The 57,671-nt window shown below is 73.3% G+C and carries 47 protein-coding genes, 1 pseudogene and 3 riboswitches (2 of these 51 cut by a window edge); of the genes and pseudogenes, 35 read left to right on the forward strand and 13 right to left on the reverse strand.

The window, feature by feature from the left end; genetic code table 11:
• From AQI95_RS25320 to AQI95_RS25340, 5 genes are all read left to right on the forward strand, one after another.
• A protein-coding gene (locus tag AQI95_RS25320; protein WP_067128141.1) for a hypothetical protein crosses the window boundary here: on the forward strand, positions 1-21 show its end. The gene continues 774 nt to the left of window position 1, outside the view; the window shows 21 of its 795 coding nt (coding positions 775-795); the start codon falls outside the window, past its left edge; its stop codon occupies positions 19-21.
• Between the two features lie 3 nt (positions 22-24).
• On the forward strand, positions 25-294 hold the full coding sequence (locus AQI95_RS25325; protein ID WP_067128144.1) for a hypothetical protein: 270 nt from the start codon (positions 25-27) through the stop codon (positions 292-294).
• On the forward strand, positions 291-977 hold the full coding sequence (locus AQI95_RS25330; protein WP_067128147.1) for a soluble NSF attachment family protein: 687 nt from the start codon (positions 291-293) through the stop codon (positions 975-977). Before AQI95_RS25325 ends, AQI95_RS25330 begins: the two co-directional genes overlap by 4 nt.
• A 305-nt stretch (positions 978-1,282) precedes the next feature.
• A complete protein-coding gene (locus tag AQI95_RS25335) occupies positions 1,283-2,890 on the forward strand; it encodes a hypothetical protein (protein WP_067128150.1) in 1,608 nt (535 codons plus the stop codon).
• A complete protein-coding gene (locus AQI95_RS25340; RefSeq protein WP_067128153.1) occupies positions 2,887-6,054 on the forward strand; it encodes a WD40 repeat domain-containing protein in 3,168 nt (1,055 codons plus the stop codon). Before AQI95_RS25335 ends, AQI95_RS25340 begins: the two co-directional genes overlap by 4 nt.
• A gap of 9 nt (positions 6,055-6,063) precedes the next feature.
• Here the strand turns inward: AQI95_RS25340 and AQI95_RS25345 are convergent, their stop codons facing one another.
• The 4 genes from AQI95_RS25345 to AQI95_RS25360 form a co-directional block, all read right to left on the reverse strand.
• The gene (locus AQI95_RS25345; RefSeq protein ID WP_067128156.1) at positions 6,064-6,273 is read right to left on the reverse strand and encodes a radical SAM-modified peptide, FtsH ternary system-associated; all 210 of its coding nucleotides are present in this window, start codon (positions 6,271-6,273) and stop codon (positions 6,064-6,066) included.
• Between the two features lie 4 nt (positions 6,274-6,277).
• Positions 6,278-7,321: a radical SAM protein gene (locus AQI95_RS25350; protein WP_208614256.1), complete on the reverse strand. Its 1,044-nt coding sequence runs from the start codon at positions 7,319-7,321 to the stop codon at positions 6,278-6,280.
• Positions 7,322-7,380: 59 nt separating this feature from the next.
• Positions 7,381-8,538, reverse strand: a complete 1,158-nt coding sequence (locus AQI95_RS25355) for a hypothetical protein (RefSeq protein ID WP_067128159.1) — start codon at positions 8,536-8,538, stop codon at positions 7,381-7,383.
• 131 nt (positions 8,539-8,669) lie between these two features.
• Complete coding sequence (locus tag AQI95_RS25360) at positions 8,670-9,494, reverse strand: hypothetical protein (protein WP_067128162.1); 825 nt, start codon at positions 9,492-9,494, stop codon at positions 8,670-8,672.
• A gap of 285 nt (positions 9,495-9,779) precedes the next feature.
• On the opposite strand from AQI95_RS25360, the gene AQI95_RS25365 reads away from it, so the two are divergent.
• The 9 genes from AQI95_RS25365 to AQI95_RS25405 all read left to right on the forward strand — a co-directional run bounded on the left by AQI95_RS25365 (position 9,780) and on the right by AQI95_RS25405 (position 20,880).
• Positions 9,780-10,397, forward strand: coding sequence for a methyltransferase family protein (locus AQI95_RS25365; RefSeq protein WP_067128164.1), 618 nt, complete (start codon positions 9,780-9,782; stop codon positions 10,395-10,397).
• Positions 10,398-10,893: 496 nt separating this feature from the next.
• The gene (locus tag AQI95_RS25370; protein WP_079071458.1) at positions 10,894-12,726 is read left to right on the forward strand and encodes an amino acid adenylation domain-containing protein; all 1,833 of its coding nucleotides are present in this window, start codon (positions 10,894-10,896) and stop codon (positions 12,724-12,726) included.
• A 48-nt stretch (positions 12,727-12,774) separates the two neighbouring features.
• A complete protein-coding gene (locus AQI95_RS25375) occupies positions 12,775-13,728 on the forward strand; it encodes a chlorinating enzyme (RefSeq protein WP_067128167.1) in 954 nt (317 codons plus the stop codon).
• Positions 13,728-14,918 (forward strand): alpha/beta fold hydrolase, encoded by a 1,191-nt coding sequence (locus tag AQI95_RS25380; RefSeq protein WP_067128600.1) that lies wholly within the window; start codon positions 13,728-13,730, stop codon positions 14,916-14,918. Before AQI95_RS25375 ends, AQI95_RS25380 begins: the two co-directional genes overlap by 1 nt.
• Entirely contained in the window at positions 14,915-16,306 is a 1,392-nt protein-coding gene (locus AQI95_RS25385; protein WP_067128170.1) for an FkbM family methyltransferase, read from the forward strand. Before AQI95_RS25380 ends, AQI95_RS25385 begins: the two co-directional genes overlap by 4 nt.
• Positions 16,303-17,547: a benzoate/H(+) symporter BenE family transporter gene (locus AQI95_RS25390; protein ID WP_067128173.1), complete on the forward strand. Its 1,245-nt coding sequence runs from the start codon at positions 16,303-16,305 to the stop codon at positions 17,545-17,547. The genes AQI95_RS25385 and AQI95_RS25390 overlap by 4 nt, the downstream gene beginning before the upstream one ends.
• A gap of 50 nt (positions 17,548-17,597) precedes the next feature.
• Positions 17,598-18,389 carry a thioesterase II family protein gene (locus AQI95_RS25395; protein WP_067128176.1) on the forward strand — a complete coding sequence of 264 codons (792 nt, stop codon included), beginning with the start codon at positions 17,598-17,600 and terminating at the stop codon, positions 18,387-18,389.
• Positions 18,386-19,579 (forward strand): acyl-CoA dehydrogenase family protein, encoded by a 1,194-nt coding sequence (locus AQI95_RS25400; protein WP_067128179.1) that lies wholly within the window; start codon positions 18,386-18,388, stop codon positions 19,577-19,579. The genes AQI95_RS25395 and AQI95_RS25400 overlap by 4 nt, the downstream gene beginning before the upstream one ends.
• Positions 19,579-20,880 carry a cation:proton antiporter domain-containing protein gene (locus AQI95_RS25405; RefSeq protein WP_079071459.1) on the forward strand — a complete coding sequence of 434 codons (1,302 nt, stop codon included), beginning with the start codon at positions 19,579-19,581 and terminating at the stop codon, positions 20,878-20,880. Before AQI95_RS25400 ends, AQI95_RS25405 begins: the two co-directional genes overlap by 1 nt.
• 106 nt (positions 20,881-20,986) lie before the next feature.
• Here the strand turns inward: AQI95_RS25405 and AQI95_RS25410 are convergent, their stop codons facing one another.
• A complete protein-coding gene (locus AQI95_RS25410) occupies positions 20,987-22,684 on the reverse strand; it encodes a hypothetical protein (protein WP_067128182.1) in 1,698 nt (565 codons plus the stop codon).
• Between the two features lie 181 nt (positions 22,685-22,865).
• Positions 22,866-22,986: riboswitch (cobalamin riboswitch) on the forward strand.
• Positions 22,987-23,047: 61 nt separating this feature from the next.
• Between AQI95_RS25410 and AQI95_RS25415 the strand changes: the two genes are divergently transcribed.
• The 8 genes from AQI95_RS25415 to AQI95_RS25450 all read left to right on the forward strand — a co-directional run bounded on the left by AQI95_RS25415 (position 23,048) and on the right by AQI95_RS25450 (position 30,254).
• Entirely contained in the window at positions 23,048-23,446 is a 399-nt protein-coding gene (locus AQI95_RS25415; protein ID WP_244188848.1) for a (2Fe-2S) ferredoxin domain-containing protein, read from the forward strand.
• Between the two features lie 49 nt (positions 23,447-23,495).
• Positions 23,496-23,669, forward strand: a riboswitch (cobalamin riboswitch).
• A gap of 197 nt (positions 23,670-23,866) precedes the next feature.
• Positions 23,867-25,393 (forward strand): CoA-acylating methylmalonate-semialdehyde dehydrogenase, encoded by a 1,527-nt coding sequence (locus tag AQI95_RS25420; RefSeq protein ID WP_067128185.1) that lies wholly within the window; start codon positions 23,867-23,869, stop codon positions 25,391-25,393.
• 7 nt (positions 25,394-25,400) lie between these two features.
• The gene (locus AQI95_RS25425) at positions 25,401-26,549 is read left to right on the forward strand and encodes an acyl-CoA dehydrogenase family protein (RefSeq protein WP_067128188.1); all 1,149 of its coding nucleotides are present in this window, start codon (positions 25,401-25,403) and stop codon (positions 26,547-26,549) included.
• Entirely contained in the window at positions 26,546-27,622 is a 1,077-nt protein-coding gene (locus AQI95_RS25430) for an enoyl-CoA hydratase/isomerase family protein (RefSeq protein ID WP_067128191.1), read from the forward strand. The genes AQI95_RS25425 and AQI95_RS25430 overlap by 4 nt, the downstream gene beginning before the upstream one ends.
• Positions 27,619-28,515 (forward strand): 3-hydroxyisobutyrate dehydrogenase, encoded by an 897-nt coding sequence (mmsB, locus tag AQI95_RS25435; protein WP_067128193.1) that lies wholly within the window; start codon positions 27,619-27,621, stop codon positions 28,513-28,515. Before AQI95_RS25430 ends, mmsB begins: the two co-directional genes overlap by 4 nt.
• Positions 28,516-28,581: 66 nt before the next feature.
• Positions 28,582-28,720: riboswitch (cobalamin riboswitch) on the forward strand.
• Positions 28,721-28,755: 35 nt separating this feature from the next.
• Complete coding sequence (locus tag AQI95_RS25440; RefSeq protein WP_067128196.1) at positions 28,756-28,977, forward strand: CbtB domain-containing protein; 222 nt, start codon at positions 28,756-28,758, stop codon at positions 28,975-28,977.
• A gap of 21 nt (positions 28,978-28,998) precedes the next feature.
• Positions 28,999-29,751, forward strand: a complete 753-nt coding sequence (locus tag AQI95_RS25445; RefSeq protein ID WP_067128199.1) for a CbtA family protein — start codon at positions 28,999-29,001, stop codon at positions 29,749-29,751.
• 164 nt (positions 29,752-29,915) lie between these two features.
• Positions 29,916-30,254, forward strand: coding sequence for a hypothetical protein (locus AQI95_RS25450; protein ID WP_067128202.1), 339 nt, complete (start codon positions 29,916-29,918; stop codon positions 30,252-30,254).
• Here the strand turns inward: AQI95_RS25450 and AQI95_RS25455 are convergent.
• Positions 30,233-30,850 (reverse strand): histidine phosphatase family protein, encoded by a 618-nt coding sequence (locus AQI95_RS25455; protein WP_067128205.1) that lies wholly within the window; start codon positions 30,848-30,850, stop codon positions 30,233-30,235. The two genes, AQI95_RS25450 and AQI95_RS25455, sit on opposite strands and share 22 nt — an antisense overlap.
• A gap of 31 nt (positions 30,851-30,881) precedes the next feature.
• Positions 30,882-32,321, reverse strand: coding sequence for a short-chain fatty acyl-CoA regulator family protein (locus tag AQI95_RS25460; RefSeq protein ID WP_067128208.1), 1,440 nt, complete (start codon positions 32,319-32,321; stop codon positions 30,882-30,884).
• A 189-nt stretch (positions 32,322-32,510) separates the two neighbouring features.
• Between AQI95_RS25460 and AQI95_RS25465 the strand changes: the two genes are divergently transcribed.
• Genes AQI95_RS25465 through AQI95_RS25475 form a run of 3 tightly spaced genes read left to right on the forward strand, consistent with a single transcriptional unit; the run spans position 32,511 to position 36,071 of the window.
• Positions 32,511-34,019: an MmgE/PrpD family protein gene (locus AQI95_RS25465; RefSeq protein WP_067128211.1), complete on the forward strand. Its 1,509-nt coding sequence runs from the start codon at positions 32,511-32,513 to the stop codon at positions 34,017-34,019.
• A complete protein-coding gene (gene prpB, locus AQI95_RS25470) occupies positions 34,019-34,924 on the forward strand; it encodes a methylisocitrate lyase (protein WP_067128214.1) in 906 nt (301 codons plus the stop codon). Before AQI95_RS25465 ends, prpB begins: the two co-directional genes overlap by 1 nt.
• Before the next feature lie 22 nt (positions 34,925-34,946).
• Positions 34,947-36,071: a bifunctional 2-methylcitrate synthase/citrate synthase gene (locus AQI95_RS25475; RefSeq protein ID WP_067128217.1), complete on the forward strand. Its 1,125-nt coding sequence runs from the start codon at positions 34,947-34,949 to the stop codon at positions 36,069-36,071.
• A gap of 66 nt (positions 36,072-36,137) precedes the next feature.
• On the opposite strand, the gene aceA is transcribed toward AQI95_RS25475, so the two are convergent.
• On the reverse strand, positions 36,138-37,421 hold the full coding sequence (gene aceA / locus AQI95_RS25480) for an isocitrate lyase (protein ID WP_067128220.1): 1,284 nt from the start codon (positions 37,419-37,421) through the stop codon (positions 36,138-36,140).
• A 376-nt stretch (positions 37,422-37,797) separates the two neighbouring features.
• On the opposite strand from aceA, the gene AQI95_RS25485 reads away from it, so the two are divergent.
• Positions 37,798-39,192 carry a short-chain fatty acyl-CoA regulator family protein gene (locus tag AQI95_RS25485; protein ID WP_067128223.1) on the forward strand — a complete coding sequence of 465 codons (1,395 nt, stop codon included), beginning with the start codon at positions 37,798-37,800 and terminating at the stop codon, positions 39,190-39,192.
• A 29-nt stretch (positions 39,193-39,221) separates the two neighbouring features.
• On the opposite strand, the pseudogene AQI95_RS45185 reads toward AQI95_RS25485, so the two are convergent.
• The 3 genes and pseudogenes from AQI95_RS45185 to AQI95_RS25495 all read right to left on the reverse strand — a co-directional run.
• Positions 39,222-39,463 (reverse strand): annotated as a pseudogene (locus AQI95_RS45185) (GMC oxidoreductase); the annotation flags it as partial.
• Between the two features lie 66 nt (positions 39,464-39,529).
• Positions 39,530-40,717, reverse strand: coding sequence for a bifunctional class I SAM-dependent methyltransferase/NUDIX hydrolase (locus AQI95_RS25490; protein ID WP_067128606.1), 1,188 nt, complete (start codon positions 40,715-40,717; stop codon positions 39,530-39,532).
• A 47-nt stretch (positions 40,718-40,764) separates the two neighbouring features.
• Positions 40,765-42,801: an ABC transporter ATP-binding protein gene (locus AQI95_RS25495; RefSeq protein WP_067128226.1), complete on the reverse strand. Its 2,037-nt coding sequence runs from the start codon at positions 42,799-42,801 to the stop codon at positions 40,765-40,767.
• A 484-nt stretch (positions 42,802-43,285) separates the two neighbouring features.
• Between AQI95_RS25495 and panD the strand changes: the two genes are divergently transcribed.
• Positions 43,286-43,705, forward strand: coding sequence for an aspartate 1-decarboxylase (gene panD, locus AQI95_RS25500; RefSeq protein ID WP_067128229.1), 420 nt, complete (start codon positions 43,286-43,288; stop codon positions 43,703-43,705).
• A 535-nt stretch (positions 43,706-44,240) separates the two neighbouring features.
• Here panD and gndA read toward each other — a convergent pair.
• A complete protein-coding gene (gene gndA, locus AQI95_RS25505) occupies positions 44,241-45,680 on the reverse strand; it encodes an NADP-dependent phosphogluconate dehydrogenase (protein WP_067128232.1) in 1,440 nt (479 codons plus the stop codon).
• A gap of 285 nt (positions 45,681-45,965) precedes the next feature.
• On the opposite strand from gndA, the gene AQI95_RS25510 reads away from it, so the two are divergent.
• Positions 45,966-47,120, forward strand: coding sequence for a transglycosylase family protein (locus AQI95_RS25510; protein WP_067128235.1), 1,155 nt, complete (start codon positions 45,966-45,968; stop codon positions 47,118-47,120).
• Here AQI95_RS25510 and AQI95_RS25515 read toward each other — a convergent pair.
• On the reverse strand, positions 47,110-48,384 hold the full coding sequence (locus tag AQI95_RS25515) for a DMT family transporter (RefSeq protein ID WP_067128238.1): 1,275 nt from the start codon (positions 48,382-48,384) through the stop codon (positions 47,110-47,112). The two genes, AQI95_RS25510 and AQI95_RS25515, sit on opposite strands and share 11 nt — an antisense overlap.
• 228 nt (positions 48,385-48,612) lie before the next feature.
• Between AQI95_RS25515 and AQI95_RS25520 the strand changes: the two genes are divergently transcribed.
• From AQI95_RS25520 to AQI95_RS25550, 7 genes are all read left to right on the forward strand, one after another.
• The gene (locus AQI95_RS25520; RefSeq protein WP_067128241.1) at positions 48,613-49,374 is read left to right on the forward strand and encodes a (2Fe-2S)-binding protein; all 762 of its coding nucleotides are present in this window, start codon (positions 48,613-48,615) and stop codon (positions 49,372-49,374) included.
• A gap of 40 nt (positions 49,375-49,414) precedes the next feature.
• Positions 49,415-50,575, forward strand: a complete 1,161-nt coding sequence (gene glgA, locus AQI95_RS25525) for a glycogen synthase (RefSeq protein ID WP_079071463.1) — start codon at positions 49,415-49,417, stop codon at positions 50,573-50,575.
• 52 nt (positions 50,576-50,627) lie between these two features.
• Positions 50,628-51,848: a glucose-1-phosphate adenylyltransferase gene (glgC, locus tag AQI95_RS25530; protein WP_067128244.1), complete on the forward strand. Its 1,221-nt coding sequence runs from the start codon at positions 50,628-50,630 to the stop codon at positions 51,846-51,848.
• Positions 51,849-51,893: 45 nt separating this feature from the next.
• Positions 51,894-52,184, forward strand: a complete 291-nt coding sequence (locus AQI95_RS25535; RefSeq protein WP_067128248.1) for a hypothetical protein — start codon at positions 51,894-51,896, stop codon at positions 52,182-52,184.
• A 168-nt stretch (positions 52,185-52,352) separates the two neighbouring features.
• A complete protein-coding gene (locus AQI95_RS25540; protein WP_067128251.1) occupies positions 52,353-54,674 on the forward strand; it encodes a GH92 family glycosyl hydrolase in 2,322 nt (773 codons plus the stop codon).
• Between the two features lie 145 nt (positions 54,675-54,819).
• Positions 54,820-56,151, forward strand: a complete 1,332-nt coding sequence (locus tag AQI95_RS25545) for a wax ester/triacylglycerol synthase family O-acyltransferase (RefSeq protein ID WP_067128255.1) — start codon at positions 54,820-54,822, stop codon at positions 56,149-56,151.
• 301 nt (positions 56,152-56,452) lie between these two features.
• Positions 56,453-57,671 carry the 5' portion of an SDR family NAD(P)-dependent oxidoreductase gene (locus AQI95_RS25550; RefSeq protein WP_067128257.1) on the forward strand. Its footprint extends 275 nt past the window's final position, so 1,219 of the gene's 1,494 nt are visible here — the first part of the coding sequence; it begins with the start codon at positions 56,453-56,455; its stop codon lies beyond the right edge, outside the window.

Here is a 57,671-nt window from a genome sequence, read left to right on the forward strand (position 1 = left end):
CAGTTCGAGATGGAGGCTTGAGCGATGCGGGTCAGGGTCGAGTTCCGGTACAACGCCGAGACCGGCGAGGTCGAACTGTTCCAGGTGGACGACATCGGCCGCACTACCCGGATCGAGGACCACGACGCCACCCACGAGGAGATCGCCTACGCGATCGGCCGGGTGCTGGACCGCAGGCCCGGCGTGGCCGAGGTGGTACCCGACCGGGAGCGCGAGCCGCAGGCCCAGCGGATCACCGAGACCGACGAGGGCACCGGGCAACAGCACCACGAGCAGAGGCGCGACCACGCATGACGAGACCGCCCGACCTCCTGGCACGCGCGGCCCACTGCTACGAGCAGACGGGCGACTACGCGCAGGCCGCCCGCTGCCACGACGAGGCGGGCCATCCGCTGAAGGCGGCCGAGCTGTGGGAGCAGGCCGGCGATCCGGTGCGGGCCGCCGACCACTGGCTGCGCGGCGGCCGGCCCCGCCGCGCCGCCGAATGCCTGCTGTCGGCACGCCGGTTCGAGGCGGCGGCCGAGTGCTTCGAGCAGGGCGGCGACCTGCTGGGCGCCGGATGGATCCTGGTCACCCGCACCCGCTCGTACGCCACCGCGGAGCACCTCTTCGCCCTCGCGCAGTCACGGACGGCCGGTGAGCGGCTGCGGCGCAGACTCGGCCGGCAACTGGCCGCGGCCCGCGCCTACGGCGAGAGCGAGGCACTGTTGCGGACCCTCACGGAGGTACCGGAGCGCATCGGCTCGCTCGCCCCGGCCCGCGAGCGGGCCGAGGTCGAGCAGTGGGCGGTCACCGTGGCGGACCACATCCGCCGCCCGGACCTCGCCGCGCTGGTGTTCGCCGCCTCCTTCCGGGCGGGCGTCACCGGCTGCGCCGACCGCTGGCAGCACTGGGCCGCCCGCACGCTCGGCGACACCACCGGCGTCCCCGCCGGACCCGACCCACCGAGCCCGGCACCGGTCCCCGGGCCTGACTGACCACTCCCGCCCGCCCCGCGACACCGGCACGGACTCCCGCCGAGGGCGTGGCGGCATCCCCGGTCGCGTCGCCGAACCGCCCATGCGGCGCCCCGGGGCCGCACCCGGCCGTGCTCGCGCCGGGACCCCCGGCCAGGGCCGGTCCGGCGCCTCGCGAGCGCACGCACCGGACGGCACCGGGGCCCGCCCACCGGGCGGACGACGGCACGGGGCGGACAGGCTCCAGCCGAGCGGCACCACCAGATCCGTACATCGGGGGAACGATGAGTACTCTTTGGCCGCGCAAGAAGCGGACTCTCCCGCCCGTGTTCCCCGCACGGCCGGCCAACCCGCCTCCGCCCGCCGAACCGCGCTTCAGGGCGGTCCGCGTGACCCCGCCGGACCACACCCTGCCGCCCGCGCCGCCCGACGAACCCCCGGCCGCCGACCCGGGGGAGCGGGGCGAGCCGGCCGGCTGGTCGGCCGCCGTCCGGTTCCCGTCCCCCCGCGCCGCCCTCGGGCACACCGCGGCAACCGCCGAACTGGGCCCGCCCGGCCTGCGCAGATCGCCCGACGACCACTCCGTATGGGCCCTGCTCACCCCCGGACACCAGCCGGGCCTGCAGCTGGCCGCCGGTTACGGCGGCCTGGTCCACCAGGCCGACACCGACGGCCTGCTGTGGCCCGACCGGCCGACCGCACGCCTCCCGCAGGCCTTCGGCCATCTGGCCACCGTCGCCGGTTGGGAGCCGGTGTCCCTCGCCGAACTGGCCGCGCACAGCCCGGCGGCCGCACCGCCGCCCGGCCTGAAGGAGGTCTCCGTCCTCGCACCGGGCGCGCTGGGCCGCTGGCTGCTGCGCCGCTGCCTGGCCGCGGGCGTGGCGACCACCTTCACACCCGTGGAACGGCTCGCCCCCGACGGCCGGCCGGACGCCGGCTGGCTGCTGCTGCGGCTGAACGCCGTGGACGGCCCCGTACCCGCCGGGCTGGTCGAGGCCTGCGGCCGGCTGCCGGGACCCGTGGCCTGCCGGGCCGCCGACCCGGACTGCCGGGTCCTGGTCGACCTGCGGCTGCGGCTCCCGCTGGACGACGCCGTCCTGCTGGAGGAGGTCCCGCCCGGACGGCACCTCGTCGTGGAGCGCGCCCTGTCCGGACCGCCCTGGCAGTGGCGGCCGCTCGGCGACCCCGCCGCCGGTGAACTCCTCGACGCGCGCCCGGTGCTGAGCAGCGCCCCGCCCGCCCGCACACCGGTGCCCGTCCCGGCCCTCGGCCCGCCGCTCCCGGTCCGCCTGGTGGCCAGTGCACGAGCTCCGCACCGGGTCGACGCCGTACTGATCGCGGACGGCGAACTCGACGCACTGCGCCGCTTTCTGCGCACCCGGCCGCTGCACGAGACCGCCGTGGTCGCGTTCGGCCCCGGCCGCCATCTGGTGACCGAGCCGCCCGGACTGTGCCAGGCGCTGCCCTTCGGCATACCCGTCCACCAGACCGGACCGGGCGCCCTGTACCTGGAGAGCGGCTGCGTGCTGAACCCGCCGCTGCCGGACACCGCACGCGACGAGGTCCTCGGCCTCGGCCCCGACGTCATCACCGTGCTGTGCCGCGACGGCGCCTGGCGGCTGCGCGTGGCCGACGTACGCCCCGCCTGGCAGCTGTGGATGCCCGCCCCGCCCGCCTTCGCGGCCGGTCTGTCCGAGCCCGCCCGGGAACTCCTGGATCGGCTGGGCGAGGCGATGCCCGAACCGGAGCCCGCCGCACCGGCCGCGGCGCGCACCCCCGAGGCCGAACGTCGCCGGCTGAACCAGATCGCCATGGAGCACTCCCTGCGCGGCGAGTACCGCCGGGCCGCCGAACTGCTGGAGCAGGCCGGGCACTTCCAGCGCGCCGCCCAGATGTACGAGCGGGCCGCGGCCGAACTGGGCGAGGGCCTGTGAGCACACCGCCGGCCGGCGCCTGGAGCGCCCAGCACCTGCTCACCGTGCCCACGGCCGACGCCCGCTGCCTGTGCCTGTCCCCGGACGGCACCGGACTGGTCGTGGTGCACGGCGGCCTCGTGGAGCGCCACGACGACGAGGGCCGCGTCGTCTGGCGGCTGCCCTGGCCCGGCCCGCCACCGGCGGCCGACCGGCACCCCGGCACCGACGCGGCCGTGTGGACCCCCGACGGCGACCGGCTGTTCCTGCTCGTCGCGGGCCATCTCGTCCTCGTCGACGCCGACACCGGCGAGCCCGTCGAACTGCCCGCGCACCTGCACACCGAGGGCGAGATCACGGCCCTCGCCCTCTCGCCCGACGCCCGGCTGCTGGCGGCGGGGCTGCACACCGGCGACGTCCTGCTGCTGTACCGCGCCGAGGGCACGGTGACCCGGCTGCGCGGGGTCGACCCGGTGGTCGAGGTGTGCTGGATCCCGGGCCGGCAGGACACCCTGTGCGTGGCCACGGCCACCTCCGCACAGCTGTGGGAACCGCACGGCGGCACCATGACGGGCACGCTCGGCGGGCTCTTCGAGGGGCTGCGCCGGGTGGCCTGCTCGCCGGACGGCCGGGCCATGGCCGTCGAGGACTACGCGGGGCTGCGGCTGCTCGACCCGGGCTCCGGCCGACAACTGCGGCGGGAGTTCGTGCCGTACCGCATGGACGCGCTGGCCTTCAGCCACGACGGCTCACTGCTGATCGCCGGCTGCGAACTGGAGGGGCTGCGCGTCCTCGGCCCGCGCCTCGACGCCCTGGGCCGGCTGCCGGCCGAGGTGACCGGGCCGGGCGCGCTGAGCCTGTCGGCGAGCGGACTGTTCGCCGCCCGGCTCGACGCGGACACCGTGGCGGTGTGGGAGCCGTCCGGCGCGGTGCCGCGCCCGCACCGGCGCCGGGACCCGGCCGCGCTGCGCCGCTGGGCCAACGCGATGGGCCTCACCGTGGGCAGGGTGCACACCCGCAGCGGGGAGCGGCCCCCCGGGGTGCTGCGCGCGGTGCGGCTGCCGGCGGCCGGACTGGCCTGTGCGGCACCGGTCCTCGCGTGGTCGCCGGACGGCACCCGGCACTGGTGCGAGTCGGGGCCGGGCCGCGTCCTGGAGTTCGCCGCCGACGCGACGAGCCCGCTTCGCGAGGCACCGGTGCCGAGCTTCCCGCACGGCTGGTACGACGCCGCCTGCCTGGCCGGCGACCGCCCCGTCCTGGTGCTGGCGGCCCACAACGAACGGGGCGTCAACCGGCTGGTGGACCCGCACGACGGCGCCGTGCTCGGCGAGCGCGCCGCGGGGCAGGCGGTCGCCGCCGATCCGGTCCGCCCCCTGCGCTGGGCGGTGCCCGAACCCGGCGCCGACCCACGGCAGTTGCTGGTGCACGACCTGGCCGAGGACGCCGGCGGCCCGCAGCGACTGCCCGTGGAGGACGGGGTGCGCCGCCCCGCCTGGTCCCCGGACGGCCGCCACCTCGCGGCCGGCACCCACGGCCGGATCATCGTCTGGAGCACCGGCCCCACCGGCCGCTGCCGACGGGTGCGGGTCCTGGACTGGCCCGACCCGCGGGCCATGGTGTGCCGGGTGGCCTGGTCCCCGGACGGCAGCCGGCTGGCCGCCACCCCGGGCAGCGCCGGCGGCCCGGTCGTGGTCTGGGACACCGGCACCTGGCAGCGGCGCAGGACGTTCGGCGAGGCCGGCGGCCGGGACTGGGCGCCGGCGCTGTCCTGGTGCGCCGACTCCCGGCTGCTGGCGTTCGCCTCCGCCGACCAGGACTCGGTGGCGGAGGTCTGGGACGCCGAGGAGGCGCGCCGGATCCGGGTGCTGGTGCCGCCGGAGGGGGTCGGCGGGCATCTGTGGACGCTGCGCTGGTCACCGGTCGGCGACCAGCTCGCGGCCACCTACAACTCCGGTGGCGCGATCCTGTGGGAGCTGTTCACCGGCGGCCCGCGCACCGCCGCGGCCCCGGTCCCGGCGAACGGCCAGGAGGAGCTGATCCGGCTCGCCGTGCTCGCAGCCGTGCACGGCTTCGGGGTGCCGCTGGACCTGCTGGCGGACGTACTGGCGCTGCTGCGCGGCAGCACCCCGCCCCGGCTGCGCGCCCTCGCCGACCACCGCGGGCTGCACGCGCTGCGCGAACTGGCATGGCCGGGGCCCGCGTTGGCGGGACTCGCGCTGCTGCTGGTCGCGGACCTGCCCGCCGACCCGGCGTATCTGGCCCCGCCCGAGGTCGTCCCGGCCGATCTCGCCCAGGCGCTGGGCCGGGCGCTCACCGGCTCCTCGATCCCCGCCCGGAGGTCCGCACCCAGCCTCACCGAACTGACCGCGGCACTGGGCACGGTGGACGACCGGGTGGTGGCGCTGCTGCGCATCCTCGGCCCCGAGGCGGTGGCCGCCGATCCCACCCTGCCCGCCCGGATGCGCCGGCTGCCGCTCTCCCTCACCCCGCCCGGACCCGCACAGCGCGCCCTGCTGGGTCTCAGGCTGCTGGACGGCGACACCGGCCTCGCCATGGGCGGCGCGGGCGGCACCGGCCGCTCCGGGCTCGCCCGGCACGGCCCCGCCGACCGGCTGCTGCCCACCCAACTCGCCCTGCCCACCGAGCTGCTCAGGGCCCGGCACGCCCGCGAGGAACTGCTGTACCGCACCAGCAGCGGCCGGCTGCCACGCGATCCGCACGGACTGGTGCTGCTGCTCGACGACACACCCGCCACGCACGGCAAGGTCGGGTCCGTGCTGCGGCTCGCGGCCCATCTGATGGCCGCCACCGTGCTCCGGCTGGGGCGGCCCTGCGCCCTGGTGCCGCTGGGCGAGCCGTGGCGGGCGCGGATCCTGCAGGGCCCGGAGGACCTGGTCCATGTGTGGGCCGCGGGGCCGTTGACGGCGGGTGACGCGCCGACGGCGTTCCGGGAGGCCGAGGCGGTGGCCGCCCGGCTCACCGCCGACATGTCCGGGCCGCCGCGGATGGTGCTGCTGTCCCATCCGTATCTGCGGTCCGCGCCGCGGCCCGGACTGCGCGAACTGCGGGTGCACTACCCGCACATCCCGTGGCGGGAGCCGGCCCGGCACCGCCATGTGCTGCCACCGGAGCCGTCACCGGAGGAGCTGCGGACGGTGCTGACGGCGCTGCTGTCGGACGAGTGAGGCCGTCGGTCAGCCGCAGAGCATCTGCTCGATCGCGTCCGGCCCCAGCGTCTCCAACAGCCGCTCCAGCACCTCCGGCCGGAAGGCGTCCCCGAGCACCTGCACACCCCCGCCGTCGACGCGGATGCTGATGCGCACCAGACGCCCCTCGGGATGCTGCTCGTACTCCTCGGGCTGGATCAGGTCGGGAATGTGCTCGACCATCCGGTAGTCGGCCATGGGGTCACCATCGTCCTTCCACTGCGGTGCCGCACCGTGGGCACCTGCCGTCGTCGAGCGCGTTCTCGTCCAGGGCCCAGACGTCCCGGGCCACCACGGCGGTACGGCAGCGCGGGCACCGGGTGGCCCGCCCGTCGGCGCCCAGGGCCCGCTCGACGTACACATGCCGCAGTCCTTCCTCGTGCCCGATCCGCACCCCGGCCGCGAGGTCGGCCACGGGCGTGGGCGCGTGCCCGGTGCGGCGGTGGGCCGGGGTCGCCCGGACCAGATGCCAGGGGATCGCCGGGTCCAGCGCGGCCAGTGCCCGCGCGATCGGGCGCAAGGTGCCGGGTCCCGCGGTGAGTCCGGGGATCAGCGGCGTCGACACCTCCACCCACACGCCGCGTTCGCGCAGCCCGGCGAGGGAGTCGAGGACCGGCCCCGGCCGGGCGCCGGTGAGCGCGCGGTGGTCGTGTTCGTCGAGGGTCTTCACATCGACGTTGACGGCGGCGACATGGCGCGCCGCGAGGTCGACGGCCTCGGCGGTGAGGAAGCCGTTGCTCTTCCACACCACGTCCACGCCGAGCGGACGCCCCGACTCGGCGAGCGCGGCCGTCAGTTCGATGGCCAGCGAGGGTTCGGTGTAGGAGATCGCGACACATCCCCGACGCCCGGCGGCCTCCCCGACCACGTCCCGCGGGTCCACCGGCGCGGCGTCCCAGCGGACCGAGTCCACCCGGCCGTACTGGGACATCCGGTGGTTGATGCAGTAGTCGCAGGCGAAGGTGCAGCCGGGCGCGGCCAGGGTGAGACAGGGCGTGCCCGGCCGGTAGTGGTACAGCGGCTTGCGCTCGACGGTGTCCCAGTGCCGTACCGACGACGCGAAGGTCGCCGTCTCCAGCCGGTCCCCGGACCGGCGGCGCACCCCGCACAGCCCCGTCTCACCGTCCTTCAGCGCACAGCGGAAGGGGCACAGCAGACACTGCACCAGTCCGTGCCGCTGCCGATGGAGGACCGCCGGCGTCCACTGCATGCCCATGTACGGACCCCCGTCCGGTCGGTGCTCCATCGCCAGGGTAGCCTCCGCTCCGCTCAACTCACCGGGAAAGCATCCGGCTTGGCCCGCGTTCAGCCGACCGCCCCGGGGCCTGGATCCGGCGCGGCGTCGAGCGCGGCCAGCACGGCACGACCGGCCTTCTCGTGCGCGCGGCCGCGCTCGGCCCCAGGCGGGTCCGCGGACGGCGCGGCCCGGGTGCCGGCGGACCGCAGGCGCAGCACCTCGGACACCGCCCGTTCCCCGACGGCCCGCCCGTCGTACCCGGCGGGGTCGTACTGGAAGGCGAGGGCGGCCGCGGCCAGCACCCCGGTCGCCGAGGGGCACCGGGACGGCCCGCCCGCCAGCAGCCGCCGCGCCCCTTCGGACACCTCCGCGGGGCCGGCCGGGCGGCCGGTGGCGAACAGTTCGGGAAGCGACAGCCCGTCCAGCCCGGACCAGCCGCCCGCCACCATCGCGCCGGCCACGGCACGGGCTTCGTGGTCGCGGTCGTCCGCGGTGCCCGCGTGCCCGGCCAGCCGGGCGGCGGCACCGGCCAGCCGCAGCCGGGCCCCGGGCGGCGGATGCGCACCGTCGAAGTCCACCTCGTCCACGTCGGCCTCGGTGTCGAGCAGTTCCGCGAGCACGGCGGCGTAGGCGGGTCCGCACAGCACGGCCGCGCACACGTCGGCGAACGCCTCACCCGCCCAGCGCTCCCAGTGGACGGTGCGGTCCGGCGGCAGGGCGGCCGTCGCGACCCGGCGGCGGATCTCGTCGCCGAGTCCGCAGTCGTCGTCGATGTGGTGGGCGGCCTCGTGCGCCACGGTCAGCAGGGCGGGCAGATGGGAGCCGAAGGACCAGGGCACGTCGATGACCGGGAACGGCAGCCGCGCGGCGGCCTCGCGGCCCTCGCGGGTGTGGACGCCGCCGCGGGGCAGCAGATCGTGGTAGGCGCTGCCCCGGCGGTGGGCGCGCGGCGAGGCCGCCCGGCTGAAGCCGACCAGCGGCGGCTCCTTGGGGCGGGCACCGGCGAGTCCGAGGACCGGGCCGTAGCACTCCCACGCCAGCTCGTCGGCGACGTCCAGGAAGCGGCGGTAGGCACGGACGCGGCGCAGCAGGAACCGGGTGCGGTAGAAGTCCCACACATGATGCAGGTCCAGGACCCGGCCGGGCACCTCGTCGCCGCGTCCGTCCGTGAGCCGGGCGCGTACGTCGGCCACGCCCACGCCGAGCAGCGCGAGCACCGCGTCCACCTGGCTGCGGTGCTTCTCCAGCGGCCCGCCGGCCCGGCTCGCGTCCTCCCAGCGGCGCAGCTCCTCCTCCAGCCCGGTGACCGCGTGCCGGTGTGCGGCGGCGCGCCGGGCGGGCAGCGGGGCCGGGGCCGTCAGGGCACGTCCCCTGCCGGCTCGGGTTCCGCTACGGGCTGCGGCGGGGCCTCCAGGACGGCCGACGGGTCGTCGCCGGCCTGCTCCAGCAGCAGGGGCGGCACCGGTTCGGCGTCGAGACCGCGTCCGGGTTGGACGGGCCCGTACTCCTCGCGCACCCCGCCGAGCCAGGTGTCGCGCAGCCGTACGACCCGGTAGAGCGGTGTGAGGGTCTCGCCGATCCATTGGAAACCCAGGTGCCGGCCCCCCGCGACCTGCGCCGAGCCCGCCAGGTCGAGCAGCTGCAGCGGCTCCGCGCCCACGGACGTGGACAGGCGCAGCTCGGCCGAGGCGCCCGCCTCGGCGGCGACCAGCACGGCGGCGCTGTCGGCCCGGACCACCTCGGTCACGGCGAGCAGTCCGGCGTCCCACCGGCCCTCCCAGTAGCTGCGCACGAGCGCGCCGGCCAGGGCACGGGTGTCCGGCATCCCGCTTCCGGTCAGGCCCCGGTACACGACCAGTGCGGCTCGCTGCCTGGCGAACCGCAGCAGCACACCGGCGTCCGCGTCGGCCAGCGCGGAGAAGAGCGGATCGGTGGCGCCGGACGCCTTGAAGCGGAGGTCGATCCCGCCCCCCGCGTCGTGCACGAACGCGCCGCGGGCCTCGGGCGCCGTCTCGGCGAAGGCGATCCGCCGGTCGGCCAGCGTCCCGGCCGGGCGCACGGAGGCCCGGGACGCGTGCAGCACGTCCCCCACGGCGACCTTCTGGAGCAGCGGCCAGGCCAGCCACCAGTCGCCCCACGCTTCGCGCATGGCGTCCCGGTACACGGCGAACGCATGGACCACGGCGTTCAGCTCCTCCCAAGTCCCAGCCCGGCACCTGCGCGCAGGCTAGCAGCGACACACCCGGGACACGCCCGAACTGCCCTGATCCGCGGGGGCCTTGGGACACGTGGCGGCGTGGCGCGGCACCTGCCGTCCGTCTGTGCGTCTGCCCGTCCGTCCGCCTCTCCGCCCGTCCCCCCGGTGCACGTCCGGGTGGCCTCCATCCGTGGACGGAGGCAGGTGGAGACCTCTCCATCGACCCGTGGGTGGTGGTGATCCACTGCGTGCGCGGAGCAGTCTGGAGGCATGGCATCTCTGCACTCGGCGCTCGTCCTGATCACCATGGTCTGCGTGGTGGTCTTCGTCGCGGCCTGGATCGTGGGCGCTGTCTACTTCGGTGTGAAGAGCCAGAGAGGCGTGCGCGGCTGGGCGCGTGGACTGCGCCGGTCGCTGCCGCGCCGGCTGCTGCTCATCGCGGGGGCCTATGCGTTCTCCGTCCTGGTCGGCCGCTCCCGGGGCTTCTGGCGGCACCTGCAGTACTGGCAGCCCGAGCTGGCGGTCCTCGGCGTCCTGCTCGCCCTCGCCTCCACCGCCCTGCTGCTGTGGGCCCGCTGGGTGCTGGGCACGATGTGGGCCAGCGTCCCGACGGTCCAGGACCACCACGAGCTGCGCACGGACGGTCCCTACGGGCTGGTCCGCCACCCCATCTACACCGGCCTGCTCGGCCTGATCGTCGGCACCATGCTGGCCTGCGGTTTCGGCGTCTGGACGGCCTGCCTGGTGGTCGCCGTGCCCTGGCTGCTGCGGCGGGTCAGGTTCGAGGACGGCCTGATGGCCCGCCGGTTCGGCGCCGCCTACGACGCCTATCGCGCCGAGGTCCCGGCGCTGATCCCCCGAAGCGTCCGCCATCACCGTCCGGCGTGAGCGCCCTGCCGTGCATTTCTTTTGAAAACCCCTCGGAAACAAACGATCTGCGGTTGGACGTCGAAATGGCCGGATCTTGTTGTGGCCGCCGGGCCTTGCCGACCCTTCTGTCTCACCTGTTGAGAACCCCGCGAATTCACCTTCTCCTCGATCATTCCGAAACGGGGTAATTCTCGCCATTGGCTTGATAGATACCTCTTTCTTCCGTCAGGATGGCCGAAGTTCACCCAGGCCACACGCTGGTTCCCTACTCTCGGTGTGGCGTTCATTACGCCGCCGAAGAGTGTCTTCGAGGCATGCTCAGGGAAGATGAAGACCCATGGTGCGAATGTGCCCGCGTAGTATGCTGGCCGAGCCATGAGGCATAGGGGCGTGAAGAACAGGGGGATTCGGCCGCGCCTTTCCATGAATCGTCACAGGAGGGCGTGCGCCTGCATCCGGCCCTTCGCGTGCCCGTGACGCCGAATACGGTCCGTCGAACAGGATTGATTTCAGAGTGCTATTTGGGGAACGCACACTCACCGAGCTGTTCGCAGATGTCGTCGCACGATTCCCGGACCGGGTGGCCGTCACGGCCGACGACCGGGAACTCACCTATCAGGAACTCGATCACCGGGCGGAAGCGGTCGCCCGGCGGTTGCGGGAGGCGGGCGCGGGGGCCGGTTCCCTGGTCGCCCTGCTGGTCCCGCGCACCAGCGCACTGGCGGTCGGCCTGCTCGGCATCCTGAAGTCCGGCGCCGCCTACGTCCCCGTGGATCCGGGCTGTCCGCAGGAGCGGATCGCCTGGACCCTCGAGGACAGCGGTGCCGCGCAGGTCGTCACCACCACGGAACTGGCAGAAACGCTCGGCGACTTGAGTGTCGACGTCGTCGTCCTCGACGACGCGCGGGCCGAGCCGGAACCGCCCGCACAGCCGGAACCGCCCACCGGGGCGGCCGGTCAGCGCGACCTCGCCTATGTGATCTACACATCCGGATCCACCGGCGTACCCAAGGGCGTCGAGGTGGAGCACCGCGGTGTGGTCCGGCTCTTCGACGTCACCCGGGACCGGTTCGGGTTCGACGAGCACGACGTCTGGACGCTGTTCCACTCCGCGTCCTTCGACTTCTCGGTCTGGGAGTTCTGGGGCGCGTTGCTGTTCGGCGGGCGGCTCGTCATCGTCTCCCAGGAGTCCGCCCGCTCGCCGGAGGCCCTCCGTGAACTGCTGCGCGCGCAGCGGGTGACGGTCCTGAACCAGACGCCGTCGGCGTTCGCCCGGCTCGCCGCGGTCGACGCGGCGGCCGAGCGACCGCTGACCGCTCTGCGGGTCGTGGTGTTCGGCGGAGAGCGGCTGGAACCCGCCGCCCTGCGCGGCTGGTTCGACCGCCACGGCGACACACGGCCGCGCCTGGTGAACATGTACGGCATCACCGAGGCGACCGTGCACGCCTCCTATCGCCCGGTCACCGCCGAGGACGTCGCCGCCACGGGTGCCAGTCCGATCGGTGTCCCGCTGGCGGACCTCGGCTTCCACGCGCTCGACGAGCGGGGCCGGCCGGTGCCCGACGGGACCGCGGGAGAGCTGTACCTGTCCGGCGCGGGGCTGGCCCGCGGGTATCTGGGCCGCCCGGAACTCAACAAGGAACGTTTCGTCGAACTCCCCGGCCCGGACGGCGCGATGCTGCGCTGCTACCGCACGGGCGACCGGGTGGTGGCACTCGGCGACGGCGGGTACGGGTATCTGGGCCGCGTCGACGACCAGATGAAGATCCGCGGCTACCGGATCGAACCCGGCGAGATCGAAGCCGTCCTCGTCCAGCACGCGCAGGTCTCGGCGGCCGTGGCGGTCGCCCACGACTACGGGGCGGGGGACCTGCGCATCGTCGCCTACGTCGCCTCCGCCACCCCCGCGGACGTCCTCGCACCCCGGCTCGGCGAGCGTGCCGCCGCCGTCCTGCCGCCGCACATGCGCCCCTCGGCGTATGTCGTCCTGCCGGCGCTGCCGCTCACGCTCAACGGCAAGGTCGACAAGGCCCGGCTGCCCGAGCCGACCGCCGAGGCGGCGCTCGCACCGATCGCCGTCGACCCGGACGGCACCGGCGGACTCACCGGCACCGAGGAGCGAATCGCACTGATCTGGCAGACCGTCCTGGAGCTGCCCGAAGTCGGCCGGGACACCGACTTCTTCGACCTCGGCGGCACCTCCCTGTCGCTGCTGCGTATGTTCGGCCAGGTCAACGAGGAATTCGGCACGGACTTGGACATCACGGTGCTGATCGAAGGGGCGACGGTCGAAGCCCTGGCCCGCCAGATCGACGCGGCGCGGTCCAGCACGGCACCGACGGCCTGAGACGCGGGCGCACCGGTCTGCCGTACCACTTCCACGATGGAGGCACGCATGAGCGCACGGCCCGATTTCTCGCTGAGCCCCGAAGACCTCGCAGCTTTCCACCGCAACGGATTCGCGGGTCCGTTCACCCTGTACGAGCCGGACGAGATCAAGAAGAGCTGGGGGCGCACCCGCCTGGAGCTGCTGGACCGCAGCGCGGCGGTCTACAGCGACGACGCCGCGGTGTCCGCGGCGACCAACATCTCCAACTACGACCGCCATCTCGACCACGCCTTCCTGGCCGATCACATCACACGACCGGAGATCGTGCACCGTGTCGCCTCGGTGCTGGGCCCCGACGTGCTGTGCTGGCGCACGGAGTTCTTCCCGAAGCATCCCGGGGACGAGGGGACCGACTGGCATCAGGCGGACACGTTCGCCAATGCCTCGGGCACACCGCAGATCCAGTGGCCCGGCGGTTCGGACTTCGGCGGCACCATCACGGTGTGGTGCGCCTTCACCGAGGCCAGTGCGGAGATGGGGTGCCTGCAGTTCATTCCGGGCACGCACCGCACGATGTTCTACGACGAGACGAAGCGGATGCACTACGCCCCGGAGCGGAACGAGAGCGTCGACAAGGACGGCGTACGGCGGGGCTTCTTCGGCTACGACTACCGTGAACTGCAGATCGACCCGGACTGGAAGCCGGACGAGTCGCAGGCCGTCTCGATGGAGATGAGGGCCGGTCAGTTCATCATGTTCTGGTCCACCCTGATGCACGCCTCGCATCCGCACGAGGGCCGTACCAGGGACATGCGGATGGGATTCGCGACACGCTATGTGCCCACGTCCGTGGAGATCTACCCCGGCACGGACGAGATCGAGGAGTACGGCGGCCGGGTCAGCCTCGACCGGTACGGCGCGGTACTGGTCAGCGGCGCGGACCAGTTCGGGCACAACCGGATCGCCACCCGCACCACCCGGGAGCACCCCTTCGTGCCCCAGCCGCCGGCGGGGGCGTGATGCCGACGCGGTCCGAACCGGTCGGCGCGCCCGGCGACGGCACACCTGCCGCGCTCGCCCACGCCCTGCTGGACACCGCGTCGATCACCCGAGCCACGGAGGACCGGCTACGGGTGGCGCCCGCTCAGCCGCTCGCCGCCCGGTCCCTGCCGGCGGCCCAGGAACTGCTCGACCGGGTCGGCTCCGCCCTCGGCGTGCCGGAGCTGGAGGTGGTGGGCGAGCCGGACGGGCTGACCGCGGCGGAACTCGCGGTCGGCCGGCGGCTGTCGCTGCGCGCACCCGGCGCCGTGGCCGACGGCGAGCCGGAGCGGGCGGCACGGGCGGCTCTGGCCGCCTTTCCGGGGCCCGCCGTGGTGGTGCCCGCACGGGACGGCACGCCGCTGCGGTGCTGGGCCGCCGGACCCGAGGACGCGCCCGCCGTCGCCGTCGTCAGCGCCTGCGGCATGCCCGTCGGACTGGTGCGGCGATGGCTGGGCGCCCTGGCCGCGCAGTACCGGGTCGTGACCTGGGAGAGCCGCGGACTGTTCGCCGCCGACGACGGACCGGGCCTCGGCGCGCCGGCCGACCACACGCTGGACGCCCAGAGCGAGGACGTGCTCGCCGTCCTCGACGGGTTCGGTATCGCCGAGGCCCATGCCCTGGGCCTGTGCGGGGGAGCGGTCGTCGCGCTCGCGGCGGCCGCCCGCTCGCACCGCATCACCTCCCTGAGCCTGTGGCACGGCGACTACGAACTCGCCGGCGAGGCGCCCAAGACGGCACACCAGCGGGACGTGGAGTCCCTGCTGACCATGGTCTCCCGGGGGCGTGCCCAGGCGGCGGCCATGCACCGGCTGATGAGCCGGCCCACGACGCTGGAGACCCTCCGCGCGGACATCGCCCACTACCTCATCCACCCCTACGCGACACCGGAACTGCTGTACCGCTACGGCCTGTTGAACGGGGCGATCATGTCGGCCGACTGCCGTCCGCTGCTCGACGCCCCCCAGCCGACCCTCGTCGTCACCAGTGACCGGGACACCACGGCGCACCCCGCCGGTTCGAAGTTCGTCGCCGCCCGCCTGCCGCGGGCCGAACTGCGCACGATGCCCGACGGCGACCATCTCACCGCCTTCGACGGAGGGCACGAACTGACCGCACTCGCTGCGGAGTTCCTGCACACCGTGACCGCCCCCGACCGGAAGGGCACATGAACGAGACCGCCGACAGCGCCCGGCAGCAGCAGCCGGCCGATGTGCTCGAAGAACACCCCGCGGTGGCCGGTGCGACGGTCACCGACGGCGGCCGGCACGCCCGGATCGTGCCCGACCCCGCCGGGGCCGGTGTGCTGCACCGCTCCCTCGCCCTGGAGGCGGCCGGCCGGCTCGGCGCCGCCCTCGGCTGGCACGAGCCCGCGGGCGAGGTCCGGGTGGCCGGACTCAACCGCAGCGAGACGGAGTTCCTCCACCGCGAGATCTTCACCGACAACGCCTACTTCCGGCACGGCATCACGCTGCCCGCCGGTGCCGTCGTCGTGGACGTCGGCGCGAACATCGGCATGTTCACCCTCTGTGCGGCCCGGCGCAGTCCGGGGGCCCGGATCATCGCCGTCGAGCCGGTCGACGAACTGGCCGACGCGATCGCCCTCAACGCCGAGCTGCACGAGGTGGACGCCACCGTGCTGCGCACCGCGCTGGGCCGCGCCGAGGGCGAGGCGGAGTTCACCTTCTACCCCCACAACAGCGTCATGTCCGGCCGGTTCGCCGACCGCGCGGAGGACCTGGAGGTGCTCAAGGGCTATCTGCTGACCGGCGAGAACGCGCAGCGGGGCGAGCACCTGGACCGCCTCGCGGCCGACCGGATGACCGCGCGGACCCGCCGCGTCCCCGTGACCACGCTCGGCGCCGTCGTCCGCCGGCACGGCCTCGACCGCATCGACCTGCTGAAGATCGACGTGGAGAAGGCCGAGGCCGAGGTCCTGGACGGCATCGACGACGACCTGTGGCCGCGCATCGACCGGATCGTGATGGAGGTCCACGACGTCGACGGGCGCCTCGCGGCCGTCCTCGCCGACCTGCGGGCGCACGGCTTCGACGTCGCCGTCGAACAGGACGCGCGCCTCGCCCTGACCCCCTGTCACACCCTCTACGCCCGACGGCCCCGGACGGACACCGCGCCCGGACTCCTCTCCGCCCCCGCCGGCGGTCCGACCCTGCGCCGGCTGGAGGAGGAACTGCGCGCCCTCGTCGCCCGGCGCCTGCCCTCGGTGCCGGCGCCCGTCCGCTACACCCTCGCCGCCGATCTCACCGGGACCGGCGACCAGGAGCTCGCCGGGGAGCGCGGAGTCCCGGCCTCCCCGCGGGTCGCCGTGCTCGCCCGGATCTGGTCGGAACTCTTCGGACCGGAGGCGGTCCGGCCGGACGCGGACTTCTTCGACCTCGGCGGCGACTCCCTGACCGCCGTACGACTGATGGCGACCCTGGAGAGCGAACTCGGTGAGGACGCCCTCACCCCCGACCTGATCTTCACCGACAGCACGTTCGGCGCGCTGGCCGCCGCCGTCGAGGCGAGTGGGGATGCCGAAAGGACAGCGCGTACATGAGTTCCCCGTACCACCTGCTGTGGCGGGCGGCGCCCGCGTCGGCCGTCGCGGCAGGCCTGATCGCCGTCGTCGTGGGCATCACCAGCTCGGCGGCGATCGTCTTCACGGCGGCCCGGGCCGCGGGCGCCGACCAGGCCGAACTCGCCTCCTGGATGCTGGCGCTGGGCGTGGGCATGGGCGTGACCTGCATCGGACTGTCGCTGCGCTACCGGGCGCCGGTGGTGACCGCATGGTCGACACCGGGGGCGGCGCTCATGGCGAGCGGTCTGCACGGGGCGACCATGGCGCAGGCCGTCGGCGCCTTCCTGCTCTCCGCGGCCCTCATCACCGTGTGCGGGGTGACCGGATGGTTCGAGCGGGGCATGGACCGCATCCCCGTCCCCCTGGCGGCCGGACTGCTCGCCGGCGTCCTCCTGGAGTTCGGGACCCGCCTGTTCAGCAGCATGCACGGCACCGGCTTCGCGGTCGTCTTCCCGATGTTCGCGGCCTACCTGCTGTCCCGTCGCTGGATGCCCCGCTACGCCGTCATCGCCGCCCTGCTCACGGGACTCGTCGCCGCCGCCGCGCAGGGCTCGCTGCATCTGGGCGGGGTGCGCTTCCACGTCGCCCAACCCGTCTTCACCGCCCCGGACTTCTCGTGGCGGGTGCTGATCAGCGTGGGCCTGCCCCTGTTCGTGGTCACCATGGCCTCGCAGAACCTGCCGGGCGTGGCGGTGCTGCGGGGCGACGGTTACGACGTCCCGGTCTCACCGCTGATCGGCTGGACCGGCGGCATCAACCTGCTGCTCGCGCCGCTCGGCTGCTTCGGCCTCAACCTCGCCGCCATCACCGCCGCGATCTGCACCGGCCGCGAGGCCCACGAGAACCCCCGCCGCCGGTACACGGCGGCGGTATGGGCCGGCATCTTCTACCTCTGCGTCGCAATCTTCGGCGGCGCCGTGGGCTCCCTGCTCACCGCGCTGCCCCCGGCCCTGGTCGCGGGCATCGCCGGGCTGGGCCTGCTCGGCACCATCGGCGGTTCGCTGAGCAGCGCGCTGTCCGACGAGCGATGGCGCGAGGCGGCCGTGGTCACCTTCCTCACCACCGCCTCCGGCGTGACCCTGCTCGGCGTCGGCTCCGCCTTCTGGGGCCTGCTCGCCGGTCTGTGCACGGCCTTCGTCACCCACGCCCGCCACCGGCCCGCCCCGCCCGCCCCGGCCCGTACCGGACAGCGGCAGCAGCCCGACCGGAGCCGGACATGAAAGACCCGGCGCCGCACCGAGCCTCAGCCGTCGCCTGACAGGAGCCGCACATGAACGCAACGGCCGGGACCCGCACCGCGGAGTCCGGACGCTGGTTCCACCGTCCGCTGCCCCGGCCGGAGGCCCGGCTGAGACTGGTCTGCGCCCCCTACGCCGGCGCCGGGCCCGGCACGTACCGGCCGTGGGCCGAGCGACTGCCCGCCGACACCGAACTGGTCGCCGTACGGCTGCCGGGGCGGGAGAGCCGGCTGCGCGAGCAACTCCCCCAGGAGTGGCCGTCGTTGGCCCGCGACTTCGCCGCCGCCCTCGAGGAGCACATCGCCTCGCCCTACCTGCTGTTCGGGCACAGCATGGGCGCGATGCTGGTCTACGAGACCGCCGTACTGCCCCTCGTCCGGCCGCCCGAGCGGGTCCTGCTGTCCGGCTGCCGGGCACCGCACATGCCGCGCGCGCAGCCCGCCATCCACGACCTGCCGCCGGAGGCGTTCCGCGCGGCACTCGGCAGACTGGCCGGCACACCCCCCGACGTCCTCGCCGACCCCCGCCTGATGGCCATGCTCGACCCGATGCTCCGCGCGGACATCCGGCTCGCCGAGACCTGGGCCCGCCCGGCGCCGGAAGCGCTGCCCGTGCCCGTCACCGCGTTCTTCGGCCAGGACGACGACGTCGCCCCGCCGGACGCGGTCGCCGCCTGGCGCAGCCTCGCGCCGCACGGATTCCGCGCCCACCGCATCGCCGGCGGCCACTTCTTCCTGCACGAACGTGCCCGGGACCTGCTCGGGCTGCTCGACGACGAGATCACCCTGTGCCTGGCGGAACGACGAAGGAGCGACGGATCGTGAGGTCACCCTATTTCGACGAGGGCCACGCCGCCTTCCGTGCGCAGGTGCGCGCGTTCCTGGCCGCCGAGGTGATGCCGTACGCCGCGCTCTGGGAGGAGCAGGACACCGTCCCCGCCCCGGTGTGGAAACTCCTCGGTGAGCGCGGCTACCTGGGCCTGCTGCACCCGCGTTCCGTCGGCGGCGCCGAGCGGGACCTGTTCACCTCCGTCGTCTTCCTGGAGGAACTCGGCCGCACCGGGTTCGGCGGACTGCGGGCGGCCGTCTCCGTCCACGCCTACATGGCGACGCACTACCTCGCCCGGGTCGGCGGGCCCGACCTGTGCGAGGAGTACCTCGCGCCGGCCGTGCGGGGCGAACGGGTGGCCGCCCTGGCGATCACCGAACCGGGAGCCGGAGCCGATCTGTCGGGCCTCGCCACCACGGCCGTCCGCGACGGCGACCACTTCGTCGTCGAGGGCACCAAGTCGATGGTCAGCAATGCCATGACCGCCGACTTCCTCGTCACGGCGGTGCGCACCGCCGCCGGCGCGACCGGGCCCCGCGGCGCGAAGGGGCTGTCCCTGCTGGTGGTCGACACCGCCCTGCCCGGCGTCACCCGCACCCCGCGGCGCACCCTCGGCTGGCGCTCCGCCGGCACGGCGACCGTCGCCCTCGACGAGGTGCGGGTCCCCGCCGACCGGCTCATCGGCCGGCTCGACAACGGCTTCTACTACCTCATGCGCGGACTGCAGCTGGAACGCCTCGTCGCCGCCACCCTGGCCCTCGGCGGCATGGACCGTTCCCTGGACGAACTGCGCGCCTTCCTGCGCGCCCGCGACGTCGCCGGCGAGGCGCTCGCGCACAAGCAGGCACTCGTGCACCGCGTCGCCGACCTGGCGACCGAACTGGCCGCCGCACGCCTCCTCGTGCACCACACCGCATGGCTGTACGACCAGGGCGAACTGCCCGCGGTGGAATGCTCGATGGCCAAACTGCACACCACCGAACTGGCCTGCCGGATCGCCGACACCGCCCTGCAACTGCAGGGTTCGCACGGCTATCTGGAGACCTCGCGCGCGGCCCGCGCCCAGCGCGACGCCCGCGCCGCCACCATCGCCGCGGGACCCAGCGAGGTCATGCGCGACCTCATCGGCCGGGCGGTGCTCAACCAGCCCGTCGATCCGAGCGCAGCCGTTGCCGGGGCAAGCTGATGGGTGATCAGACGGCTTACTTCTTCCTGGCGTTGGCCCTCGTGCTGGGCGTGGCGCGGCTGTGCGCGGCCGGCGCCCGCCGGCTGGGGCAACCGGCCGTGGTCGGCGAGATCGTCGCCGGCGTCCTGCTCGGCTCGACCCTGCTGTCACAGACCCTCGGCTGGCGGGACGCCGTCCCGTACGACGAGGTCCAGCCGCTCCTCGGGGCGCTGGCCAACGTCGGCCTGGCCCTGTTCATGTTCGTCATCGGCTACGAGATGGACCCCGCCTTCCTGCGCGGCAGCGGCCGCACCGCCCTGTGCGTGGCGACCGGGTCGGTGCTGCTGCCCCTGGTCGGCGGCTGCCTCGCGGCGCTGCCGTTCGCGGCCGGCCACGCGCCCTCGGGCACACCGGGATTCGTGCTGTTCATCGGTGTGGCCCTGTCCGTCACCGCCTTCCCGGTCCTGGCCCGGATCCTCGCCGACCAACGCCTCAACCACACCTCCGTCGGCCGGATCTCGATGGCCGCCGCGGGTGTCAACGACCTCCTCGCCTGGGCCTGTCTCGCCGTCGTCGCCGCGCTCTTCACCACTGCCCAGTCCTGGCGCATGGCGTTCGTGCCGGTCTACCTGGCGCTGCTGGTCCTGGGTGTGCGCCCGCTGGCCGCCCGGCTGCTGCGCGGGCGTGCCGAGGGGGCGTCGGACCCGGCTGCCGTCGTCGTGGTGGCCTCCGGGCTCATGGCCTCCTGCGCGGCCACGGAATGGCTCGGCATCCACTTCGTCTTCGGGGCGTTCGCCTTCGGTGCGGTCATGCCCCGGGAGGGCACCGGGGAGCGGTTGCGTGTCTCCGTGATGGACGGACTGGAGAAGTCGGCCACCCAGATCCTGCTGCCCGTCTACTTCGTGGTCGCGGGCACCCGCGTCGATCTGACCACGTTCCGCGCGACGCATCTCGGCGGGCTCGCGGTGATGCTGCCGGTCGCCGTCGTGACGAAGATGGCCGGTGCGGGCCTCGGCGCCGTGGCGGCCGGACTGCCCCGGCAGGAGGCGAGGACCGTCGCGGTGCTGATGAACACCCGTGGCCTCACCGAGATCGTCATCCTCACCGTCGGACTCCAACTCCACTTCATCGACCAGGCGTTCTACTCGATCCTCGTCGTGATGGCGGTGCTGACCACCGTGATGACCGGACCGCTGCTCCGGGTCGGCCGTGCCGCGACGCGGGAGGGGGTGTCCGCGCGCCCCGGGGCGGGCCGTCCTCCCGGGACCGCGGCGCAGGGCCGGGAGGCGTCCAGCCGCACACACCGGGAGAAGCGGTCCTGAGCGCCCCGGCCCCGAGGGCACGAGCGTCCGGCATCGGGGGAGCACGATCGTCCGGCGCCGCGAGGAGCGCGAGCGTCCGGCCCCACGAGGGTGGGGCCGGACGGTTTCAGGACGGCCGCACCGACTCGTCCCACACGCTGGTCCGCAACAGCCCCGTGCGGTGCAGCCGTTGCTCCAGTTCCAGCACGCGCTGCGCCGCCTGCCGCGGACACGGAGCCGCCACCCCGATCAGTCCCCAGCGCCCGGCCACCGAGGTGATCGCCCGCGCCCACCCCTCGGCCCCGGAACCCCCGACACTGTCCTCCAGCCGCTTCAGATCCGTCTCCGCCGCAGGCCGCACCACCTTCGTCGCCGCGTACACCCCCTGCCGCCTGCCGAGCACGTCCCGCGCCTCGGCGAGGAACGCCCGGACGTACTCGGCGCCGTTCGACGAGAGGTTCAGATCCTGCATGGCGACCACCGGCCGCCCGCCGAAGCGGCCACCCAGACGGGCGATGGCGAAGTCGACACCGCCCTTGACGAACCCCAGGTCGCGCCCCGCACCCCGGAACGCGCCGTGCAGCGTGGCCATGCCCTCCCGAACGGCACGGAACTGAGCGGGCGTGATGTCGAACCGTGCGCAGGTCTCCTCGTCCACATAGACGCTCCCCTCCCAGACACTGCCCCGGGTGATCTGGACCGTTCCGCCCTCGGCGGGCCGTCCGGCCACCACATGGGCGGAGGGCGCCAGGATGAACTCGTAGCCGGGGACCCGGTGGCGCAGATAGTGGGTGTGGGCCTCCAGGACGTAGTCCTCCTCGGTCTCCATCGCCTGGCGGGCCAGTGCGTCCAGCGCCGCGCCGTCGGTCAGCGGCACGGCCATGCGGATCCTGCTGCCGGTGAGCGCCTCAGCGGGCTTGAAGCAGCCCAGTTCCAGCCCGTACCGCTCGCCGAGCAGCCGGGCGGCCGTGTGCACCCGGCGGCGCAGCAGCGCCTCGTCGGCCCCGGCCCGCGAGACCGAGTAGCCGGGCAGCCGGGGCAGCAACACCCCGAACTCCCGGTGGAACGCGGTCGCTTCGGCCTCGGCGCACAGGGTGGTCTCGGGGGCGTCGTCCGCCCTCGGCGCGGGCACCTCCAGCGCGTCCTCGACCGTCGGGTACAGCGTCGTCTTCCGGTTCCACCGCTCGGCGATCTCCGGCCCGTTGGCGTCCACCCGCAGCCGCTCGAGGCCCGCCGCGCGCTTCAGCCACAGCAGCAGCACCCGAGCCTCGGCGTCGATCGCGAACAGCCGGACCACCGTCTCCGGCGCCGCGCTCAGCTGCCGGACCAACTGCTCCAGCGGTGCGGACGGCCGGCCCGGGGCGGCCTCGACCGCCATCGCCAGCAGGGCGTGCGTCAGGTAGTAGTAGTGCAGTTCGGGGACCTCCACGGGCACCGCCTCGGACGCCGCCACCGCCTGCCGCCACGGCTCGCCCCGGCCCACGACCAGATCGCCCGGCGCGGCCAGATACACCGCCCGAGCCTCGTTGTACGCCGTGAAGTCGTCGGGGGAGCGGCCGAGGGCCAACTGGGCCACGTCGGCCTCGAAGCAGCCCTTCAGTGTGGATGCGGTGCCCAGCACGATGGCCGGCACCTCGCCGCGGAGCGCACCGAACGGCAGCAGCTCCTTTCCGGCCGCCTCCTTCGCGCCGGCCAGGTCCGTCCCGAGCAGACGCCGCGAGATCCGCTCGAGTTCCTCGGTGCAGAGCAGCCCGGGACCGGTGCAGAAGCCCTCCCACGCCAGGGTCCGGCCACGGTGAACGACGGTCAGTTCCTGATTGTGCATCCACAACTCCCGGATTCGGTGCGGAAGGCGACAGGTCGATCACATTCTGTATGCCCAACGGGAGGTGTCCGGACCGCTCACCGGTCACGTCAGCCTCACTCGTGGCGTGCGCCCGAGGGCGCCGTCCCCGCGCAGCGCGGGTGATGGGATGATGATCGGCGACATAGGCGACGGCGGTCCGAGGAAGCCGGTGTGAATCCGGCGCGGTCCCGCCACTGTGACCGGTGAGCGAGTTCCGGCAGGCCACCGCCCCGACCGGGGTGGGAAGGCGGGACGAGCGACGACCCGGGAGCCAGGAGACTCACGCGGTCGCCTCCTCGACGGACACCGGGGCGGATCTCCCCGGGAGGGGAGTGGCGCGGCATGGCCGTAACGCCGGCGGAGAACGTGGCAAGGGGCGGGGCCGGAGCGCGGGACGGTGCGGCGCCGTGCCGGGTCGTCGTGTGCCGGGACTGCTGCTGCGGCAGTCCCAAGGTGACCGGGGTCGACCACGCGGCGCAGACCGCGCGGCTGCGGGCGGAGGTGCCGACGCGCATCTCCGAGTGCCTCGACGTGTGCGATCAGGCCAACGTCATCGTCGTACAGCCGTCGGCCGAGGGCCGGGCCGCCGGTGGGCGGCCGGTCTGGCTCGGGCTCGTCAACGACGCGGACGCCACCGAGGACATCGTCACCTGGGTGCACGCCGGTGGCCCGGGAGTGGCTCCCCGGCCCGACATCCTCGATCTGTACGCCTTCACACCGCCGGGACGCCGCACGAGCTGAGCGGTCCGGCGGGATACCCACTGGATTTACTAGGACGTCCAACTATATATTCGGGGGCAAGACCCGCGGTGCAGGGAAGCCGGTGTGATTCCGGCGCGGTCCCGCCACTGTGACCGGGGAGTACGCCGTCGAGCAGGACGCCACTGACGAGCTGGATGTCGGGAAGGCGGACGGCGCGCGCTGATCCGGGAGTCAGGATACCGGCCGTGGGATGTTCCGTGTTGTCCACGAGGATGGAGCTGACACGCATGGCACCGGTGCGTATCCATGATCCCGGCGGCAGTGCATGACGCGTCCCGACGTCATCGGCTGACCGTTCTCACGCCATACGCGTCCCTCGCGCGCACCCCGCACGCCCGCACACCGGACGTGCCGGACCGGCGCGAGCCGTCCCGGATCACCTGACGAGAGCAGGCACCCATGATCCGTCCGCAAGACCAGACCCCTGTCCGCGAGTTGACCCACTTCGTGGCGGGCAGGCGCACCCCGGGAACCTCGGGCTCCTTCGGCGACGTGTACGACCCCAACACCGGCGAGGTCCAGGCCCGCGTCCCGCTCGCGGACCGGGCCGAGACCGAGGCGGCGATCGCCGTCGCCGTCGAGGCCCAGCGCGAGTGGGGCGGGTGGAACCCGCAGCGCCGCGCCCGCGTCATGCTGCGCTTCCTGCAACTCCTCGACGAGGAGAAGGACTCGCTGGCCCGACTCCTGTCGTCCGAGCACGGCAAGACCATCGCCGATGCGCACGGTGACATCCAACGCGGCCTGGAGGTCGTGGAGTTCGCCGCCGGTATCCCGCATCTGCTCAAGGGCGAGTTCACCGACAACGCCGGCACCGGCATCGACGTCCACTCGCTGCGCGCACCCCTCGGCGTCGTCGCCGGCATCACGCCGTTCAACTTCCCCGCGATGATCCCCCTCTGGAAGGCCGCGCCCGCGCTGGCCTGCGGCAACGCCTTCATCCTCAAGCCGTCCGAGCGCGCCCCGTCCGTCCCGCTGCGGCTGGCCGAACTCTTCTGGGAGGCCGGTCTGCCGCCGGGCGTCCTCAACGTCGTCAACGGCGCGCGGGACGCGGTCGACGTCCTCCTGGAGGATCCGCGCGTGGCCGCCCTCGGCTTCGTCGGGTCCACGCCCGTCGCCGCGCACGTCTACGCCACCGCCGCCGCCCACGGCAAGCGCGCCCAGTGCTTCGGCGGCGCCAAGAACCATCTGATCGTGATGCCGGACGCCGACCTCGACCAGGCGGTGGACGCCCTGATCGGCGCCGGATACGGCTCGGCAGGCGAGCGCTGCATGGCGATCTCGGTGGCCGTGCCGGTCGGCGAGGGCACCGCGGACGCCCTGGTCGCCCGGCTCACCGAACGCATCGGCGCCCTGCGCATCGGCCGCGGCGACGACCCCGACGCCGACTTCGGGCCGCTGGTCGGCCGGGACGCGGTGGACCGGGTGCGCTCCTACGTCGACCTCGGTGTCGCGGAGGGCGCCGAACTCGTCGTGGACGGACGGGACTTCACCCTGCCCGGCCATGAGAAAGGCTTCTTCGCCGGCGCCTGCCTCTTCGACCGGGTCACCCCGGCGATGCGCATCTACCAGGAGGAGATCTTCGGGCCGGTCCTGTGCGTCGTACGCGCCGCCGACTACGAGGAGGCCCTGCGCCTGCCCAGCGAGCACACCTACGGCAACGGAGTCGCGATCTTCACCCGCGACGGCGACACCGCCCGCGACTTCAGCCGGCGCGTCGACACCGGCATGGTCGGCGTCAACGTGCCCATCCCGGTGCCCGTCGCCTACCACACCTTCGGCGGCTGGAAGCGCTCCGGCTTCGGCGACCTGAACCAGCACGGCCCCGACGCGATCCGCTTCTACACCCGCACCAAGACCGTCACCTCCCGCTGGCCCGCCGCAGGGCTGCGCGAGGGCGCCGGCTTCACGATCCCCACGATGGGCTGAGTGCCGTATGACGACCACCCTGCTCACCGAGGACCAGCAGGCCCTCGTCGAGACCACCCTCGACTTCGCCCAGGACCATCTCGCACCGCACGCCCTGGACTGGGACCGCGACAAGCACTTCCCCGTCGACGTCCTGCGCAAGGCGGCCGGACTCGGCCTCGGAGGCGTCTACGTCCGCGAGGAGTCCGGCGGCTCCGGACTGAGCCGCGTCGACGGCGTGCTCGTCTTCGAGACCCTCGCCTCCGGCTGCCCGTCCATCGCCGGGTACCTCTCCATCCACAACATGGTCGCCTGGATGATCGACCGCTACGGCGACGACGTCCAGCGCGAGCGATGGCTGCCCCGGCTGTGCGCGATGGACGACCTGGCCGGCTACTGCCTGACCGAACCCGGCACCGGCTCCGACGCCGCCGCCCTCACCACCCGGGCCGTGCGCGACGGCGACGACTACGTCCTGAGCGGCGTCAAGCAGTTCATCTCCGGCGCGGGCGCCGCCCAGGTGTACGTCGTGATGGCCCGCACCGGCGGACGCGGCGCCGACGGCGTCTCCGCGTTCCTCGTCGACCGTGACGACCCCGGCCTCGGCTTCGGTCCGAACGAGCACAAGATGGGCTGGAACGCCCAGCCCACCCGCCAGGTCGTCCTGGACGGCGTACGGCTGCCCGCCGGCCGGCTCCTGGGCCGCGAGGGCGAGGGCTTCCGCATCGCGATGAACGGCCTGAACGGCGGGCGCCTCGGCATCGCGGCCTGCTCCCTGGGCGGCGCCCGCAGCGCCCTCGACCGCAGCCTCGCCCACCTCGCCGACCGGGAGGCGTTCGGCCGGCGCCTCATCGACGCCCAGGCGCTGCGCTTCCGCCTCGCCGACATGGCGACCGAACTGGCCGCCGCCCGCGCCCTGGTGCAGCAGGCCGCCCAGGCCCTCGACCGGGGCGACCCGCAGGCCCCGTACCTTTGCGCCATGGCCAAACGGTTCGCCACCGACACCGGATACACGGTGGCCGACCGCGCGCTCCAACTGCACGGCGGCTACGGCTACCTCAGCGAGTACGGCATCGAGAAGATCGTCCGCGACCTGCGGGTCCACCAGATCCTGGAAGGAACCAACGAGATCATGCGCGTCATCGTGGCCCGCGGCCTGACGGAGGCGTTCGGATGACCGGCACCGACGAACCCGTCCTCTTCCACACCACCGGCCGGGCCGCCCACATCACCCTCAACCGGCCCAGGGCCCTCAACGCCCTCACCCACACCATGGTGCGCCGCATCGACGAGGCACTGACCGCCTGGGAGCACGACCCGGCCGTCGAGACCGTGGTCATCACCGGCGCCGGGGAGCGCGGCCTGTGCGCGGGCGGCGACATCCGCGCCGTCCACGACGACGCCCGCGACGGCGACGGCACCGCCTCCGCCGCGTTCTGGCGCGACGAGTACCACCTCAACGCCCACATCGCCCGCTACCCCAAGCCGTACGTCTCCCTCATGGACGGCATCGTGATGGGCGGCGGCGTCGGCATCTCCGCACACGGCAGCGTCCGGATCGTCACCGAACGCTCGCGGGTCGCCATGCCCGAGACCGGCATCGGCTTCGTCCCCGACGTCGGCGGCACCTACCTGCTCGCCCTCGCCCCCGGCGAACTGGGCACCCACCTCGCACTTACGGGCGCGCAGATCGGCGCCGCCGACGCCCTGCTGTGCGGCCTCGCCGACCACTACGTCCCCTCCGCCGCCCTCGGCGCGTTCGTCGACGACCTCGCCGAGCTACCCGTACCGGACGTCCTCGCGTGGCACGTACAGCCCCCGCCGCAGGGGGAGTTGAGCGATCAGCGGGAGTGGATCGACAGCTGCTACGCCGCCGGCACGGTCGAGGAGATCGCCCACCGGCTGTTCGCCCACGGCGGCCCGGAGGCGAAGGAGGCGGCCGAGACCCTGATGGCCAAGTCGCCCACCGCGCTCAAGGTCACCCTCGCCGCCCTGCGCCGCGCCCGGCGCCTCGGTCCGCTGGAACGGGTCCTCGACCAGGAGTACCGCGTCTCCTGCGCCGCCCTGCGCACCCCGGACCTGGTGGAGGGCGTCCGCGCCCAGATCATCGACAAGGACCGCGACCCGCACTGGTCCCCGGCGACCCTCGTCGAGGTCTCCGACGCCGAGGTGGAGCGCTTCTTCGCCCCGCTCGGCAACCGGGAACTGGGGCTCGCCGGGCCCGGCCTCGCCCAGGAGGCGGCCTGGTGAGCAGGGCCGTCGCGTTCCTCGGACTCGGGCACATGGGCGCCCCCATGGCCGCCAACCTGGTCACGGCGGGCCACCGGGTGCGCGGTTACGACCTCGTGCCCACGCTCCTCGACGGCGCCGCGCGGACGGGGGTCGAGCCCGCGCCCTCGGCCCCCGACGCCGTCGCGGACGCCGACGTGGTCGTCACCATGCTCCCGGCCAGCCGCCACGTCCTGGACCTCTACGACGCCGTCCTCCCGGCCGCCCGGCCGGGCACCCTCTTCGTGGACTGCTCCACCATCGACGTCGCCGATGCCCGCACTGCCCACCAACGCGCGGACGCCGCGGGGATGCGGGCGCTGGACGCCCCCGTCTCCGGCGGCGTGGTCGGCGCCGAGGCCGGTACCCTCACGTTCATGTCCGGCGGGGGAGAAGCCGAATTCGCCGAGGCGAGGCCCCTGTTGGAGGCCATGGGCAACAAGGCCGTCCACTGCGGCGGCCCGGGCGCCGGACAGGCGGCCAAGATCTGCAACAACATGATCCTCGGCATCTCCATGATCGCCGTGAGCGAGGCGTTCGTCCTCGGCGAGAGCCTCGGACTGTCCCACCAGGCCCTGTACGACGTGGCGTCCACGGCGTCCGGGCAGTGCTGGGCGCTCAGCGTGAACTGCCCGGTGCCCGGGCCCGTGCCGGACAGCCCCGCCAACCGGGACTACCGCCCCGGCTTCGCCGCCTCCCTGATGGCCAAGGACCTCGGACTCGCCGCCGCCGCGGCCCGCGCGGGCGCGGTGCACACCGAACTCGGCCTCAGGGCCGCGGAGTTGTATGCGGCCTACGCCGAGCACGCGGGAGCGGCCGAGGACTTCTCGGGCATCGTGCGCACCATCAGGGACCGCAGCGGAGAGCCCGCGTGATCCCGGTTCGTGCGCGCACACCGGGAGAGGAAGATCACGTCGGCCGGAGGCGGTCTTGGCCATGCGCGCATCACGCGGTACGGTCTGTCCGATATCGACGACAGCGAGACGGAAGCCGGTGAGAATCCGGCACGGTCGCGCCACTGTGTGCGGGTCCCCCAGGGGGCTCGTGAGTCAGACCCGTGGCTGTCGTCCAGTGCACCACCGAGATGGGACGCGAACTCCCGAGGAGGTCCTGCCATGGCGCAGACCGTCGCCCAGCCGACAGCCACCACCGCCGTCGTTCCCGCCAAGTTGCCGCTGAAGGCGATTGCTCCCTGGGCGGTCTTCTTCGGCGTCCTGATGATGATCCTGCTCTACTTCGTCGGCGCCGAGCAGGGCGCCACCTCCGTGTTCAGCGGAACGGACGTCCACGAGTGGGTGCACGACGCCCGCCACCTGCTCGGTTTCCCCTGCCACTGACGCGAGGGACGCCGCACGCCCATGAATTCCGCAACCGTACGAAACCTTCTCGTACGGGGCATGCTCGCCGGCCTCGCGGCCGGCGTGCTCGCCCTGATCGTGGCATACGTCCTCGGTGAGCCGAACGTCGACAAGGCGATCAGCTTCGAGGAGGCCCACTCCCACGAGCACGAGATGGAAGTCGTCTCCCGCTCCCTGCAGTCCACCGCCGGACTCGCCACCGGTGTCCTCGTCTTCGGGGTCGCCTTCGGCGGCATCGCCGCGCTCGCCTTCTGCTTCGCACTCGGACGCGTGGGCCGCTTCAGCCCGCGTGCCACGGCACTGCTGCTGGCGGGCTGCGCACTGCTCACGGTGTACGTCGTGCCGTTCCTGAAGTATCCGGCCAATCCGCCGTCGGTCGGCAACCCCGACACCATCGGCAAGCGGACCACCCTGTACTTCCTGATGATGCTGCTCAGCGTCCTCCTCGCGATCGCCACCACCCTCCTCGGCAAGCGGCTTGCGCCCAGCCTGGGGACCTGGTGGGCGACGGTGGTCGCGGTGGCCGCGTTCGTCGTCGTGATCGCACTGGCCTACCAGTTCCTGCCGGTCGTCAACGAGGTGCCCAAGGAGTTCCCGGCCACCCTGCTGTGGCGGTTCCGGCTCTCGGCCGTGGCGATCCAGACCGTTCTGTGGGCCGGATTCGGCCTCGTCTTCGGCGAGCTGGCCGATCGGGTGCTGAACCCCAGGCCGGCGACGGCCGCGAGCAAGCAGGCGGTTCCGGCCGCGCACTGATTTCTTCCGGACAACAGAGGGCCCTTCGGAACTGTCCGAGGGCCCTCTGGCGTTCTCCGGACACCGACGCGCCGCCGTGCGCCGGCACGGGATCACCGGCGGGCAGCGGCGGACCGGCCGATCGGACGCACACGGACACCCGAGGCGAGGAGCGGAGGAACCGGATGGCCAGACCCCCTCAGCCCCGCCGTATCACCCTCGGTGGCCGCGACGCGGTCGCCCTCACCCCGCAGGAGTACGAGCAACTGATCGCCAGCCGACGGCAGATCGGCGGCCAGAGCGCCCGGGTACGGGTGCTCGCCCAGCAGGCGAAGCGCACGGAACGGCTCCTGCACGACCTGGAGACGCTGATAGCCACCGAAGCGGACGTCTGCCGAGCGCACGCCCACAGGCCGCCGGCGACGAACACCGACGGCGACGCCGTGCCGGGCGACGCCGACATCGGCTGCCTGCGGTGCGCGATAGCGGCCCTGCTGCGCCGTCACCGGGACCCGGCGGCCTGATCCGGGGCAAGGCACCGGTCGGCGTCCTGCGCGGTGAGCGGCCGTCCCAGCCGCAGATTCCACCGCCCGGCCCGCCCACTGAGTTCCGTGGCCGTCAACGGCGCCACGTCCAGCCGCCAGAACGAGGCTGCGGGCAGGCCGAGGACATGAACGACCGCGGCCCGCACGACCTCCGGCTCGACCACGGCGACCGTGCGGCCGTCCACGCCCCCGGCCGTGTCCAGCCAGCGGCCGATCCGCCCGCACAGGTCCCGCACCGACTCCCCGCCGTGGGCCGCCCAGCCGGGGTCGGTGAGCCACCGGCCCACCGCCTCCGGCTCGGCCGCTCCCACCTCGTCGAGCGTACGGCCCCGCCAGTGGCCCACGTCCAGAGCCGCCAGCTCCGGCGCCGGTGCGCCGGCGAGGCCGAGCGCCTCGGCCGTCTCGCGGCAGCGCACACTCGGGGAGAGGACCACCGCGGCGGCCGAGGGCAGCGATCCGGCCGCCGCACGGGCGCGGGCCGCGCCGACGTCGTCGACCGAGGCGCCGTCGTCGAAGCGTGCCTGCCGCAGCGACGGGCTCGTGGCGGGCGAGACGAGGGTGACGCGGCTGGTCACGTGGCTGCTCCTGCTCTCCGTGTCTTCGAGGTCATGAGGTCCGGGTCTGCACGGGGTACGGCACATACGTACGCCGGTCCGGATCGATGGCGAGGCGCCCGCCGGCCGGCGGACGGGCCCGCTGGGCGCAGTCCCGGCGCTCGCAGATCCGGCAGCCCAGGCCGATGGGGGTCGCGGCTCGCGGGTCGTCCAGGGCGATCCCCTCGGCGTACACGAGCCGGTGCGCGTGGCGCAGTTCGCAGCCGAGCGCGACGGCGAACTCGGCGCGCGGCGCGTGGTGCCCGAAGCCGCCCCGGGTGAGGGTGCGGGCGATCCAGAAGTACCGCTTGCCGTCCGGCATCTCGGCCACCTGCGTGAGTATCCGGCCGGGCGCGGAGAACGCCTCGTACACCGTCCACAGCGGGCAGGTGCCGCCCAGCCGGGAGAAGTGGAAGTCGGTCGCCGACTGCCGCTTGGAGATGTTGCCGGCCCGGTCGACCCGCAGGAAGGAGAACGGCACCCCCCGCCGCCCGGTGCGCTGCAAAGTGCTCAGGCGGTGGCAGACCGTCTCGAAGCCGACGCCGAAGCGGGCCGAGAGCAGTTCGATGTCGTAGCGGACGTCCTCGGCCGTCGTGTGGAAGGCCGCGTACGGCATGAGCAGGGCGCCCGCGAAGTAGTTGGCCAGTCCGATGCGAGCGAGCGCCCGGGACTGCGGTGAGGTCAGCTCGGCGGCGGTGTCGGCGAGCCGGCGCAGCAGGGGGCCGTGCTCCAGCAGCGCCAGTTGCGTGGCGAGCTGGAAGGCGCGCTGGCCCTCGCTCAGCCAGGGGGAGAGGAACAGCAGCCCGGAGTCCTTCTCGAAGCGGCGGGCGTCGGCCGACCGGCCCTGCGCCGCCCGGACCACCCGGACCCCGTGCCGTTCCGAGAGGCGCGACACGAGCGGGTCCGCGGCCCGGCCCGGGCGCAACGCCAGTTCCTCCGCGGTGAGTTCGCCCACGGTGTCCAGTGGCTCGAAGTGATTGTGCCGGCCGTAGAAGAAGTCCCGCACCTCGTCGTGCGGCTCGGCGGGCGGCAGCAGGTCGCCCGCACCCGGGGAGGCCAGGGCCGCCGCCTGTTCGGCCGTGTCGCGGTAGCGGCGGTGCAGGGCGACCAGGGCGCGCGCCAGCTCGGGGTGGGCGCGGGCGGCCTGGGAGACCTCCTCCTCGGCCGGCAGCGGCACCGCGCACGCCTCGTCGGCGAGCGCGCTCCGCAGATCGGCCGCGAGCCGGTCCTCCTCGGCCTCCGAGAAGAACTCCGTGTCGACGCCGAAGACTTCGGCGATCCGCAGCAGCACGGACGCCGTCAGCGGGCGCCGGCTCTGTTCGAGCTGGTTGGCGTAGCTGGTGGAGATGTCGAGGGCGCGGGCCATGTCGACCTGGTTCATACCGCGCTCGCGGCGCAGGCGGCGCAGTTTGGCGTGGGCGTAGATCTTCCGTTCGGCCGGCCGCCGGGCCATGCGCGCACCTCCTCGCCTCACCTGCCTCGCTTGCGAACATAGCATCCGCACAATTCGCAGCTTTCGCAGATTCGCAGCTCCTCGATGTACGGATTACGCACCGGGGAGTGGTGGCCCCATGGCCGGCCGCCGGGAAGGCTCAAGCACGTCCGCCCCGAGGCACAGCCACCCGACACCACGAGGAGTCCCGTGATCGAGCACCACGTCCGCGTCCGTCCCAGCGCCGACCGGCTGTCCCGCGAGGACCAGCTCGCCTGGAAGCTCGCCGCCGTGGCCACCGCCACCGAGGAACCCGACGCGCGCTGCACCGCCATGGCCGTCAACCGGGTGATCGACAACGCCTCGGTCGCCGTCGCCTCCCTGCTGCGCCGCCCGGTCGCCGCGGCCCGCGCCCAGGCCACCGCCCACCCCGCCGCCGAGCCCGGCGCCTGCGTCTTCGGCACCCGGACCCGGGTCTCCCCGGAGTGGGCGGCCTGGGCCAACGGCACCGCCGTACGCGAACTCGACTTCCACGACACCTATCTGGCCGCCGACTACTCCCACCCCGGCGACAACATCCCGCCCCTGCTCGCGGTCGCCCAGCACACCGGCCGCACCGGCGCCGACCTGCTGCGCGGCATCGTCGCCGCCTACGAGATCCAGGTGGCCCTGGTCAAGGGCATCTGTCTGCACGAGCACCGCATCGACCACGTGGCCCATCTGGGCGCGGCCACCGCCTGCGGCCTGGGCGCCCTGCTGCGACTGCCGACCGAGACGGTCTACCAGGCGGTCCAGCAGGCCGTGCACACCACCACCGCCACCCGTCAGTCCCGCAAGGGCGAGATCTCCAGCTGGAAGGCGTACGCCCCCGCCTTCGCCGGCAAGGCCGCGATCGAGGCCGTCGACCGCGCGATGCGCGGCGAGACCTCCCCGTCCCCGGTCTACGAGGGCGAGGACGGCTTCCTGGCCTGGCTGCTCGACGGCCCGGACGCCGACTACACCGTCCAGCTGCCCGAGCCGGGCGAGTCCCGCCGGGCCATCCTCGACACGTACACCAAGGAGCACTCGGCCGAGTACCAGGCCCAGGCGGTCATCGACCTCGCCCGGCGGCTGCGCGAGAAGACCGGACCGCCGGCGACCGTGCGCTCGATCGTCCTGCACACCAGCCACCACACCCACCACGTCATCGGCTCCGGCTCGGGCGACCCGCAGAAGTACGACCCCGACGCCGGCCGCGAGACCCTCGACCACTCGGTGCCGTACATCTTCGCCGTCGCCCTTCAGGACGGCACCTGGCACCACGAGCGCTCCTACGCCCCGGAGCGGGCCCGCCGCCCGGAGACCGTCGCCCTGTGGCGGAGGATCACGACCGTCGAGGACCCCGAGTGGACCCGGCGGTACCACGACCCCGACCCGGCCCGGCGCGCCTTCGGCGGACGCGCGGTGGTCACCCTGGCCGACGGTTCGGTGATCGAGGACGAACTGGCCGTCGCCGACGCCCATCCGGCCGGCGCCCGCCCCTTCGACCGGGCCGCCTACGCGGGCAAGTTCCGCACGCTCACGGACGGCATCGTCACCCCGGCCGAACAGGACCGCTTCCTCACCGCGGCCGAGCAGCTCGCCGATTCGGCCGCCACCGCCCTGGACGGGCTGTTCCCGGCGGTGGACACCCGCACCGTCGCCGCCTACGACGCCCGGCTCCCGAAGGGCCTGTTCTGATGCTCCACACCCGCACCACCCCCGCAGAACGCCGCCGGGCCCTGCGGGAACGGCTCACCGAAGACCGCCTGCTGCTCATGCCCGGCGCCCTCAACCCCCTTTCCGCCCGCCTCATCCAGGACACCGGCTTCGAGGCCGCCTATCTGTCCGGCGCGGTCCTCGCCGCCGACCTCGGCCTGCCCGACATCGGACTGACCACCTCGACCGAGATCGCCGCCCGGGCGCAGCAGACGACCAGGGCGACCGATCTGCCCGTCCTCGTCGATGCCGACACCGGCTTCGGGGAGCCGATGAACGCCGCCCGCACCGTGCAGCTGATGGAGGACGCCGGCCTGGCCGGGCTGCATCTGGAGGACCAGGTCGCCCCCAAGCGGTGCGGCCACCTCGACGGCAAGGCGGTCGTCCCACGGGCGGAGATGACCCGCCGGATCCGGGCCGCCGTGGACGCCCGCCGCGACCCGGACTTCCTCCTGATGGCGCGCACCGACGCCCGGGCCGTCGAGGGCCTTGCGGCGGCGACCGACCGGGCGAGGGCCTACGTCGACGCCGGCGCCGACGCGATCTTCCCCGAAGCCCTCGCCGACGAGCGGGAGTTCGAGGCCTTCCGCGGGGCGGTGGACGTCCCCCTCCTCGCCAACATGACCGAGTTCGGCAAGAGCCGCCCGCTCGACGCGCACACGCTGCACAACCTCGGCTACGACATCGCCCTCTACCCGGTCACCCTGCTGCGCCTGGCCATGGGCGCCGTCGAGGAGGGCCTGCGAACCCTGGCCGCGCAGGGCACCCAGCAGTCGCTGCTGCCCCGTATGCAGACCCGCTCCCGCCTGTACGAACTCCTCGGCTACGCCGACTACGCGGCCTTCGACTCGGCCGTCTTCGACTTCACGCTCCCGCCCGGCACCTGACGCACGCAACCGGAGGACCCCCATGACCATTCACCGCGGCCTCGCCGGTGTCGTCGTCGACACCACCGAGATCTCCACCGTCGTCCAGCAGACCAACTCCCTGACGTACCGCGGCTATCCGGTCCAGGAACTCGCCGCCCACCGCTCCTTCGAGGAGGTCGCCCACCTGCTGTGGTACGGCGAACTCCCCGACAGCGGACAGCTCCGCGACTTCCAGGCCCGGGAACGCGCCCAGCGCCCCCTGGACCGCAGCACCTCCGAGCTGCTGGCCCGGCTGCCCGAGACCTGTCACCCGATGGACGTGCTGCGCACCGCGGTGAGCTTCTTCGGCGCCGAGGACGCCACCGAGGACGACGGCAGCCCGGCCGCCCACCGCGCCAAGTCCCTCACCCTGCTGGCGAAGCTGCCCACCGTCGTCGCCGCCGACCAGCGCCGTCGGCGGGGGCTCGACCCGATCCCCCCGGATCCCGAACTGGGTCACGCCGAGAACTTCTTCCACATGTGCTTCGGCGGCGTGCCCGACCCGGAGGTGGTCCGCTGCTTCGAGATCTCCCTCGTCCTCTACGCCGAACACAGCTTCAACGCCTCGACGTTCACCGCCCGGGTGGTCACCTCCACCCTCTCCGACCTCTACAGCGCGGTCACCGCCGCGATCGGCGCCCTCAAGGGCCCGCTGCACGGCGGCGCCAACGAGGCGGTGATGCACATGCTGGCCGAGATCGGCGACCCGCGGCGGGCCGAGGAGTGGCTGGCACGGGCCCTGGCCGACCGGCGGAAGATCATGGGCTTCGGCCACCGCGTCTACCGGCACGGCGACTCCCGGGTGCCGATCATGCAGGACGCCCTGGACCGCCTGGTCGCCCGGGCCACCGACCCGGAGGCGACCCGCCTCGCCGCGCTGCACACGGCCCTGCGGCACGCCGTGCTCACCCACAAGGGCATCCACCCCAACCTCGACTACCCGGCCGGGCTCGCCTACCACCTGATGGGCTTCGACCCCCCGGCCTTCACACCGATCTTCGTGATGAGCCGCATCACCGGCTGGACCGCCCACATCACCGAACAGCTCGCCCACAACGCGCTGATCCGGCCCCTCGCCTCCTACGCGGGGCCGGACCAGCGGGCGGTCCCGACGGTGGCCGGGTAGCGCTCTCACCCCTCGTCGTACAGCGATGCGTGCCGCGCGCGAACTCGACGGAGGTGGCGACAGGGCCTAGTGGAACTGCTCCTCCTCCGTGGAACCGGCCAGGGCGGTGGTGGAGGACGCGGGGTTCACGGCGGTGGAGACCAGGTCGAAGTAGCCGGTGCCGACCTCGCGCTGGTGCCTGACGGCGGTGAAGCCATGGGCCTGCGCGGCGAACTCCCGCTCCTGCAGGTCGACATAGGCCGTCATGCCGTGCTCGGCGTAGCCGCGCGCCAGGTCGAACATGCCGTGGTTGAGGGAGTGGAAGCCGGCCAGCGTGATGAACTGGAAGCGGTAGCCCATCGCGCCCAGCTCGCGCTGGAACTTGGCGATCTGGTCGTCGTCCAGTGCGGCCTTCCAGTTGAAGGAGGGCGAGCAGTTGTAGGCGAGCATCTGGTCCGGGTGGCGGGCGTGCACGGCCTCGGCGAACTCACGGGCCTGCGCCAGGTCGGGCGTACCGGTCTCGACCCAGATCAGGTCGGCGTACGGGGCGTAGGCGAGCCCGCGCGCGATGACCGGCGCCATGCCGCCCCGGACGCGGTAGAAGCCCTCCGCCGTGCGCTCGCCGGTGACGAACTCGGCGTCGCGCTCGTCGACGTCGCTGGTGAGCAGATTGGCGGCGAGGGCGTCGGTGCGGGCGACGACGACCGTGGGCACGTCGGCGATGTCGGCCGCGAGACGGGCCGCGTTCAGGGTGCGGATGTGCTGCGCGGTCGGGACCAGGACCTTGCCGCCGAGGTGGCCGCACTTCTTCTCCGAGGCGAGCTGGTCCTCGTAGTGGATGCCGGCGGCGCCCGCCGCGATCATCGCCTTGGTCAGCTCGAAGGCGTTCAGCGGACCGCCGAACCCGGCCTCCGCGTCCGCGACGATCGGGGCGAGCCAGTCCGTGGTGTCGCCGGCGTCCTCGGCGGTGGCGATCTGGTCGGCGCGCAGCAGCGCGTTGTTGATCCGGCGCACCACCTGCGGCACGGAGTTGGCCGGGTACAGGGACTGGTCGGGGTAGGTGTGACCGGCCTGGTTGGCGTCGGCGGCCACCTGCCAGCCGGACAGGTAGATCGCCTGCAGACCGGCCTTGACCTGCTGCACGGCCTGGCCGCCGGTCAGCGCGCCGAGCGCGTGGACGTAGTCCCGCTCGTGCAGCTGCCGCCACAGCCGTTCTGCGCCGCGCCGGGCCAGGGTGTGCTCCTCGCGGACGCTGCCGGAGAGCCGGATCACGTCCTGCGCGGTGTAGGTGCGCTCGATGCCCTGCCACCGGGGATCGGTGGCCCAGCGCCGCGCGAGTTCCTCGGCCGCCTGCGTCCTCGTCTCTGCCATGACTGTCACGTCTCCTCGGTCTGTGTCGGTTGCCAAGCTCCCCGATCGAGAGATCAGAGGTGGCACTCTGTGTCCAACTCCTGAGGTGCGGCCCGCCGTCACCCGTATGGTCGGAGCTGAGCAATGCTGCCGGTCACGACCCCGTCGGCGCCGGGATATCCGATGTCAGGGCATGAATCGCACCCCGGTTCCGGGCGGTGGTCGCCGGTGTCCGGCGGGCCGCACTTGAACTCTGGCACTGGCACTGAGTGCCATCAACCGTGGACGTCTGCCAACTTCTGCGAATCTTCCGCTCACCGTCTGCCAAGTTTGCGAAGGGTGTGCGAGGACGTCGATCGCGTACGCTGAGCGGACACCGGACACGGGGGGCGAGCGGGTGGGCAAGACCTATGCGGGGGCGCGTCTGCGGCGGCTGCGTGAGGAACGGCGCCTGACCCAGGCCGAGTTGGCCCGCCTGCTCGAGATCTCGCCGAGCTATCTGAACCAGATGGAGCACGACTCCCGCCCGCTCACCGTGCCCGTCCTGCTGCGCCTGACCGAGGCCTTCGGGGTCGACCCGGGCTTCTTCTCCGAGCGCGACACCACGCGCCTGGTGGCGGACCTCAGGGAGGCGCTGGCCGGACAGCTCGCCGAGGCCCGGGTCTCCGCCGCCGACCTGACGGAACTCGCCGCCCGCATGCCCGCCGTCGCCCAGGTCCTGCTCGACCTCGGCCGTCGCAACCAACGGCTCGCCGAGCACCTCGGCGACGGCCGCGGCACCGACCCGGAGCAGCCCCGCTCACCCCATGAGGAGATCCGGGACTTCTTCTACCGCCGCCAGAACTACCTCCACGACACCGACCTCGCGGCGGAGGAACTCGCCCGGGACATCGGCATCCGCCCCGGCGAGGCCGTACCCGCCCTGACCGCCCGCCTCGCCGACCGCCACGGCGTCCGGCTGACCGGCGGGGCCGGCGAGCACCTGCACCACTACGACGCGCCGACCCGCACCCTCCACCTCTCCACCCGGCTGCGGCCCGGCCAGCGCGCCTTCCGGCTGGCGACCCAGCTCGCGCTGCTCGAACACGACGCCGAACTCGACCGCCAGGCCGCCGAGGACTTCGCGCCCGGCGCACCGGCCCACCGCCTGGCCCGCATCGGCATCGCCAACTACTTCGCGGCCGCCCTGGTCCTGCCGTACACCGCCTTCCACACGGCCGCCGAAGAGGAGCGCTACGACATCGAGCGCCTCACCGACCGCTACGGCCTCGGCTACGAGACCGTCTGCCACCGGCTGAGCACCCTCCAGCGGCCGCGTCTGCGCGGTGTGCCGTTCTCCTTCGTGCGCGTGGACCGGGCCGGCAACCTGTCCAAGCGCCAGTCGGCGACCGGCTTCCACTTCTCCCGGGCCGGCGGCACCTGCCCCCTGTGGAACGTCTACGAGGCGTTCGCCGCCCCCGGCCGGATCCATGTCCAGGTCGCCGAAATGCCGGACGGGCAGCGCTACTTGTGGACCGCGCGCGCCGTCACCCGGCACCGTGGCGGCTGGGGCGAACCCGGCAAGACCTTCTCCATCGGCCTCGGCTGCGAGGTCCGCCATGCCCACCGCCTCGTCTACTCCGACGGCCTCGACCTCGGCAGCGCCTGCGCCGCCACCCCGATCGGCATGGGCTGCCGCGTCTGCGAGCGCCTCCAGTGCCCGCAACGCGCCGCCCCGCCCCTCGGCCACCCGCTGCGCATCGACCAGAACTCCAGCACCTTCGTGCCGTACCCGGTGTCACCGCCGCCCTGAGGCCGCCCCGGCGGCCGTCGGGGACGCCGTCACCCGGCGACCGCCTCGGTGCCGTCGCCCGACCTGACCAGATCGGCCGCCTTCTCCGCGGCCATGACGGTGGGGGCGTTGGTGTTCCCGCGCGGCACCGTCGGAAACACGGACGCGTCGACGACACGCAGGCCCGCACGCCGAACACGCGCAGCTCGGGGTCGACCACCGCGCCGATGGCGCAGGTCGAGGTGGGGTGGTACACCGTGTGCCCCGACCGCTGTGCCCAGGCGAGGAGGTCCGGAAAACGCCTTTCGTGAAAGGCGCTTTCACGCCCCGAGATGCCGTACTCCTCGGGCCGGTGGGGTCAGGCCGTGGTGGGCGGGTGCGGGGCGGTCACGGGGGTGAAGCGGGCGGGGGCGTGGTCGATCGGCAGATCGGGGCGCCAGGCGGTGAGGATCTGGGCGCTGCACTCGAACAGTTCCGGGGGCAGGGCGTCCAGAGGCCACCAGCGCCAGTCCCCGACGCTCTCGTCGATCTGGTCGGCGGGCTCACCGCGCCACCGTGTGACGAGCGTGCCGAAGGTGACACGGACGACGTCGCCGACGTGGTCGAGGAGCATGCCCAGGAGGCGGACGTCGGTGGGGTCCGCGTACAGGCCTGTCTCTTCGGCGAGTTCGCGCACGACCGCCTCCTGCAGCGACTCGCCCGGTTCCACGGTCCCGCCGGGCAGTTCTCGCGTACCCAGCCGGTGCCGGCCCAGGAGCAGGCCCCGGGGGCCGAGCAGCACGGCGCCGACGCCCACCGCCGCGTGGGCGAGGGGCGGCTTCGCGGTACGGGGGCGGGCGGTGATCCGGGCCGGTCGGTGGACCTCGAACAGCCGGTACGAGGCGTGGTTGTCCTCCTGCGGCGCGTCGAGGACGCCGATGCCCTGCACCCTGAGCCCGTACTGCACGAGCAGGTCCTCCCACAGCTCGGGTGTGAGCACCCACATGTGCACGGTGAGGTCGTCGCCGTCGGCCAGGTGCAGGACCTCCGGGCGCGGGGTGACGGTCGAGGTGGGGCCGTCGCCGGCGGAGTTGGTGTGCAGCACGGTGAAGTACAGCCGGCCCCCGGGCTTGAGGGCGGTCGCCAGCGCGGGCAGGAGCCGGTGCGGATCGAGGAAGTGGAAGGTGCTGAGGGAGACGATCACGTCGTACGGCGCTGTCGTACCCAGGTGTTCTACGGCGTCGGCGTGGACCAGCCGCAGTCCCGGCACGTCGGGGTAGCGGGTGCGGGCCCGCTCGATCTGGGGGCGGGAGGCGTCGACGGCCTCCACCCGCGCGCCGTGGGCGCGGGCCAGGTGCGCGGCGTGCCGGGCCGGGCCGCAGCCGAGGTCCAGGACCCGCAGCCCCCTGAGGTCCCCGAGGATGCCGTCCCCCGGCCCGTCGGCCGACGGGCCCCAGGCGATCCGGTCGACTTCCGGCAGGGGCGTACCGCGCCGCCGGTGGTGTGTCCCGTAGGCCTCCCAGGCGAGGCGGGTCTGTCGTTCGATGTCCAACACGGTTGCTCCCATGGCGAGTTCGGGGGTGGAGCGCGTGGCAGCGCGGTACGTCGGGTCGGTCACGCGGGGTCGGTCGCGGGCGGTGGCCATGCGGCGCCCGCGTCGGAGGGTGAGGCGGGGTGCGGGACGGCGGGTGACGTCGGGTGCGGGACGGTGGGTGCCGGCGCGTACTGGGCGGCCTGGGCGTCGAACATCGCGGCGTAGCGGCCCCGGGCGGCCATCAGCTCGTCATGACTGCCCTGTTCGGCCAGCCGGCCCCGGTGCAGGACGTAGATGCGGTCGGCGTGCCGGACACCGGACATGCGGTGGGTGACGAGGACGACGGCGCGGTTCGGGGCGGCGAGCCGGCGGATGCGGTCGAAGGCGGCGATCTCGGCCTCCGGGTCGAGGGCGGAGGTGGGCTCGTCCACGACGAGGACGCCGTCGGCCGCCGAGGTGGAGCTGCGCCAGTGGGTGCGGGCCAGCCCGATCTTCTGCCACTCGCCGCCGGACAGTTCGCTGGCACCGCGGAACATCCGGGCCAGCAGGCTCCGCAGGCCGTCGGGGAGTTTGTCGACGACGGGCCCGGCCCCGGCGTAGTCGACGGACGGCTGCAGGTCCTCGTGCCCGGCCTCGTGGACGGGGCGGCCGATCCGGATGTTCAACGCCGCCGTGACGGGCCAGCGTTGGAAGTCCTGGGTGAGCAGCGCGACCCGCTCGAAGAGACGGGAGCGGTCCAGGGCGGCCATCTCGGCGGCACCCCACAGCACGGTTCCGCTCTGCGGCAGCAACAGGCCCGACAGCACCTTCATCAGCGTGCTCTTGCCGGAGCCGTTCTCGCCGACCACGGCGGTGACCGAGCCCATGGGCAGCGTGAGCGATACGCCGTCCAGGGCAGGGGTGTCGCGGTCCGGGTAGTGGTAGGTGACCTGGTCGAGGGCCACCTGTTTCACCCGCGTCGGGACGGCATCGCCCCCGAGAGGGATGGCCCGCCGGGCGGCCTCGTCCAGGAAGCGGGAGTGGTCGCGGACGTAGAGGGACTCCTCGTGCAGCTGGTTCACGTTCATCACCAGCGCGCCCAGGCTCGCCGAGCCGGAGCGGACGGCGATGACCGCGGTCCCGGCCACGGCCAGACTCATGTGCCCGCTCATGATCAGCAAGAACATGGTCCCGTACGTCGCCGCCATGGCCAGACCGGACATCGCGGCGGCGACCCACTCCGTGGCGGCCTTGCTGGAGGCCAGCCGCTCCTGCTCGGCCTCGGCGCTCTCTGCCATGCGCTCGTACCGGCTGAGCAGGAACGGACCCACGCCGTGGACACGCACCTCCTGGGCCGCGCTGCGCTCGGTGAGCAGATTGCCGATGAGGCGGCTGGCCCGTACGTGCTCGATCCAGCTCATCACCGACACATATCGCTCCTGCGCCACCCGCATGGCGCCCCAGCCGCGGGGGGCGGCGATGAGGATCAGCATGGGCAGCAGGACCGGGTGCAGGACGGTGAGCACACCGGCCGTCGCGATCAACGAGATGGTGCCGTTCAGGGCGGCTACGCACGCACTGATCATGCGGCGGGCGGAAGCCGGACCGTACTGGGCGACGTCGACCAGCCTGCGGAAGTCCGGGTCCTCGATGGCCTCCAGCTCGACCGAGGCGGCGGCGGCCAGGTACTGAGTGGTGGCGATCCGCTCGACGACCGGTTCCAGGCGGCCCGCCCGGGAGGTGGACCATCCGGCCAGAGCCGAGTTGACCACCGCGATCCCGGCGGCGGCCAGCAGGCCGGGCAGCACCGCGTGCAGCCGTTGCCCGGCCGTTCCCGAGCCGAGCAGTGCGTGCATGACGGCATTGACCGCGAGGAGACCGACGGCTGCCGCGCCCCCTTGTCCGATCTCGCTGACGGTGACGGCGAGCAAGGCACGCCGGTCCGCCTCCCACGCCATCCGTAAGGTGGTCCCGACCAGCCTCGGCATCGAGCGCAGGGCGGACAGCATGGTCAGGTCGAGCCACGCGTGCTGGTGCTCGGACCATCCCGTGTCGTAGCGCAGCGGACCCCCGAACAGCTCGCGTTCGGCATCGGAGACCTGGGGCTGGACCATCCGCACGCGCCCGAAGAACCTCATCACAGGACACCTCCCCGAACCTGGCGCCGGCAGCGTGCGGAGCGCGGGGCGGAAAGCGGGGGGCGTTCGAATACGGCGCCAGGATCCACGGGGGTGGGCACAGGATTCACGGGGTCCTCCGAATGGACGCACGAGGGGTACTGGTGCTCTAACAACGGCCCCCGGATGGGCCTGTCACGGTCGGAACCGGGGCAGATCGTGGACGTATGTTCTATTGGGCGGTCGAGGTCAAGCGGGCTTTGCCCGGGGGTGTCCCCGCGTCGCTCGAACAGCGTGGATCACCCCTTCGAGGTATTGCGGGGGAGAGGCCGTCGGCGGGCACGTCCGCACGGTCCACGGTGGCCGGCGTCCGACCGCATTCGGTCAACATCGGTCCTGGAAAACCCGGGAGGAGCAGCCCGGGCGCGCGACTGGCTGTAGTGTGTGGAAACAGCCCTTGACCTGCAAAAACGCAGGCAGGGAGCCTATCTGCGGGAGTACACCGATGTTGCGTACCATGTTCAAGTCCAAGATCCACCGTGCCACCGTCACCCAGGCCGACCTGCACTATGTGGGATCGGTGACCATCGACGCCGATCTGCTCGACGCCGCCGACCTGCTGCCGGGCGAGCTGGTGCACATCGTCGACATCACCAACGGCGCCCGCCTGGAGACCTACGTCATCGAGGGCGAGCGTGGATCCGGGGTGATCGGGATCAACGGCGCGGCGGCCCACCTCGTGCACCCCGAAGACCTGGTGATCATCATCAGCTACGCCCAGGTCACCGACGCCGAGGCGCGGGAGCTGAAGCCGAGGGTCGTGCACGTCGACGCCGGCAACCGGATCGTGTCCCTCGGCGCCGACCCCTCCGAGCCCGTGCCCGGCACCGAGCAGCGGCGCAGCCCGCAGGCCGTCCGGGCCTGACCGGGAGACCGAGGCCGCCGGCCGCACCGGACGGATCCGTCCCCGCCTGTGCCGAGCCGGCGGCTCATCCCGCCCACATCGCGCCGACGGCTCACCCCGTCGGGTGAGTGGTCGCGCGGGGGCCGGGTACGCGGGGGAGTAGTCCAGAGGCGACGTCCCGTGACTGCCCGGAGGACACCCATGACCCATCCGTTCCCCGACCCCGTCCCACCGGGGCCGGCTCCCGGCCCCGGGCCCACCCCGCCGGACCCCTACCCGAGCCCGGTGCCGCCGCCCGAGCCGGCTCCCCAGCCCACCCCGCCTCCACCGGACCCCGCCCCGACGCCACCGCCGCCGCCCCCGGGACCACCGGAGCCGTCACCGTCCCCGATCCCGCCGGGCCCGGAGCCCGTACCGAACCCCGAACCCGGCCCTCCGCTCACTTGAGGGGCGCGCGAGACCTCAAGCGCACAAGGCCTCACGCACCCAAATCCTCAGGCGGGCAGACCCACTGCGCCCGCCAGGCCCACTACGCCCGCCACGCGCAGTACGCCGGCTACGCCGAGACCTCCGACCGGTCCCCACCCCACAACGTGTGGAACGACCCCTCCTGGTCCACCCGCCGATACGTGTGCGCCCCGAAGAAGTCCCGCTGCCCCTGCGTCAGGGCCGCCGGCAGGCGAGCCGCCCGCAACGCGTCGTAGTACGCCAGCGCCGCCGCGAACCCCGGCGTCGGAACACCCTGCCGCACCGCCGCGATCACCACCTCGCGCCAGTCGTCCTGCGCGCCCGCGATCTCGCGCGCGAACGTCTCGTCCGACAGCAGGCTCGGCAGATCGGCGCGCGCGTCGTACGCCGCGCGGATGCGGTCCAGGAACGCCGCCCGGATGATGCAGCCGCCCCGCCAGATCGAGGACACCGCGCCGAGGTCGATGTCCCAGTCGTACTCCTCGCTGCCCGCGGCGATCTCGTGGAAGCCCTGGGTGTACGACACGATCTTGGACGCGTACAGCGCCTGCTCCACGCGGTCGGCGAAGGCCGCCGCCTCGTCCTTGCCCAGCGGCACCGCCTTCGGACCCGCCAGGCCCTGCGAGGCCTCGCGGAGCGCCGCGTGCCCGGACAGTGAGCGGGCGAAGACCGCCTCGGCGATGCCGGACACCGGAACGCCCAGGTCGAGGGCGATCTGCACCGTCCAGCGGCCGGTGCCCTTCTGCTCGGCCTGGTCGACGACCACGTCCACGAACGGCTTGCCGGTCGCCGCGTCCACGTGGGACAGCACCTCGGCCGTGATCTCGATCAGGTACGAGTCGAGACGGCCCGTGTTCCACCTGCGGAAGATCCCCGCGATCTCGGCGGGGGAGTACCCGGCGACATCGCGCAGCAACTGGTAGGCCTCGCCGATCAGCTGCATGTCGGCGTACTCGATGCCGTTGTGCACCATCTTCACGAAGTGGCCGGCGCCGTCGGGGCCGATGTGCGTCACACAGGGCGCACCGTCCTTCGCCTTCGCGGAGATCTTCTCCAGCATCGGGCCCAGCGAGTCGTACGACTCCCTCGGGCCGCCCGGCATGATGCTCGGCCCGTGCAGCGCGCCCTCCTCGCCGCCGGAGACGCCCATGCCGACGAAGTGGATGCCCTGCTCGCGCAGCGCCTTCTCCCGGCGCCGGGTGTCCGCGAAGTGCGCGTTGCCGCCGTCGATGATCATGTCACCGGGCTCCAGCAGCGGCGCGAACTCCTGGATCACCGCGTCCGTCGGCGCCCCCGCCTTCACCATGATCACCAGGCGGCGCGGACGCTCCAGGGCCGCCACGAACTCCTCGGCGGTCTCGGCCGCGATGAAGTCGCCCTCGCCGCCGAACTCCTCCACCAGCGCCTTGGTCCGCGCCTCCGTACGGTTGTGCACGGCGACCGTGTAGCCGTTGCGGGCGAAGTTCCGGGCGAGGTTGCGGCCCATGACCGCGAGGCCCGTGACACCGATCTGCGCTGAAGTGCTCATACCGCCTGCTCCCTAGCTGCCTCTGAACTACGGCTCCGTCAGTACGGGCCCCTGAGGGCCTGCCGCAGCCCATCCTGACGTGCCGCTACGGTGAGCGCACATCCGACCCGCCACGCTCATGTACGGAGCGAGGGCGCCCCAGGCCTCAGTCTTCGGCCGATCAGGCCAAGCAAGGGCCGTTCCCGGCCACTTGGGCGGCGGGAGCGGCCGATTTTCCGTCTTGTCATGGCCTGTTCGCGGCGCATACTTTTGCCCCTCCTGACGCATGCCGAGGGGAAGTCGGACATGGCCGTACGCGGCCGGCACCGCCGGTACCAGCCGAACAGGATCAACCGCGCCTCACTCACCGTCACGGCGGGCAGCGCCGGCCTCGCGCTCCCCCTGGTCGCCGCCGGCACGGCCGACGCGGCCGACGCCTCCACCTGGAACAAGGTCGCCGCCTGCGAGTCCAGCGGCGACTGGAGCATCAACACGGGCAACGGCTACTACGGCGGGCTGCAGTTCACCCAGTCCACCTGGGAGGCCTACGGCGGCACCCGGTACGCGCCGCGCGCCGACCTCGCGACCAGGGACCAGCAGATCGCCGTCGCCGAGAAGGTCCTCGACGGGCAGGGGCCCGGCGCCTGGCCGGTGTGCTCGGTGCGGGGCGGGCTCACCCGGGGGGACGCCGACCCGGTGGGACACGCGGAGAGCGTGCACACGGACAGCGCCGCTGCCCGGCCCGTGACCGCCGGTGAGAAGCACACCGTACGGGACGTCCGGCCCCAGACCACCCCGCAGTCCCGCGCGGGCCGGACCGAGATGTACACCGTGGTGCACGGCGACACGCTCTCCGGCATCGCCGACGAACACCACGTCCACGGCGGCTGGCACGGGCTCTACGCCGGCAACCGCACGACCATCGGCGCCGATCCCGACCTCATCCTGCCGGGCCAACGGCTCAGCCTGCGCGGCACGACGGCCGGCACCAAGTCCCCCGAGAAGAAGGCCCCTTCGGAGCACAGGGCCGCGCCGCGGCGGACCAGGAGCACCGGCCGCACGCTCGTCGCGCCGGTCGAGGCGCCCATCGGCACCGGCTACCGGGTGGCCGGCTCGCACTGGTCGAAGGGCTACCACACCGGTGTCGACTTCCTCGTGCCCACCGGCACCTCCGTGAAGGCCGCCGAGGCCGGGCACGTGGTGGCCGCGGGCTGGGGCGGCGCGTACGGCTACCAGGTGGTGATCCGGCACGCCGACGGCCGCTACACCCAGTACGGCCATCTGTCGGCCATCTCGGTGCGGATCGGGCAGGACGTCGGCGCGGGCCGGCGCATCGGCCGCTCCGGAGCCACCGGGAACGTCACCGGTCCGCACCTGCACTTCGAGGTACGGACCGGACCGGGCTTCGGCACCGACATCGACCCGCTCGCCTATCTGCGGGCCGGCGGCGTCAGGATCTGACCCACGTACGGTGGCGGTCCAGGAGCGTCGGCGGCACATGGACGCCCATCGGCAGCACGGTGAACGACGCGGTGAACGAGGAGGGGAGCGCGCCGGTCGGCGGTTCGCCGCCGGCGATCTCCTGCTCGGTACCGCCCGGCCGGGCCCCGCGACCGTCACCCGGTGCCGGTACGAGCAGGTCCCGCAGCGCGGGTCCGTCCAGATCCCGCAGCACGGGCTTGTCGGACACGCCCCCGGGCCCGGCCTCGGCCTTGTCCTCGGCTTCGGCCCTGCCTTCGGACGACGGGGCCGGCTCGGTCCGCGCCGCCGCGTCCACCGCCGTCCCCCGGTCCTCCGCGGCCGTGCGCTGCTGCGGCACGCCCACGAGGGCTTCCGGCCCGGCGGAAGCCGGATCCGGGCCGACCGCGGTCGGGGCCGGGGCGGAAGGCGCCTCGCCGCGGGTGATCCGCTCGGTCGTCAGCATGATCAGACCGCCCGCCGTCACCGCTCCGCAGCACAGGGCGAGCACGGTGCCCGTGGCGCCGTGGCGGAACGTCTCGCCGAACATCAGAATGCCGACCGCCGCCGCCAGCACCGGATTGACCACGGTGAGCGTGGCCAGCGGGGCGGCGAGGCCGCCGCCCCGGTAGGAGGCCTGGGACAGCACCACGCCGGCGCCGGCGAACAGGCCGATCACCGCGAGCGAGGGCAGGTCGTCCAGGTCGATGCCGTGCGTCCAGTCCTCGGCGACGGTCTTGGTGAACACCGACGACATGCCGAACGCTATGCCGGAGGCGGTCGCGAGCAGCACGCTGCGCACCGCCGGATGCCGGTGCGCGGCCAGACCCGCGCACATCAGCGCCACCACCGCGCCGCCGGTCACCACCGCGACCGCGACCCGCTGGGCCGTGTCGAGCGAGTGGGCGTCGGAGGAGCCGACCACGGACAGCAGACCGGCGAGGCCCACCGTGGCCATGACGGCGCCGCGCCAGGCGGTCGCCCCGGCGCGGCGGCCGACGAACAGCGCCGCCATGGGCAGCGCGAAGACGATGGTCAGCGCGCCGAGCGGCTGGACCAGGCTCAGCGGGCCGTAGGCCAGCGCCACCACGTGCAGCACCCCACCGAGGGCGTTGAGGGCCAGCGCCCCCCACCAGCTCGGCCGGCGCACCGGCATGTACGCGCTGTCCGGGGAGGACACCGCCACCTGCTCCTGCACGATCGCGCCGGCCGCGTAGGCGAGGGCGGACACGAACGACAGGACCACGGACAACGCGAGGGCGCTCATCCGCGTCTCCTCTGCGTGAGGCCGCGGCCCTGAGCCCGGCGCGGCGTACGGTCGACAACCATGGCCAACACTCTGCCCGTCCGCGTCCTTCCCGTCGTCGTCCCTGAGCACGCAATGCGTCCTACTGCCGATGGAGTACACCAGCCGCGCGATCATCCTCGAGACGGGTGATGCGCGCCCGGACCCCCCGGCAGCGGGCCGGGCACGCGCCTGGTACCAGTACCTGTCGTGGACCTCGACCCCGCTCTCGCCGCCCTCCGCCCGCTCGGCGGTTTCTTCGTCCTGCGCACCCACCGGGACCCGGCCGGATCCGCCGGCGCCCCCGACCCCGGACGACTGCCGACACTCGCGCAGACCTACGAACCGACGGCACCGGACGCCTCCAACGATCCTCTGACGGCGCGGGTGACCACGGTCGCGGACCGGCTGCGCACCCCCGAGCCGCGCGTCGCCGCCTCCCTCGCCCAGCAGGGACTGGCCGCCCGACTGTGGTCGACGGCCCTCGGCTGCGCCGCCCTGCACGGCGCTCTGCCCGACCTCGACCCGCGTCTGCTGCGCTGGGACGTGCGCGCCGCCGCTCCTGACGACCTGTACCTGACCGAGCTGCGCCCGCTGCCCGGTGACGCCGCCACCCTCGCCGCCGCCGTGCTGCACGGGCATCTGCGGCCCCTGGCAGAGGCCGCGAGCGCCCGCTTCGGCTGCGCGCCCGGACTGCTGTGGGGCAACGCGGGCTCCGCGCTCGCCGGGGCGGCCGGGCAACTGCGGCGCTGGGCCCGCGCGCACGGCCGTACCGACGTGGCGGCCCGGACCAGGGCTCTGACGGACGAACTCTTCGCCCACCCCCTGCTGCGCACCACCGGCACCCGCACCGGCACCGCCTTCCGCCGCCGCAGCTGTTGCCTGTACTACCGGGTGCCCGGCGGCGGGGTGTGCGGCGACTGCTGCTTCACCCGGCCGCCGCGCTCTTCCCCGGGCGCCGCATCTGGGTGACCATGAGAGGAACCTGCCGCCGGGACAAGGGGGTTGTCGGGTGCGAGTGGGACTGCTGACCCGGGAGTACCCCCCGGACGTGTACGGCGGCGCCGGCGTCCATGTGGAGTTCCTCGCCCGAGAACTGACCTCCCTGGTCGACCTGGAGGTGCACTGCTGGGGCGAGGGACGCGGCGTCGGCGTCGTACGCCACCGCCCCTGGTCCGCGCTCGACGGCGCGGGCGACGCACTGCGCACGTTCTCCGTGGACCTGTCCGTCGCCGCCGCCCTCGAAGGCCGTGAACTCGTCCACTCCCACACCTGGTACGCCAATCTCGCCGGGCACATCGCCAAGCTGCAGTACGGCGTCCCGCACGTGCTCACCGCCCACTCGCTGGAGCCGCTGCGCCCCTGGAAGGCCGAGCAACTGGGCGGCGGGTACGCGCTGTCGAGCTGGGCCGAACGCACCGCCGTCGAGGCGGCCGACGCGGTGATCGCCGTGTCCGGCGCCATGCGCGAGGACATCCTCGCCTGCTATCCGGCGCTCGACCCGGCCACCGTGCACATCGTGCACAACGGCATCGACACCCGCCTCTACCGGCCCGACCACGGCACCGACGCCCTCGTCCGGCACGGCATCGACCCGGACCGCCCCTACGTCCTGTTCGTCGGCCGGATCACCCGCCAGAAGGGCGTGCCCCATCTGCTGCGCGCGGTACGGCACATCGACCCCGCCGCCCAGGTCGTGCTGTGCGCGGGCGCGCCCGACACCCCGGAGATCGACCGGGAGTTCCGGGAGATGTTCGAGCAGCTGAGCCGCCGCCGCTCGGGCGTGTTCTGGATCCCGCGGATGCTGCCCCGCCCGGAGGTAGTCCAACTCCTCACCCGCGCCGCCGTGTTCGTCTGCCCATCGGTGTACGAGCCCCTCGGCATCGTCAACCTGGAGGCGATGGCCTGCGGCACCCCGGTCGTGGCCTCGCGCGTCGGCGGTATCCCCGAGGTCGTGGACCACGGACGCACCGGCCTGCTGGTCGACCCGCACGACGACCCCGAGGTCTTCGAGGCGGGCCTCGCCCGAGCCCTGGACGCCGTCCTCGGCGATCCGACGGCGGCCCGGCGGATGGGGGAGGCCGGACGGGAGCGCGCGGCCGGGGAGTTCGGCTGGGACACGGTGGCCCGGCGCACGGCCGCTCTGTACGAGGAGATCCGCAAGCAGGCTTAGCCCCGTCGGCTCGGGGCAGCCATGGTTCATCCAGGGTGAGGGGAGCGGCCACATGCGTCGTGGAGGACCTTCGGTGCTGGGGATCGTACTGGCGGGCGGGGAGGGCAAGCGCCTGATGCCGCTCACCGCGGACCGCGCCAAACCAGCCGTCACCTTCGGCGGCACCTACCGCCTCGTCGACTTCGTCCTGTCCAACCTCGTCAACGCCGACGTCCTGCGCATCTGCGTACTGACCCAGTACAAGTCGCACTCGCTGGACCGGCACGTCACCACCACCTGGCGGATGTCCAGCCTGCTCGGCAACTACGTCACACCGGTCCCGGCCCAGCAGCGCCTCGGCCCCCGCTGGTACCTGGGCAGCGCCGACGCGCTGCTGCAGTCCCTGAACCTGGTCCACGACGAACAGCCCGAGTACGTGGCCGTGTTCGGCGCCGACCACGTCTACCGCATGGACCCGCGGCAGATGCTCCGCCGGCACATCGAGGGCGGTGCGGGCGTGACGGTGGCCGGCATCCGCGTGCCGCGCACGGAGTCCTCGTCCTTCGGCGTGATCACACCGGGCCCGGACGGGCGTGGCGTCGAGCGGTTCCTGGAGAAGCCCGCGGACCCCCCGGGCCTGCCGGACGACCCCGAGACCGTCTTCGCCTCTATGGGCAACTACATCTTCACCACGAAGACGCTCGTCGAGGCGCTGCACCGGGACGCCGAGGACGAGCGGTCGGTGCACGACATGGGCGGCTCGATCCTGCCCCAGCTCACGGCGCGCGGCGAGGCGCAGTTGTACGACTTCGGCGACAACCACGTGCCCGGCGAGACCACCCGCGACCAGGGCTACTGGCGGGACGTGGGCACCCTCGACGCCTACTACGAGGCACACATGGACCTCATCGCCGAGCGCCCCGCGTTCAACCTCTACAACCGGCAGTGGCCCATCTACACCCACTCGGGCCAGCTCTCCCCGGCCCGCTTCAGCGCGGGCGGCATCGCGGGCGAGTCCATCATCAGCGCGGGCTGCCTGATCCGCGGTCAGGTCACCCGGTCGGTGCTCTCGCCGGGCGTACGCGTCGACCCGGGCGCGGTGGTCCAGGGCTCGGTGCTGCACGACAACGTGCGCGTCGGCCGGGGCGCGGTGGTCCGCGGCGCGGTCCTGGACAAGAACGTGGAGGTCCCGCCCGGCGCGACGATCGGCGTCAACCCGGAGCGGGACGCGGAGCTGTACACGGTCTCCAAGGGCGGGGTGATCGCCCTGGGGAAGGGACAGCGGGTGTCCTAGGGCCTGGGCAGGACGCCTGTCGGGCGCGGAGATAGGGTCGCCCGCATGCGCTGTTGGATATGCGGTTCCGCCCGGCTGAGCCCGGTCGGCGAGCTGACCTCGGGGGAGCGGTCGTTCGAGCGGCTGCGGCTGAGGTTTCGCAGGCCGGGATTCTTCAAGCCCCAGCCGGCGTTCGAGGCCTCGCGCGCGCGTGCCTGCCGCGACTGCGGGGCCGTCTTCCCCTTCCTCACGGAGTACGACCGGCGGGAACTGGACGCGGCGGCCGACGGCCTGATCGAGGACGAGGACGCCGCACCGCACCACTACGGCCCGTCGGACCGTCCGGGGCAGGGCTGAGGCGGAGCGGATCCGCGAGGGCTTCGTGCCCGGTCCGCTGACAAGGCGTCACCTTCGAGCTCTGCCGTACGCGACGCGATCGGTGTGATAGCCGTACCTTGCCCGGATTTGGGTCGTTCGACCTTCAGGATGCAGACAACGATGTCGAACCTGCGGAGGTCATCCGACATGAGAGGGATCCGGCGCACACGGCTGTGCCTTGCCGGGGTGATGGCAGCGTCCGCGCTGATCGCCACCCCCGCCGCACCGGCCGCAGAGCGGACCGACGGCCACCTCACCGATCTGGTCAACCCGTTCATCGGGAGCCAGAACGAGGGCAACACCTTCCCCGGCGCGGCCGTGCCCTTCGGCATGGTGCAGCTGTCCCCGGACACCGGGCACATGACCGGCTACGACTACACGCAGGACCGTATCCGTGGCTTCTCCCTGGTCCATCTCTCGGGCGTCGGCTGCCGCCTCGGCGGCGACCTGCCCGTGCTGCCCACCACCGGCGACGTCACACAGACGGACTACACGAAGTACGCGGCCGGGTTCCGGCACCAGGACGAGACGGCGAGCCCCGGCTACTACCGCGTCGGCCTCGCCTCCGGCATCCGCGCCGAGCTGACCGCGACCGCGCGCACCGGTGTGCAGCGCTACACCTTCCCCGCCACGGACAGGGCCAACGTCCTGCTGAACGCGGCCCAGTCGCTGCACAAGGGGGTCTCCAGCACCGTCGAGGTCCTCGACAACCGCACCGTGCGCACCGCGATCACCGGGCACGGCTTCTGCCGGGACACCGGCCCCTACACCGTCTACACGATCACCCGCTTCAGCCGGCCCTTCACCGCGTACGGCACCTGGGACGGCCAGACCGTCACCCCGGGCTCCCGCACCGGACCCGGCGGCGCCTACGTCCGCTTCGACACCACCAAGGACCGTACGGTCGAGGCGACCACCGCGATGTCGTACGTCGACGCGCGCGGCGCGGCCGGGAACCTGGGCGCCGAGGGCGGCCGGAGCTTCGACACCGTCCGCGAGCGGGCCCGCGAGGAGTGGGAGAAGCGGCTCGCCGGCGTCCGGGCGCACGGCGGCTCGACCACGCTGCGCCGGACCTTCTACTCCTCGCTGTACCGGTCGTTCCTGGCGCCGAACCTCGGCGGGGACACCGACGGCCGGTACTTCGGCTGGGACCGCCGGATCCACCACGCCGACGGGTTCACGTACTACCAGAACTGGTCGCTGTGGGACACCTACCGCACCCAGGTCCAGCTCCTCGCGTTGCTCGCGCCGCACGAGGCTCGGGACATGGCCCGGTCGGTCGTCGCGATCGACCAGAACGGCGGCTGGCTGCCCAAGTGGGGCTACGGCCCGGTCGAGACGAACATCATGAGCGGCGACCCGGTCACCCCCTTCCTGACCACGGCCTATCAGATGGGCCTGCTCAAGGGGTTCGAGGAACGGACCTACCGCGCGCTGAAGAAGAACGCCGACGGCGTTCCGCCGCGCGGCAATCCGGGCATCGGCCGGGAGGCCAACGCCGAGTACCTCGCGCACGGCTTCGCCCCCTTCGACAAGGACCGGGCGTACGCCAAGATGGGCGACTCCGACTACCACCACGGCGCCTCCGTGACCCTGGAGTACGCGCTCGCCGACGCCATGCTGGCCCAGATGGCCCGCGGTCTCGGCCACCAGGCCGACGCCGAGCGCTACGCGGCCCGCGCACAGAACTACCGGAGCATCTTCGACCCGAGCACCGGCTTCTTCCGCGCCCGCGACGCCTCCGGCAGCTTCGTCGGCTCGGCCGATCCGACGGCCGGCACCGGGTTCCACGAGGGCACCGCCTGGCAGTACCAGTGGCTCGTGCCGCAGGACGTGCCCGGCATGGTCCGGCTCATCGGCGGCGAGCGCGCGGCCAACGACCGGCTGGACTCCTTCTTCGCCTACGACCGGCTGCTCGCCGACCCTGCGAAGACCGCCCGCGAGGCGTGGGTGCACGGCAACGCCTACGCGTACTACAACGCCGACAAGTACAACCCGATGAACGAGCCCGACCTCATCGCGCCGTACACCTACCTCTCCACCGGCCAGCCGTGGAAGACCACCGACGTGGTGCACGCCGCCCTGACCCTGTTCACCGACGGACCCACCGGCATGACCGGCAACGACGACCTCGGCACGATGTCCGCCTGGAACGTGCTGTCGTCCATCGGGCTCTTCCCGATCCAGCCGGGCTACGGCACCTGGGGCCTGTCCACGCCCGTCTTCGACCGTGTGGACCTCGTCCTGGACCGCCAGTACTGGCCGAGCGGCCATCTGACGATCGCCGCGCCCAACACCTCCGCCGCCGACCGCTACATCCAGTCCGTGCGCACCGACGGAACCGCGCACAGGCGGACCTATCTGACGACCGGTGCGCTGCGTTCCCTGCGCTCGCTCGCGTTCACGGTCGGCTCGCGCCCGTCAGAGTGGGGTACGTCACCCGACGCGGCACAGCCCGTCCTGAAGTGACCTCACGTATCACCGGGTCCCGCCCCTTTTGCAGGGGCGGGACTTAATCTGCTGTTAACTGAGCGTAGCTTGATCGTACTTGACCGTAATCAGGTCACGGGGTTTGACTGCAGATCCCCCCGTCGTCGGCGAGTGAGGCAAACCCGTGACTTCCGACCTGCTCGCTCCCCTGGACCTGGCGTTCTGGAACATCGAGTCCGACCGGCACCCCATGCACCTCGGCGCGCTCGGCGTCTTCGGTGCCCACTCGCCCACCGCCGGAGCCCATGCCGCCGACCTGCTGGCCGCCCGGGCCGCCGCGGTACCCGGGCTGCGGCTGCGCATCCGCGACGTGTGGCAGCCGCTCGGCTTCGGCGGCGCCGCCCGGGAGAGCGATCCGGACTTCGACCCGCTGAACCACGTACGGCTGCACGCCCCGACCGCCGACTTCCACGCGGTCGCCGGCCGGCTCATGGAACGCCCGCTGGAGCGCGGCCGGCCGCCCTGGGAGGCCCATGTCATGCCCGGTGAGGACGGGGTGTCCTTCGCCGTGCTGTTCAAGTTCCACCACGCCCTCGCCGACGGGCTGCGCGCACTGAAGCTCGCCGCCGGTGTCCTCGACCCGATGGATCTGCCCGAGCGGGCGCCCCGTGCCCTCGAGCCGCCGCGCGGCCTGCTGCCCGACGTGCGCAAACTGCCGAGCCTGGTCCCCGGCCTGGTCAGGGGCGCGCTGTCCGACGCGGGCCGGGCCCTCGGCATCGGTGCCTGCCTCGCCCGGTCCACCCTCGGCATGCGGACCGTCTCCGCGCTCACCGCGCCGTCGAGCGGCACCCGCCGTACCGCCGGCGTCGTCGTCGACATCGACGATGTGCACCGGGTGCGCAAGACCGCCGGCGGCACCGTGAACGACGTGCTCGTCGCCGTCGTCGCCGGTGCCCTGCGCCGCTGGCTGGAGGAGCGCGGCGAGGGCACCAAGGGAGTGGCGCCCCGCGCCCTCATCCCCGTCTCCCGGCGCCGCCCGCGCACCGCCCATCCCCAGGGCAACCGGCTCTCCGGCTATCTGATACCGCTCCCCGTGGGCGAGCCCGACCCCCTCGGCCGCCTCGACACCGTGCGCACCGCCATGGTCCGCAACAAGGACGCGGGACCCGACCGGGGCGCCGGTGCCGTCGCCCTGCTCGCCGACCACGTCCCGGCCCTCGGTCACCGGCTCGGCGGGCCGCTCGTCGGCCAGGCGGCCCGGCTGTGGTTCGACATCCTCGTCACCAGCGTGCCCCTGCCGGGGCTGGGGCTGCGGCTCGGCGGACACGAGCTGAAAGAGGTCTATCCGCTGGCCCCGCTCGCGCCCGGGCAGGCGCTGGCGGTCGCGATCTCGACCTATCGCGGCCGTGTCCACTACGGGCTCGTCGCCGACGCGCGGGCCGTGCCGGACCTGGACCGGCTCGCGTACGCGGTGTCGGCCGAGATCGAGACGCTGCTGTCGGCCTGCGAGATGTGAGGGCCCCACCCGCACCGCCCCGCGGTTCCCACGGTCGGGTGCGGGTGGCTCCTGAGGGACGGATGCGCCGTCGGCGGCCTCGCGGAGACCGGCGCCGAAGTTCCCACCCGCACCACCCGTACCACGAACGTAGGCGTCCGCGGGCGGCGTCCGCGAGTGCCGTCACCCTCGGCGACCTGCGGGTTCGTGGACCGCCCCGGAGAGCGGTTTGGTCCCGGGCCCCCGCACTCCGTAAAATTCCCCGTTCGAAAGCGGGCGCGAGTCGGAGCGCCGCTCGGGTGATCAGGGAAGCGGCAGCGCGATGACGGTGACACAGGACGGCTCCACGGCCGTGGACGAGGTGGTCTACGGCCCGGGTATCGACCCCGAGCGGCTGGCCGTCTGCCTGAGCGTGCTCGAGGAACTGGACGAGATCGAGGTCGACCACCCCGACGCGATCAAGGTGCGCAGGGCCACCTCGCACATCTACCGGACGGTCAAGCAGCGCCGCCGTCAGGAGCGCCGGGCCGCCAAGACCGCCCACGACCGCGCCGTCACCGAGGCCACCGCGACCGGCTCTGTCGAGCGCATCGACGACGAGACCGAGGGCCTGCTGCCCAGCTCCAAGGTCGAGGAGGGCAAGATCGCGGGCATACTCCAGCGCCCGCGCTCCTGCTACACCTGCAAGGGCCGCTATGTGGAGGTCGACTACTTCTACCACCAGCTCTGTCCGGACTGCGCCCGTACCAACCGCACCAAGCGCGACGCCGGCGCCGACCTCACCGGCAAGCGCGCCCTGCTCACCGGCGGCCGTGCCAAGATCGGCATGTACATCGCGCTGCGGCTGCTGCGCGACGGCGCCCACACCACCATCACCACGCGCTTCCCCAAGGACGCCATCCGCCGGTTCAAGGCCATGGAGGACTCGGCGGACTGGCTGCACCGGCTGGAGGTCGTCGGCATCGACCTGCGCGACCCGGCGCAGGCCGTGGCGCTGGCCGAGCAGGTCGCCGAGGCGGGGCCGCTCGACATCCTGATCAACAACGCGACACAGACCGTGCGCCGCCTGCCCTCCGCGTACGCGGCCCTGGTCGACGGCGAGGGCGCCGCGCTGCCCGCCGGTGAACTCCCGGCCCATCACGTCATCGGCGCCTTCAACTCCGGCGCGGTCGACGGCATCGCCGCGCTGCCCCTCGGTACCAGCGGCCTCGACGCGCAGAAGGTCGCCGACCTCGCCCTCGTCGCGGGCAACGCCAGCGTCGCCCGGCACATCGACGGCACCGCCATCGACGCCGGCGGCCTCGTCCCCGACGTCGTCGACACCAACACCTGGGTGCAGACCATCGACCAGATCTCGCCGGTCGAGCTGCTGGAGACCCAGCTGTGCAACTACACGTCGCCGTTCATCCTGATCAGCGCCCTGCGCCCGGCCATGGCCGACGCCGCGAAGAAGGCGGCCAGCGGGCGGGCCTACGTCGTCAACGTCTCCGCGATGGAAGGTGTCTTCGGCCGCGGCTACAAGGGCGCCGGGCACCCGAACA

It is taken from the genome of Streptomyces yokosukanensis, from assembly GCF_001514035.1.
Taxonomy (GTDB): domain Bacteria; phylum Actinomycetota; class Actinomycetes; order Streptomycetales; family Streptomycetaceae; genus Streptomyces; species Streptomyces yokosukanensis.

What these genes read in the sequence shown, in the direction of transcription:
- prpB (WP_067128214.1), top strand. Translation starts at nt 34,019, where the DNA reads ATGCTCCACACCCGCACCACCCCCGCAGAACGCCGCCGGGCCCTGCGG.
- AQI95_RS25365 (WP_067128164.1), top strand. Translation starts at nt 9,780, where the DNA reads ATGGCATCTCTGCACTCGGCGCTCGTCCTGATCACCATGGTCTGCGTG.
- AQI95_RS25510 (WP_067128235.1), top strand. Translation starts at nt 45,966, where the DNA reads ATGGCCGTACGCGGCCGGCACCGCCGGTACCAGCCGAACAGGATCAAC.
- glgC (WP_067128244.1), top strand. Translation starts at nt 50,628, where the DNA reads ATGCGTCGTGGAGGACCTTCGGTGCTGGGGATCGTACTGGCGGGCGGG.
- AQI95_RS25515 (WP_067128238.1), bottom strand. Translation starts at nt 48,384, where the DNA reads ATGAGCGCCCTCGCGTTGTCCGTGGTCCTGTCGTTCGTGTCCGCCCTC.
- AQI95_RS25495 (WP_067128226.1), bottom strand. Translation starts at nt 42,801, where the DNA reads ATGAGGTTCTTCGGGCGCGTGCGGATGGTCCAGCCCCAGGTCTCCGAT.
- AQI95_RS25475 (WP_067128217.1), top strand. Translation starts at nt 34,947, where the DNA reads ATGACCATTCACCGCGGCCTCGCCGGTGTCGTCGTCGACACCACCGAG.
- AQI95_RS25460 (WP_067128208.1), bottom strand. Translation starts at nt 32,321, where the DNA reads ATGGCCCGGCGGCCGGCCGAACGGAAGATCTACGCCCACGCCAAACTG.
- AQI95_RS25410 (WP_067128182.1), bottom strand. Translation starts at nt 22,684, where the DNA reads ATGCACAATCAGGAACTGACCGTCGTTCACCGTGGCCGGACCCTGGCG.
- AQI95_RS25450 (WP_067128202.1), top strand. Translation starts at nt 29,916, where the DNA reads ATGGCCAGACCCCCTCAGCCCCGCCGTATCACCCTCGGTGGCCGCGAC.
- AQI95_RS25535 (WP_067128248.1), top strand. Translation starts at nt 51,894, where the DNA reads ATGCGCTGTTGGATATGCGGTTCCGCCCGGCTGAGCCCGGTCGGCGAG.
- AQI95_RS25440 (WP_067128196.1), top strand. Translation starts at nt 28,756, where the DNA reads ATGGCGCAGACCGTCGCCCAGCCGACAGCCACCACCGCCGTCGTTCCC.
- AQI95_RS25490 (WP_067128606.1), bottom strand. Translation starts at nt 40,717, where the DNA reads ATGGGAGCAACCGTGTTGGACATCGAACGACAGACCCGCCTCGCCTGG.
- AQI95_RS25375 (WP_067128167.1), top strand. Translation starts at nt 12,775, where the DNA reads ATGAGCGCACGGCCCGATTTCTCGCTGAGCCCCGAAGACCTCGCAGCT.
- AQI95_RS25425 (WP_067128188.1), top strand. Translation starts at nt 25,401, where the DNA reads ATGACGACCACCCTGCTCACCGAGGACCAGCAGGCCCTCGTCGAGACC.
- AQI95_RS25325 (WP_067128144.1), top strand. Translation starts at nt 25, where the DNA reads ATGCGGGTCAGGGTCGAGTTCCGGTACAACGCCGAGACCGGCGAGGTC.
- AQI95_RS25345 (WP_067128156.1), bottom strand. Translation starts at nt 6,273, where the DNA reads ATGGCCGACTACCGGATGGTCGAGCACATTCCCGACCTGATCCAGCCC.
- AQI95_RS25540 (WP_067128251.1), top strand. Translation starts at nt 52,353, where the DNA reads ATGAGAGGGATCCGGCGCACACGGCTGTGCCTTGCCGGGGTGATGGCA.
- AQI95_RS25395 (WP_067128176.1), top strand. Translation starts at nt 17,598, where the DNA reads ATGAACGCAACGGCCGGGACCCGCACCGCGGAGTCCGGACGCTGGTTC.
- AQI95_RS25385 (WP_067128170.1), top strand. Translation starts at nt 14,915, where the DNA reads ATGAACGAGACCGCCGACAGCGCCCGGCAGCAGCAGCCGGCCGATGTG.
- gndA (WP_067128232.1), bottom strand. Translation starts at nt 45,680, where the DNA reads ATGAGCACTTCAGCGCAGATCGGTGTCACGGGCCTCGCGGTCATGGGC.
- AQI95_RS25415 (WP_244188848.1), top strand. Translation starts at nt 23,048, where the DNA reads ATGGCCGTAACGCCGGCGGAGAACGTGGCAAGGGGCGGGGCCGGAGCG.
- AQI95_RS25330 (WP_067128147.1), top strand. Translation starts at nt 291, where the DNA reads ATGACGAGACCGCCCGACCTCCTGGCACGCGCGGCCCACTGCTACGAG.
- AQI95_RS25390 (WP_067128173.1), top strand. Translation starts at nt 16,303, where the DNA reads ATGAGTTCCCCGTACCACCTGCTGTGGCGGGCGGCGCCCGCGTCGGCC.
- AQI95_RS25445 (WP_067128199.1), top strand. Translation starts at nt 28,999, where the DNA reads ATGAATTCCGCAACCGTACGAAACCTTCTCGTACGGGGCATGCTCGCC.
- AQI95_RS25350 (WP_208614256.1), bottom strand. Translation starts at nt 7,321, where the DNA reads ATGGAGCACCGACCGGACGGGGGTCCGTACATGGGCATGCAGTGGACG.
- AQI95_RS25380 (WP_067128600.1), top strand. Translation starts at nt 13,728, where the DNA reads ATGCCGACGCGGTCCGAACCGGTCGGCGCGCCCGGCGACGGCACACCT.
- AQI95_RS25405 (WP_079071459.1), top strand. Translation starts at nt 19,579, where the DNA reads ATGGGTGATCAGACGGCTTACTTCTTCCTGGCGTTGGCCCTCGTGCTG.
- panD (WP_067128229.1), top strand. Translation starts at nt 43,286, where the DNA reads ATGTTGCGTACCATGTTCAAGTCCAAGATCCACCGTGCCACCGTCACC.
- AQI95_RS25430 (WP_067128191.1), top strand. Translation starts at nt 26,546, where the DNA reads ATGACCGGCACCGACGAACCCGTCCTCTTCCACACCACCGGCCGGGCC.
- AQI95_RS25420 (WP_067128185.1), top strand. Translation starts at nt 23,867, where the DNA reads ATGATCCGTCCGCAAGACCAGACCCCTGTCCGCGAGTTGACCCACTTC.
- aceA (WP_067128220.1), bottom strand. Translation starts at nt 37,421, where the DNA reads ATGGCAGAGACGAGGACGCAGGCGGCCGAGGAACTCGCGCGGCGCTGG.